Origin of the sequence: Mesorhizobium sp. M7A.F.Ce.TU.012.03.2.1 (genome assembly GCF_004006095.1) — a bacterium.
Taxonomy (GTDB): domain Bacteria; phylum Pseudomonadota; class Alphaproteobacteria; order Rhizobiales; family Rhizobiaceae; genus Mesorhizobium.
In genome coordinates, this window is sequence record NZ_CP034779.1 from 4439069 (window position 1) to 4491813 (window position 52745).

67 protein-coding genes, 1 pseudogene and 1 riboswitch (2 of these 69 running past the window's edge) are annotated in these 52745 nt (G+C 63.8%); of the genes and pseudogenes, 56 read left to right on the forward strand and 12 right to left on the reverse strand.

Features of this window, described 5'->3' with window-relative positions; genetic code table 11:
* From EJ079_RS21680 to EJ079_RS21775, 20 genes are all read left to right on the forward strand, one after another.
* A protein-coding gene (locus EJ079_RS21680; RefSeq protein WP_127810088.1) for a terminase gpA endonuclease subunit crosses the window boundary here: on the forward strand, positions 1 to 1826 show its 3' portion. 169 nt of this gene lie to the left of the window's left edge; 1826 of the gene's 1995 nt are visible here — the last part of the coding sequence; its start codon lies off the left edge, out of view; its stop codon occupies positions 1824 to 1826.
* On the forward strand, positions 1826 to 2047 hold the full coding sequence (locus EJ079_RS21685) for a hypothetical protein (protein WP_164873830.1): 222 nt from the start codon (positions 1826 to 1828) through the stop codon (positions 2045 to 2047). The genes EJ079_RS21680 and EJ079_RS21685 overlap by 1 nt, the downstream gene beginning before the upstream one ends.
* A gap of 3 nt (positions 2048 to 2050) precedes the next feature.
* The gene (locus EJ079_RS21690) at positions 2051 to 3562 is read left to right on the forward strand and encodes a phage portal protein (RefSeq protein WP_127810090.1); all 1512 of its coding nucleotides are present in this window, start codon (positions 2051 to 2053) and stop codon (positions 3560 to 3562) included.
* Positions 3552 to 4454 (forward strand): S49 family peptidase, encoded by a 903-nt coding sequence (locus EJ079_RS21695; protein WP_127810091.1) that lies wholly within the window; start codon positions 3552 to 3554, stop codon positions 4452 to 4454. Before EJ079_RS21690 ends, EJ079_RS21695 begins: the two co-directional genes overlap by 11 nt.
* A 98-nt stretch (positions 4455 to 4552) precedes the next feature.
* Positions 4553 to 5029, forward strand: a complete 477-nt coding sequence (locus tag EJ079_RS21700) for a hypothetical protein (protein WP_127810092.1) — start codon at positions 4553 to 4555, stop codon at positions 5027 to 5029.
* 63 nt (positions 5030 to 5092) lie between these two features.
* Positions 5093 to 5470, forward strand: coding sequence for a head decoration protein (locus EJ079_RS21705; RefSeq protein ID WP_127810093.1), 378 nt, complete (start codon positions 5093 to 5095; stop codon positions 5468 to 5470).
* Positions 5471 to 5535: 65 nt separating this feature from the next.
* Positions 5536 to 6558 (forward strand): major capsid protein, encoded by a 1023-nt coding sequence (locus EJ079_RS21710; RefSeq protein WP_127810095.1) that lies wholly within the window; start codon positions 5536 to 5538, stop codon positions 6556 to 6558.
* A gap of 52 nt (positions 6559 to 6610) precedes the next feature.
* Positions 6611 to 6799 (forward strand): hypothetical protein, encoded by a 189-nt coding sequence (locus EJ079_RS21715; RefSeq protein ID WP_127810097.1) that lies wholly within the window; start codon positions 6611 to 6613, stop codon positions 6797 to 6799.
* Positions 6799 to 7446 carry a hypothetical protein gene (locus tag EJ079_RS21720; RefSeq protein WP_127810098.1) on the forward strand — a complete coding sequence of 216 codons (648 nt, stop codon included), beginning with the start codon at positions 6799 to 6801 and terminating at the stop codon, positions 7444 to 7446. Before EJ079_RS21715 ends, EJ079_RS21720 begins: the two co-directional genes overlap by 1 nt.
* Complete coding sequence (locus EJ079_RS21725) at positions 7437 to 8180, forward strand: hypothetical protein (RefSeq protein WP_210214649.1); 744 nt, start codon at positions 7437 to 7439, stop codon at positions 8178 to 8180. The genes EJ079_RS21720 and EJ079_RS21725 overlap by 10 nt, the downstream gene beginning before the upstream one ends.
* Before the next feature lie 144 nt (positions 8181 to 8324).
* A complete protein-coding gene (locus EJ079_RS21730) occupies positions 8325 to 9137 on the forward strand; it encodes a glycosyltransferase family 9 protein (protein ID WP_127810100.1) in 813 nt (270 codons plus the stop codon).
* A 14-nt stretch (positions 9138 to 9151) separates the two neighbouring features.
* Entirely contained in the window at positions 9152 to 9736 is a 585-nt protein-coding gene (locus EJ079_RS21735) for a hypothetical protein (protein ID WP_127810102.1), read from the forward strand.
* The gene (locus EJ079_RS21740) at positions 9733 to 10296 is read left to right on the forward strand and encodes a class I SAM-dependent methyltransferase (RefSeq protein WP_245481716.1); all 564 of its coding nucleotides are present in this window, start codon (positions 9733 to 9735) and stop codon (positions 10294 to 10296) included. The genes EJ079_RS21735 and EJ079_RS21740 overlap by 4 nt, the downstream gene beginning before the upstream one ends.
* On the forward strand, positions 10284 to 10928 hold the full coding sequence (locus EJ079_RS21745; protein ID WP_127810104.1) for a hypothetical protein: 645 nt from the start codon (positions 10284 to 10286) through the stop codon (positions 10926 to 10928). The genes EJ079_RS21740 and EJ079_RS21745 overlap by 13 nt, the downstream gene beginning before the upstream one ends.
* The gene (locus EJ079_RS21750) at positions 10925 to 11740 is read left to right on the forward strand and encodes a hypothetical protein (protein WP_127810105.1); all 816 of its coding nucleotides are present in this window, start codon (positions 10925 to 10927) and stop codon (positions 11738 to 11740) included. The genes EJ079_RS21745 and EJ079_RS21750 overlap by 4 nt, the downstream gene beginning before the upstream one ends.
* The gene (locus EJ079_RS21755; RefSeq protein WP_127810107.1) at positions 11727 to 12074 is read left to right on the forward strand and encodes a hypothetical protein; all 348 of its coding nucleotides are present in this window, start codon (positions 11727 to 11729) and stop codon (positions 12072 to 12074) included. The genes EJ079_RS21750 and EJ079_RS21755 overlap by 14 nt, the downstream gene beginning before the upstream one ends.
* Positions 12074 to 12541 (forward strand): hypothetical protein, encoded by a 468-nt coding sequence (locus EJ079_RS21760; protein WP_127810108.1) that lies wholly within the window; start codon positions 12074 to 12076, stop codon positions 12539 to 12541. The genes EJ079_RS21755 and EJ079_RS21760 overlap by 1 nt, the downstream gene beginning before the upstream one ends.
* Before the next feature lie 47 nt (positions 12542 to 12588).
* Positions 12589 to 13116 carry a hypothetical protein gene (locus EJ079_RS21765; RefSeq protein ID WP_127810110.1) on the forward strand — a complete coding sequence of 176 codons (528 nt, stop codon included), beginning with the start codon at positions 12589 to 12591 and terminating at the stop codon, positions 13114 to 13116.
* A gap of 56 nt (positions 13117 to 13172) precedes the next feature.
* Positions 13173 to 13619, forward strand: a complete 447-nt coding sequence (locus EJ079_RS21770; protein ID WP_127810111.1) for a hypothetical protein — start codon at positions 13173 to 13175, stop codon at positions 13617 to 13619.
* Positions 13620 to 13624: 5 nt separating this feature from the next.
* Entirely contained in the window at positions 13625 to 13825 is a 201-nt protein-coding gene (locus EJ079_RS21775) for a hypothetical protein (RefSeq protein WP_127810112.1), read from the forward strand.
* Here the strand turns inward: EJ079_RS21775 and EJ079_RS21780 are convergent.
* Positions 13822 to 14187 (reverse strand): hypothetical protein, encoded by a 366-nt coding sequence (locus EJ079_RS21780; protein WP_127810113.1) that lies wholly within the window; start codon positions 14185 to 14187, stop codon positions 13822 to 13824. The two genes, EJ079_RS21775 and EJ079_RS21780, sit on opposite strands and share 4 nt — an antisense overlap.
* A gap of 51 nt (positions 14188 to 14238) precedes the next feature.
* Here EJ079_RS21780 and EJ079_RS21785 point away from each other — a divergent pair, with 51 nt between their 5' ends.
* The 12 genes from EJ079_RS21785 (at position 14239) to EJ079_RS21840 (ending at position 25242) form a co-directional block, all read left to right on the forward strand.
* Positions 14239 to 14883: a DUF6441 family protein gene (locus EJ079_RS21785; protein ID WP_127810114.1), complete on the forward strand. Its 645-nt coding sequence runs from the start codon at positions 14239 to 14241 to the stop codon at positions 14881 to 14883.
* Entirely contained in the window at positions 14883 to 17654 is a 2772-nt protein-coding gene (locus EJ079_RS21790; RefSeq protein WP_127810115.1) for a hypothetical protein, read from the forward strand. Before EJ079_RS21785 ends, EJ079_RS21790 begins: the two co-directional genes overlap by 1 nt.
* On the forward strand, positions 17651 to 18103 hold the full coding sequence (locus EJ079_RS21795; RefSeq protein WP_127810116.1) for a hypothetical protein: 453 nt from the start codon (positions 17651 to 17653) through the stop codon (positions 18101 to 18103). The genes EJ079_RS21790 and EJ079_RS21795 overlap by 4 nt, the downstream gene beginning before the upstream one ends.
* Positions 18103 to 18324: a hypothetical protein gene (locus EJ079_RS21800; RefSeq protein ID WP_127810117.1), complete on the forward strand. Its 222-nt coding sequence runs from the start codon at positions 18103 to 18105 to the stop codon at positions 18322 to 18324. The genes EJ079_RS21795 and EJ079_RS21800 overlap by 1 nt, the downstream gene beginning before the upstream one ends.
* Before the next feature lie 5 nt (positions 18325 to 18329).
* Positions 18330 to 20090 (forward strand): hypothetical protein, encoded by a 1761-nt coding sequence (locus EJ079_RS21805; protein ID WP_127810118.1) that lies wholly within the window; start codon positions 18330 to 18332, stop codon positions 20088 to 20090.
* Positions 20090 to 20533 (forward strand): hypothetical protein, encoded by a 444-nt coding sequence (locus EJ079_RS21810; RefSeq protein ID WP_127810119.1) that lies wholly within the window; start codon positions 20090 to 20092, stop codon positions 20531 to 20533. Before EJ079_RS21805 ends, EJ079_RS21810 begins: the two co-directional genes overlap by 1 nt.
* Entirely contained in the window at positions 20533 to 21306 is a 774-nt protein-coding gene (locus tag EJ079_RS21815; RefSeq protein WP_127810120.1) for a hypothetical protein, read from the forward strand. Before EJ079_RS21810 ends, EJ079_RS21815 begins: the two co-directional genes overlap by 1 nt.
* A gap of 10 nt (positions 21307 to 21316) precedes the next feature.
* Entirely contained in the window at positions 21317 to 21874 is a 558-nt protein-coding gene (locus tag EJ079_RS21820; protein ID WP_127810121.1) for a hypothetical protein, read from the forward strand.
* 22 nt (positions 21875 to 21896) lie between these two features.
* On the forward strand, positions 21897 to 22580 hold the full coding sequence (locus tag EJ079_RS21825) for a hypothetical protein (protein ID WP_210214650.1): 684 nt from the start codon (positions 21897 to 21899) through the stop codon (positions 22578 to 22580).
* Positions 22581 to 22609: 29 nt separating this feature from the next.
* Positions 22610 to 22897: a hypothetical protein gene (locus tag EJ079_RS21830; protein WP_127810123.1), complete on the forward strand. Its 288-nt coding sequence runs from the start codon at positions 22610 to 22612 to the stop codon at positions 22895 to 22897.
* 129 nt (positions 22898 to 23026) lie between these two features.
* Positions 23027 to 23932 (forward strand): hypothetical protein, encoded by a 906-nt coding sequence (locus EJ079_RS21835; protein WP_127810124.1) that lies wholly within the window; start codon positions 23027 to 23029, stop codon positions 23930 to 23932.
* On the forward strand, positions 23932 to 25242 hold the full coding sequence (locus EJ079_RS21840; protein WP_127810125.1) for a hypothetical protein: 1311 nt from the start codon (positions 23932 to 23934) through the stop codon (positions 25240 to 25242). Before EJ079_RS21835 ends, EJ079_RS21840 begins: the two co-directional genes overlap by 1 nt.
* Positions 25243 to 25370: 128 nt before the next feature.
* On the opposite strand, the gene EJ079_RS21845 is transcribed toward EJ079_RS21840, so the two are convergent.
* Together EJ079_RS21845 and EJ079_RS33385 are read right to left on the reverse strand one after the other, a co-directional pair.
* Complete coding sequence (locus tag EJ079_RS21845; protein ID WP_127810126.1) at positions 25371 to 25580, reverse strand: Flp family type IVb pilin; 210 nt, start codon at positions 25578 to 25580, stop codon at positions 25371 to 25373.
* 130 nt (positions 25581 to 25710) lie between these two features.
* Positions 25711 to 25887: a hypothetical protein gene (locus tag EJ079_RS33385; protein ID WP_164873831.1), complete on the reverse strand. Its 177-nt coding sequence runs from the start codon at positions 25885 to 25887 to the stop codon at positions 25711 to 25713.
* Here EJ079_RS33385 and EJ079_RS21850 point away from each other — a divergent pair.
* The 7 genes from EJ079_RS21850 to EJ079_RS21875 all read left to right on the forward strand — a co-directional run bounded on the left by EJ079_RS21850 (position 25886) and on the right by EJ079_RS21875 (position 28604).
* A complete protein-coding gene (locus EJ079_RS21850; RefSeq protein WP_127810127.1) occupies positions 25886 to 26413 on the forward strand; it encodes a peptidoglycan recognition family protein in 528 nt (175 codons plus the stop codon). The two genes, EJ079_RS33385 and EJ079_RS21850, sit on opposite strands and share 2 nt — an antisense overlap.
* Before the next feature lie 65 nt (positions 26414 to 26478).
* Complete coding sequence (locus tag EJ079_RS21855; RefSeq protein WP_127810128.1) at positions 26479 to 26766, forward strand: hypothetical protein; 288 nt, start codon at positions 26479 to 26481, stop codon at positions 26764 to 26766.
* The gene (locus EJ079_RS21860; RefSeq protein ID WP_127810129.1) at positions 26763 to 27170 is read left to right on the forward strand and encodes a hypothetical protein; all 408 of its coding nucleotides are present in this window, start codon (positions 26763 to 26765) and stop codon (positions 27168 to 27170) included. Before EJ079_RS21855 ends, EJ079_RS21860 begins: the two co-directional genes overlap by 4 nt.
* Positions 27167 to 27640 carry a hypothetical protein gene (locus EJ079_RS21865; RefSeq protein ID WP_127810130.1) on the forward strand — a complete coding sequence of 158 codons (474 nt, stop codon included), beginning with the start codon at positions 27167 to 27169 and terminating at the stop codon, positions 27638 to 27640. The genes EJ079_RS21860 and EJ079_RS21865 overlap by 4 nt, the downstream gene beginning before the upstream one ends.
* A 19-nt stretch (positions 27641 to 27659) precedes the next feature.
* Entirely contained in the window at positions 27660 to 27833 is a 174-nt protein-coding gene (locus EJ079_RS33390; protein ID WP_164873832.1) for a hypothetical protein, read from the forward strand.
* Positions 27830 to 28294: a hypothetical protein gene (locus tag EJ079_RS21870; RefSeq protein WP_127810131.1), complete on the forward strand. Its 465-nt coding sequence runs from the start codon at positions 27830 to 27832 to the stop codon at positions 28292 to 28294. Before EJ079_RS33390 ends, EJ079_RS21870 begins: the two co-directional genes overlap by 4 nt.
* Positions 28278 to 28604 (forward strand): hypothetical protein, encoded by a 327-nt coding sequence (locus EJ079_RS21875; protein WP_127810132.1) that lies wholly within the window; start codon positions 28278 to 28280, stop codon positions 28602 to 28604. The genes EJ079_RS21870 and EJ079_RS21875 overlap by 17 nt, the downstream gene beginning before the upstream one ends.
* Positions 28605 to 28669: 65 nt before the next feature.
* Here EJ079_RS21875 and EJ079_RS21880 read toward each other — a convergent pair whose 3' ends face one another.
* Together EJ079_RS21880 and EJ079_RS21885 are read right to left on the reverse strand one after the other, a co-directional pair.
* The gene (locus EJ079_RS21880) at positions 28670 to 28945 is read right to left on the reverse strand and encodes a hypothetical protein (RefSeq protein WP_127810133.1); all 276 of its coding nucleotides are present in this window, start codon (positions 28943 to 28945) and stop codon (positions 28670 to 28672) included.
* Between the two features lie 19 nt (positions 28946 to 28964).
* Positions 28965 to 29234, reverse strand: coding sequence for a hypothetical protein (locus EJ079_RS21885; RefSeq protein WP_127810134.1), 270 nt, complete (start codon positions 29232 to 29234; stop codon positions 28965 to 28967).
* A 79-nt stretch (positions 29235 to 29313) separates the two neighbouring features.
* Between EJ079_RS21885 and EJ079_RS21890 the strand changes: the two genes are divergently transcribed.
* The 4 genes from EJ079_RS21890 (at position 29314) to EJ079_RS21905 (ending at position 32824) form a co-directional block, all read left to right on the forward strand.
* The gene (locus tag EJ079_RS21890; RefSeq protein ID WP_127810135.1) at positions 29314 to 30201 is read left to right on the forward strand and encodes an RNA ligase family protein; all 888 of its coding nucleotides are present in this window, start codon (positions 29314 to 29316) and stop codon (positions 30199 to 30201) included.
* Positions 30202 to 30232: 31 nt separating this feature from the next.
* Entirely contained in the window at positions 30233 to 30550 is a 318-nt protein-coding gene (locus EJ079_RS21895; protein WP_027037864.1) for a hypothetical protein, read from the forward strand.
* A 311-nt stretch (positions 30551 to 30861) separates the two neighbouring features.
* Positions 30862 to 32280 carry a magnesium transporter gene (gene mgtE, locus EJ079_RS21900; RefSeq protein WP_127382185.1) on the forward strand — a complete coding sequence of 473 codons (1419 nt, stop codon included), beginning with the start codon at positions 30862 to 30864 and terminating at the stop codon, positions 32278 to 32280.
* 157 nt (positions 32281 to 32437) lie between these two features.
* Positions 32438 to 32824, forward strand: coding sequence for a MerR family DNA-binding transcriptional regulator (locus tag EJ079_RS21905; protein ID WP_023685221.1), 387 nt, complete (start codon positions 32438 to 32440; stop codon positions 32822 to 32824).
* 306 nt (positions 32825 to 33130) lie between these two features.
* On the opposite strand, the gene EJ079_RS21910 is transcribed toward EJ079_RS21905, so the two are convergent.
* Both EJ079_RS21910 and EJ079_RS21915 read right to left on the reverse strand, forming a co-directional pair.
* Positions 33131 to 33607 carry an isoprenylcysteine carboxylmethyltransferase family protein gene (locus tag EJ079_RS21910; RefSeq protein ID WP_127398844.1) on the reverse strand — a complete coding sequence of 159 codons (477 nt, stop codon included), beginning with the start codon at positions 33605 to 33607 and terminating at the stop codon, positions 33131 to 33133.
* Positions 33604 to 34602 carry a DUF1624 domain-containing protein gene (locus tag EJ079_RS21915; protein WP_127810136.1) on the reverse strand — a complete coding sequence of 333 codons (999 nt, stop codon included), beginning with the start codon at positions 34600 to 34602 and terminating at the stop codon, positions 33604 to 33606. The genes EJ079_RS21910 and EJ079_RS21915 overlap by 4 nt, the downstream gene beginning before the upstream one ends.
* Before the next feature lie 222 nt (positions 34603 to 34824).
* Here EJ079_RS21915 and EJ079_RS21920 point away from each other — a divergent pair, with 222 nt between their 5' ends.
* The 4 genes and pseudogenes from EJ079_RS21920 (at position 34825) to cobO (ending at position 38194) form a co-directional block, all read left to right on the forward strand.
* On the forward strand, positions 34825 to 36024 hold the full coding sequence (locus tag EJ079_RS21920; protein ID WP_127810137.1) for an MFS transporter: 1200 nt from the start codon (positions 34825 to 34827) through the stop codon (positions 36022 to 36024).
* A 65-nt stretch (positions 36025 to 36089) separates the two neighbouring features.
* Positions 36090 to 36287, forward strand: a riboswitch (cobalamin riboswitch).
* 35 nt (positions 36288 to 36322) lie between these two features.
* The gene (locus tag EJ079_RS33590) at positions 36323 to 37228 is read left to right on the forward strand and encodes a CbtA family protein (RefSeq protein ID WP_127810138.1); all 906 of its coding nucleotides are present in this window, start codon (positions 36323 to 36325) and stop codon (positions 37226 to 37228) included.
* Positions 37229 to 37281: 53 nt separating this feature from the next.
* Positions 37282 to 37578: pseudogene (locus EJ079_RS21930) on the forward strand (bifunctional adenosylcobinamide kinase/adenosylcobinamide-phosphate guanylyltransferase); the annotation flags it as partial.
* A 1-nt stretch (position 37579) separates the two neighbouring features.
* Complete coding sequence (cobO, locus tag EJ079_RS21935; protein WP_127810139.1) at positions 37580 to 38194, forward strand: cob(I)yrinic acid a,c-diamide adenosyltransferase; 615 nt, start codon at positions 37580 to 37582, stop codon at positions 38192 to 38194.
* Positions 38195 to 38234: 40 nt separating this feature from the next.
* Here the strand turns inward: cobO and cbiB are convergent, their stop codons facing one another.
* Positions 38235 to 39203, reverse strand: coding sequence for an adenosylcobinamide-phosphate synthase CbiB (gene cbiB / locus EJ079_RS21940; protein WP_127271548.1), 969 nt, complete (start codon positions 39201 to 39203; stop codon positions 38235 to 38237).
* Here cbiB and cobD point away from each other — a divergent pair.
* Together cobD and EJ079_RS21950 are read left to right on the forward strand one after the other, a co-directional pair.
* Positions 39202 to 40251, forward strand: coding sequence for a threonine-phosphate decarboxylase CobD (gene cobD, locus EJ079_RS21945; RefSeq protein WP_127810140.1), 1050 nt, complete (start codon positions 39202 to 39204; stop codon positions 40249 to 40251). The two genes, cbiB and cobD, sit on opposite strands and share 2 nt — an antisense overlap.
* Positions 40248 to 40757: a tyrosine phosphatase family protein gene (locus EJ079_RS21950; RefSeq protein WP_127810141.1), complete on the forward strand. Its 510-nt coding sequence runs from the start codon at positions 40248 to 40250 to the stop codon at positions 40755 to 40757. Before cobD ends, EJ079_RS21950 begins: the two co-directional genes overlap by 4 nt.
* Positions 40758 to 41040: 283 nt before the next feature.
* On the opposite strand, the gene EJ079_RS21955 is transcribed toward EJ079_RS21950, so the two are convergent.
* Complete coding sequence (locus EJ079_RS21955; protein WP_127810142.1) at positions 41041 to 41844, reverse strand: creatininase family protein; 804 nt, start codon at positions 41842 to 41844, stop codon at positions 41041 to 41043.
* Positions 41845 to 41898: 54 nt separating this feature from the next.
* On the reverse strand, positions 41899 to 42282 hold the full coding sequence (locus EJ079_RS21960; protein WP_127416023.1) for a RidA family protein: 384 nt from the start codon (positions 42280 to 42282) through the stop codon (positions 41899 to 41901).
* Between the two features lie 265 nt (positions 42283 to 42547).
* Between EJ079_RS21960 and EJ079_RS21965 the strand changes: the two genes are divergently transcribed.
* The 7 genes from EJ079_RS21965 to EJ079_RS22000 all read left to right on the forward strand — a co-directional run bounded on the left by EJ079_RS21965 (position 42548) and on the right by EJ079_RS22000 (position 49492).
* Positions 42548 to 43552 (forward strand): ABC transporter substrate-binding protein, encoded by a 1005-nt coding sequence (locus EJ079_RS21965; protein ID WP_127810143.1) that lies wholly within the window; start codon positions 42548 to 42550, stop codon positions 43550 to 43552.
* A gap of 12 nt (positions 43553 to 43564) precedes the next feature.
* A complete protein-coding gene (locus EJ079_RS21970; RefSeq protein WP_127810144.1) occupies positions 43565 to 44389 on the forward strand; it encodes an ABC transporter ATP-binding protein in 825 nt (274 codons plus the stop codon).
* Positions 44376 to 45227: an ABC transporter permease gene (locus EJ079_RS21975; RefSeq protein WP_127397312.1), complete on the forward strand. Its 852-nt coding sequence runs from the start codon at positions 44376 to 44378 to the stop codon at positions 45225 to 45227. The genes EJ079_RS21970 and EJ079_RS21975 overlap by 14 nt, the downstream gene beginning before the upstream one ends.
* A gap of 186 nt (positions 45228 to 45413) precedes the next feature.
* Positions 45414 to 46715, forward strand: coding sequence for a cytosine deaminase (locus EJ079_RS21985; protein WP_127810146.1), 1302 nt, complete (start codon positions 45414 to 45416; stop codon positions 46713 to 46715).
* A complete protein-coding gene (locus tag EJ079_RS21990) occupies positions 46715 to 48118 on the forward strand; it encodes an FAD-binding oxidoreductase (RefSeq protein WP_127810147.1) in 1404 nt (467 codons plus the stop codon). Before EJ079_RS21985 ends, EJ079_RS21990 begins: the two co-directional genes overlap by 1 nt.
* Before the next feature lie 205 nt (positions 48119 to 48323).
* On the forward strand, positions 48324 to 48905 hold the full coding sequence (locus tag EJ079_RS21995; protein WP_127810148.1) for an NAD(P)H-dependent oxidoreductase: 582 nt from the start codon (positions 48324 to 48326) through the stop codon (positions 48903 to 48905).
* On the forward strand, positions 48905 to 49492 hold the full coding sequence (locus tag EJ079_RS22000) for an NAD(P)H-dependent oxidoreductase (RefSeq protein ID WP_127810149.1): 588 nt from the start codon (positions 48905 to 48907) through the stop codon (positions 49490 to 49492). The genes EJ079_RS21995 and EJ079_RS22000 overlap by 1 nt, the downstream gene beginning before the upstream one ends.
* Positions 49493 to 49639: 147 nt before the next feature.
* Here the strand turns inward: EJ079_RS22000 and EJ079_RS22005 are convergent, their stop codons facing one another.
* Positions 49640 to 52090 (reverse strand): FAD-dependent oxidoreductase, encoded by a 2451-nt coding sequence (locus tag EJ079_RS22005; RefSeq protein ID WP_127810150.1) that lies wholly within the window; start codon positions 52088 to 52090, stop codon positions 49640 to 49642.
* A protein-coding gene (locus EJ079_RS22010; RefSeq protein WP_127810151.1) for a pyridoxal phosphate-dependent aminotransferase crosses the window boundary here: on the reverse strand, positions 52087 to 52745 show its 3' portion. The gene runs 523 nt beyond the window's last position; only the last 659 of its 1182 coding nucleotides appear in the window; its start codon lies beyond the right edge, outside the window; its stop codon occupies positions 52087 to 52089. Before EJ079_RS22010 ends, EJ079_RS22005 begins: the two co-directional genes overlap by 4 nt.

The following is a 52745-nucleotide window of genomic DNA, read 5'->3' on the forward strand; positions in this document are numbered from 1 at the left end:
TCTACTACTTCGACGCCATCCTTGGCGCGCTGTCGCCCGACGATCCCTGCCGCGTCGTCACCTTCCACAAATCGGCGCAGCTCGGCGGCACGGTGCTTGCCAACATCTTCTGCGGCGGTTCGCTGTCGATGGATCCGGGGGATTTCCTCTACGTCCATCCGACCGAGAACAACGCCCAGCGCTGGTCGAAGATGAAGCTGGTGCCGATGCTCAAGGGCACGACGGCGCTGCGCACGCTGTTCCCGATGAAGGCCCGCGACGGCTCGGATTCGGTGCTCTACAAGGAACGCATCGACGGCAAGGGCGCCATCCAGATTTCCGGCGCCAACTCGCCGGCGTCACTCTCCCAGGTGACGATGAAGCGCCAGGTCCAGGACGATCTGGCGAAATGGGAAATGAACAATGCCGGCGACCCGGAGACGCAGGCCGACAGCCGCAGCCAGGCGCATGAGTTCGCCAAGATACTCAAGGTCTCGACGCCGCTCATCGACCCAGGCTGCCGGATCACCAAGAATTTCGAAGCCGGCAGTCAGGAGAAGCTCTGGCTGCCGTGCCCGCAATGCGGCCATCTGCAGACGCTGGAATGGGAGAACTTCCAGGCCAACCTCGACGAGGACGCGCCGGAGAATTCCCACTTCCTGTGCACCCATCCGGACTGCGGCGGCGTCATCGAGGAGCACCACCGCCCGGCCATGTTCAAGGCGGCCAAGGCGCTGGAACTGGCCGGCACCGAAGTCTGGCGTTCGGAAAACCCCAAGGCGCGGCGCTTCCACCGGTCGTTCCATCTGTGGTCGGCCTATTCGCTCTTGCAGTCCTTCGAGCGCATCGCGCGCTCCTGGCTCAATGCCCGCGGCGATCCCGCATCGGAACAGACCTTCTTCAACGACGTCGTCGGCCGCGCCTACAAGACGCTGGGCGAGGCGCCGCCCTGGGAGTCCTTGCGCGACCGGGCCGGGCAGTCGCCCTATCCGCGCAAGGCCATTCCTGTCGGCCATCCGATCGTCACCGTCGGTGTCGACTGCCAGGCCGACCGCGTCGAATTCCAGGTGGTGGCCTGGGGCAGGGATTACCGCCGCGCCGTCGTCGACTATGGCGTCTTCCCCGGCCACATCTCGTCGAAGGAATGTTTTGCGTTCCTCGATGGCCTGACCAAGCAGGAATACGTCAACGGCTACGGTCGCCGCATCGGCATCGACCTGCTCGCCATCGATGGCAACGCCTGGACCGAGGACGTCTGGAGCTGGGCCAAGCGGCATCCGTCGTCGAAGGTGATCATGGTGCGCGGCGTACCGTCGGAATCGGCGCCGCTGATCGCCCGGGTGAAGAAGGAACGCAGCCGCTCCGGCAAGCTGCTTTCGTATTCGCGGCGGTTCTACAATTTCGCGACGTCGGTCCTGAAAATGGGGCTCTACCGCAATCTGGTGAAGGACGACCCGCTGTCGCGCGGTTTCATCGGCCTGCCGCGCGGCCTCGACGACGAGTATTTCCGGCAGCTCACCGCCGAGAGCCGGCGCGCCAAGCGGCTGAAGACAGGCTTCATCGCCTACGAATGGGTGAAGGATCCGACGCAGGCGAATGAAGGCCTCGACACGCATCTGCAGGCCGAAGCGGCGGCAATCAAGTTCGGCGTCCGCTCGATGCCCGATTCGCTGTGGGACAAATACGAAGCGCAGCGCGAGAAGCCGCCCGAAAGCGGCGGACAGCTCGACCTTGAAGACATGCTGGCGGCAGCAAATGCGCCGCCGCCACCGCAACCGGCAAAACCGGCCGAGCCCAAGAAACCGGTAGCGCGCGCAAAAGTCCGGCGCAGCAAGTTCATGGATTGATGATGACCGCACCCGCCACCATCACCGCGCGCATCGAGAAGCTGAAGGCAGCCCGCGACACCGGCGTGCTCACCGTCAAGCATGGCGAGACGATGACCACCTTCCGCTCGCTGGCCGAGATCGAGGCGACCATTTCGAAGCTCGAAAGCGATCTCGCCACCGCCAACGGCACCTCGAAGCGCCGGCTGCGCTACGCATACCAGTCGGGCAGGGGGTACTAGCGCATGTCGCTGATGTCACGCATGGCAAGCGGCTTGCGCAGCATGGTCGGCCTGCGCCCGCAGGCCTTCGACGCCGGCAAGAACCAGCGCCGCATGCGCTCGGTGCCGACCTCGACGGTCGCCATCAACTCGCTAATCCGGCAATATGGCCGCTCGGTGCTGGCGCGTTCGCGCTATCTCGGCGCCAACAATCCCTACACCATCGCGGCCAAGGATGCGTTTGTCGCCGCCCTGGTCGGCACCGGTATCAAGCCGTCGTCGCTGATCAAGGATCCGGCCATCAAGGCTGAGGTGCAACTCACCTTCCTCGACTGGACGGATGAAAGCGATGCCGACGGCTTGACCGACTTCTACGGCCAGCAGGGTGTTGCGGCGGCCGAGATGTTCGAGGCCGGCGAGTGCTTCGCCAGGATGCGGGCGCGCCGTGTCCAGGATGGCCTCACCGTGCCGTTCCAATTGCAGTTGCTGCCTGCCGAAATGCTCGATTTTGCCGACAACCGCGACCTCGGCGGCGGCCGCCGTGTCGAGATGGGCATTGAGTTCGACGCCATCGGTCGCCGTGTCGCCTATCATTTCTGGCGCCAGCATCCCGGCGCCGATCAAAGTTTCGGCCTGGCCGCCAGCCAGAAGACGGTGGTGCCGGCGGAAGAGATCCTGCATCTGTTCAAGCCGATCAGGGCCGGCCAGATCAGGGGCATCCCGCAAATCCTCTCGTCAATCATCGTTGCGGCGATCATGGATGCCTATGACGACGCCGAGCTGGAGCGCAAGCGCATCGCCGCGCTGTTCACGGCGTTCATCACTTCGGAATCACCGGAAGAGGATGCGCTAGCCGAGGGCGCTGTCGTCGCCGAAGCAGCTGGCGTCACCGGTGGTGTCGCACTGGAGCCCGGCGCCACGGTCGACCTCGATCCGGGTCAGGACGTCAAGTTCGCCGAGCCGGCCGATGTCGGCGGCAACTACGAGGCGTTCCAGTACCGCAACCTTTTGCGCTCCGCAGCTGGCATGGGCGTTCCCTATGCCGACATGACCGGCGATCTCCGGCAGTCAAGTTATGGCTCGATGCGCGGCGGCATGATCGCCTTCAAGCGCCGCATCGAACCCTTGCAGCATTCGGTAATGGTGTTCCAGTTCTGCCGTCCGATCTGGCGCCGCTTCCTCGCCGACGCGGTGATGGTCGGCGCGGTGCCGATCTCGCCATCGTTTTTCGCCGCCAACATGCGCGCCCTGCTGCGGGTCAAGTGGTTCACGCCGAAATGGGACTGGATCGACCCGCTCAAGGATTTGATGGCCGAGCTGCTGGCGGTCCAGGCGGGCTTCAAGGCCCGTTCCGATGTCATCGAATCGATGGGCTATGACCCGGAAGAAACCGATGCCCGCATCGCCGCCGACAAGGCACGCGAGGAAAGGCTCGGCCTCGACTTCGCCGAAAGCCAGTTCACGCAGGTCGCGCTCGCTGCCGCAATGCAGCCGGAAAATCTGCCGCCGCCGAAGGACAACAACAATGCCGCATGAGATCCGCCGCGTCCTGCGCGCCTTCGCGGCGCAGCCCTGGTTCATCGATCCGCGCAAGGCCGAGCAGATCGTCGCCATGCTGGAACTGCGCGCCGGCGGCCTCCGCGCCGAGCCGTTTCGGGAAGGTGGCCCGGCAGCATCGACGCCGGTGTCGGAAACGCAGGGCAAGGTCGCTATTATCCGGCTCTATGGCCCGATCATGCCGCGCGCCGAGGCGCTCAAGGACGTGTCGCAGCAGGCGGCGCTGATGACCGATTTTCAGCGCGCCTTCAAGGCCGCGGCCAACGACGCCTCGGTCGGCGGCATCGTCATCGACATCGACAGCCCCGGCGGCCAGGTCGACCTGGTGCCGGAAACGGCCGCCATGATCTTTGCCGCACGCAAGCCCGGACGGCCGATCGTCGCCGTCGCCAACACGCTGGCCTGCTCGGCGGCCTACTGGATTGCCTGCGCCGCCGACGAGCTGGTGGTGACGCCATCGGGCGAGGTCGGCTCAATCGGCGTCTATGTGCTGCATGAGGACGTGTCCGGTTTCCTCGACGAGGTCGGCGTCAAGATGACCTTCGTCTATGAGGGCGCCCGCAAGGTCGAAGGCAACCCGTTCGAGCCGCTCGGTGCCGAAGCCAAGGTGGCGTTGCAGGCCAGCGTGCGCGCCTTCTACGATCTATTCGTCGCTGACGTCGCCAAAGGCCGCAACGTTCCCGAGGCGGTGGTGCGCGCCGACCCGGTGACCGAAGCAAAACATTTCGGCGGCGGGCGCGCCTATCCGGCGGCAATGGCTGTCACGCTCGGCATGGCCGACAAGGTCGAGACGCTGGATTCCGTCATCGCGCGGCTGCTCAAGGCGCCGGCGGGGCGCAGCACGGCAAGCGCCAGGGCCGCGCTGCTCTAGCAGTTTTTCTCAAAACCAGAAAACGGCATCAGCGCGGCACCGGGCGCGCGGATGCATCCCGTGCATCCTTCACCCGGCAAAATAGAGGAGACCCAGCGATGGAAAAAATGCTCGCTGACCTGCTGCAGCGCCACCGCGTCGGCCTCAAGGCCGAAGCGACGGCGATCACCGAAGATGCCGACAAGACCAATGGCGGCACGCTGACCGCCGAACAGGACACTCGCATCAAGGCGATCACCGCCGATGTCGGTGTCATCGATGCCGCGCTCGCCGCGGCGCAGAACACGGAAACCACGGAAGCGGCAGTCGTCCGCGTCCGCCTCGAGGCTGCCAATGTCGCTGCCGCCTGCGTTCTCGGCGGCAAGCCGGAAAAAGCTTCGGAATTCATCACCGCCGGCAAGACCCAGCAGCAGGCTGTTGCCCTGTTGCAGGCCGAGCGCGCCGATGGCGGCCAGAACCTCAACCCGCACCATGGTGGCAAGCCCGGTGGCAAGCTTGACGCCGCGGCGATCGATGCCGGATGGGCTTCGGCCGTCGACAAGGTCAACGCCCGCCACGGCCTCAAGCGCGGCTGATCGGCCGCGCTCATCCGCAACCCCTGACGCCGGTCGCCGGCGCTCTTTCAAGAGGACACTGACATGACGACTCTCACCGAAACCGTGCATGCGGGCGAGTTCCTGCAGAGCGAGGCCAACGGCTTCCTCTCGCGCGACGCCGCCACCGTCGCTTCCGGCCAGGTTCTCGTGGCCGGCCAGGTCGTCGAATTCTCGGCCGGCAAGCTGATCGCCTGCTCGGGCCTGCTCGACACCGCCGGAACGCAACTGGTTACGGCTTCCGCGGGCATCCTGTTCGACGCCGTCGATGCCACCGCCGGCGATGTTGCCGACTGCGTCTACATCGCCCGCGACGCCGAGGTGAAGGACGATCTTATCACCTATCCGACCGAGACCACGGCCGGCGGCGAAAAGGCGGCAGTGATCGCCAGCCTGAAGGATCTGCATATCCGCCCGCGCTGAGCGGGCGTTTCCTCCCCAAAACCTCAACACATTTGACGGGCCTGCGGGCCTGCAGGAGAAGAAAAATGCCCGGTATCGACATCTTCAACGACGACGCCTTCAGCGTCACGTCGCTGCTCACCGCCGTTGACAGGATCGGCTACGTGCCGGGCTTTCTCGGCTCCGTCCCAGGCCTGTTCGATCCGAAACCGGTTCGCACCGAAGCGATCTGGATCGAAGCGCGCGGCACCGAAGCCGCACTGATCCAGACCAGCGCACGCGGCGAGGCGCCCGACGCCAAGAGCCGCGGTCGCCGCACCGCAACGCCGTTCGCCACCAAGCGCCTGGCGAAATCGAGCCGCATCACCGCTTCGGAGTTGAGCGGCATCCGCGCCTTCGGCACCGAGAGCGAACTGATGCAGGTGCAGGCTGAAGTCGCAGACCGCCAGCTGCTGCTCAAGCGCGACATGGACTTGACCTTCGAAAACTGGCGCCTTGGTGTCGTCCAGGGCCTGGTCACCGATGCGGATGGCTCGACCATCGTCAACTGGGCAACCGTTCTCGGCCAGACGATTCCGGCTGAAGTCGATTTCGACCTCGACAACGCAAACCCGGCTTCGGGCGTGCTGCGCAAGAAGTGCACCGTCGCTGTCCGTTCGATGTCGCGTGGCCTCAAGGGCATGGGCGGCAACAGCGTCCGCTTCATGGCGCTTTGCGGAGATGCGTTCTGGGACGATCTGATCGCCCATCCGGAGGTGCGCGAAACCTATCTCGGCCAGCAGGAAGCGGCGCAGCTGCGCGGCGCCTCGGCCTGGGAGAGCTTTAACTTCGGCGGCATCACCTTCACCAACTATCGCGGCACCGACGACCTGACCACGGTCGCTGTCGGCGACGACAAGGCGAAGTTCTTCCCGGTCGGCGCCGGCATCTTCCAGTGGGCGATGTCGCCCGGCGAGAAGTTCGAGCACATCGGCCAGCTCGGCCAGATGTTCTATCCCGGCATCGTCACCGACAAGGACCGCGACATGTGGGCCGACGTCGAGCTTTATTCCTATCCGCTGCCGGTCTGCGTCATGCCGCAAGCGCTCTACCGCGCCAAGCGCACCTGATCCTGAACTGAACCGGCGCGGGAGCGTTGCCTCCCGCGCCACGGAAAGGATCATGCCGATGTCCATCTACAGGATTCCCGGTGTGTGGCGGTCGCTTGCGCGTCGCCGCACGCAGGTGCCTGCGGAGGTCAAGGATCCAAGCGTCGAGGAGATGCGCACGATCCTGACCAATGCCGGCATCACAATCCACAAGCGCTGGGGCGCCAAGCGCCTGGCGCTGGAAATCGCCAAGCTGAAATAATGTGGGTCGCTCCAAAACTCTGGCCCGGCGAGACGGTGTTTGTCCTCGCCGCCGGGCCATCCACCGATGCGCTCGATCTGCGGCCGCTCGTCGGACGCAGGGTGATCGCGGTCAAGTCGGCATGGAAGGTCTGGCCGGCGGCCGATGTTCTGTTCTTCGCCGATGGCCGCTGGTGGCGTGAGAAGGCGCTGCGGCCGGGTCTGGCTGATTTCGCCGGTCTGGTGGTCACCACGGCACCCGAGATCGGCGCGGCGCAGTCGAAGCTGGTCGGCGGCAAGGTCGTCGTGCTCGACCCTCGCATCAAGATCATTGGCAGGGCAATGCCGTGCAAGGCGCTGTCGGCGGATCCCGGCAAGGTCGTCCTCGAGCGGTCGAGCACCACCGGGGCCATCAATCTGGCGGCGCACTTCGGCGCCAAAAGGATCGTCCTGCTCGGCGTCGATGCCAGGCCCGCCGCCAATGGCAGGCGCCACAATCATGGCCTGCCATGGCCATGGGAACTGCGCCCCGGCTGCTGGGCGGCGCAGATCAAGGAATTTTCTACGATCGCGCCTTCGGCTGAAAAGCTCGGCGTCGAGATCGTCAACGCCAATCCCGACAGCGCCGTCACCGTATGGCCGCGCATGAGGTTCGAAGAGTGCCTGTAAATCCCGCCAAAGCGCCGCTGTCGATCTGGATCGGTTGGGACCCGCGCGAGGCCGACGCCTATGCCGTCGCCCGCCATTCGATCAGGTCGCATGCCATTGCGCCGATCCCGGTGCGCGGTGTCGTGCTGACGGATCTCAGGACCGGTCAGCACTACACCAGGCCGACCCTGCGCCATGGCGGCCGGCTGATCGATGTGTTGTCGCGGCGCGACGATTATGATGGCGCGATGGCGACTGAATTCGCCTGCTCACGCTTCCTGGTGCCGAAGCTGGCGAAATCCGGCTGGGCGCTGTTCATGGATTGCGACGTGCTGGTGCGCCGCGACCTGCTGGCGTTGTTCAACCAGGCCGACCCCTCGAAGGCGGTGATGGTGGTCAAGCACGATCACCGGCCGGCCGGGACCGTCAAGATGGACGGCCAGGCGCAGACGCTCTATGCGCGCAAGAACTGGTCGAGCGTCATCCTGTGGAACGTCGACCATCCGGCCAATGCCGGGCTGACCATGGATCTGGTCAATTCGGTGCCGGGCAGGGACCTGCACCGCTTCTGCTGGCTCGACGATTCGCTGATCGGCGAACTCGATCCGCAATGGAATTTCCTCGTCGGCCATTCCGACCCGGCCATCGATCCCGCGATCGTGCACTTCACCGATGGCGTGCCGTCGATGTCCGGCTATGAGGACTGCGCCTATGCCGACGAATGGCGGGCGGCGCTGGAACGTTGGGCGGCATGATGGCTTGGCGCCCAATCTCCCCACCCGTGGGGGAGATGTCGGCGCAGCCGACAGAGGGGGGCGCTGTCCCTCCAGCCTGTCGGCGCGAGGCGCCCCCCTGTGCCCTGCCGGGCATCTCCCCCACAGGTGGGGAGATCGGCTGACATGGGCCTCGGCGACCAGATCATGGCCAGCGGCATGGCGCGCGGCGCCGCAGCCCGGGGCAAGCGCATTGCGCTTGGCGACGGCCGGCGCATCGTCTGGGAAAAGACCAGCTTCGACATATTTCGCGGCAATCCGAACGTCGCGCCGCCGGGCAGCGAGGGCGCGCCGGATCTCGAATGGCTCGCCTATTACAAGGGCCACCGCCTCTACAACAGGCGCGTCGGCGATCGCTGGGTGTGGAACCTGTCGTTTCGTGCCAAGCCGGGCGAGATCTTCTTCGACCAAGTCGAGACCGCCGCCGGCATGCGCCATGGCGAAAGTTTTATCGTCGTCGAGCCGCAGAGCGCGCAGTGGAAGACGGTGGCGCCGAACAAGGATTGGGGCGTCGCCAACTTCCAGGCGGTGGCCGACCGGCTGCGCGGCCTCGGCCTGCGCGTCGTGCAGTTCCGCGGCGAGCAGAGCGCGGTGGCGCTGCGCAATGTCGAGCAGCTCGCCACCACCTCGTTTCGCGATGCGCTGGCCATCTTGGCGCGCGCTTCGCTCTACATCGGCGCCGAGGGCGGCCTGCATCATGGCGCCGCCGCGGTCGGCATTCCCGCCGTGGTGCTGTTCGGCGGTTTTATCCCGCCTGCGGTCACGGGCTATGCCAGCCATACCAATCTGACCGGCGGTGCCGAGGCCTGTGGCTTGCTGAAGCCGTGCAAGCATTGCCGCGCCGCCCTTGCCCGCATCTCGATCGACGACGTCTTCAACGCCGCGCTGCACCATCTTCGGGCAAGAGGCGGTGAGGCCGCAGGCCGAACAGGGACATAGAAAAGGTAGAAAAAATGGACAAGCATAGCCCTGCGGGCGCCGACTACACCGTGCAGCGCCGCGTCGCCGGCTACCATGATTTCCGCATGGACGGCATGACCGACCTGGTGCTGCGCGCGCATGGCAAGTCGGTGTTCGACATCGGCTGCAACCGCGGCATGGTCGGCTTCGAATTCGCCGGCAACGGCGCGACCACGGTGCATGGCTGCGACAATTACGAGCCCGGCATCCTGGCCGCGCGCGAAATCTTCGCCGACCTGCGCAAGGTCCACAGCCGCTTCGAGATCGTCGACCTGACCGGCGGTCCGCCGGCGCTGAAGGTGTTCGGCGCCAAGAAATACGACATCACGCTTTGCCTCGCCACGTATCACAAGCTCAAGCGCATCATGGAGCCTGCGGACCTGTCGGCGCTGATGCAGTATTTCGGCAAGCAAACCAAGGGCTATTTCGCCTGGCGCGGCACGTCGGACAAGCCGGCCGAAAACGAACAGGAACTGTATGCGCTCGACGTCGACCTTGGCTTCGTCGGGCTTGAACGCATCCATACCTCGCACATCTCCGCCGAACTCGGCGTTGCCGCGATCTGGTGTCGGCCATGAGCACGATGCTGCAAGTCGAAGCCGAGATCGACGGGCTGGCCGAAATCCTGGTCGGCGAGGGCGTCACCTCCTATCTTGAGATCGGTTCGAAGTTCGGCGGCTCGCTGCTGCGCGTGGCCGAGCGCTTGCCGGTCGGTTCGCGCATCGTCTCGGTCGACCTGCCCAAGGGCACCAAGGCCTGGGTGCAGAGCGAGGCCGAACTGAAGGCGGTGATCGCCAAGCTGCGGCTGCATGGCTATGACGCGCATCTGATCTGGGGCGATTCGACGGCGAAGGCCGTTGTCGAGCAGGTCCGCGCGCTCGGCCCGTTCGATGCCGCCTTCATCGACGCCAACCACACGCTGCCCTATGTCGAGAAAGATTTCGCCAACTACGCGCTGATGACCCGCATCATCGCCTTCCATGACATCGCCTGGCGGCGCGCGCCGGAATGGGTCGGCACCCGCATCGACGTGCCGGAATTCTGGGCGCGCGTCAAAGACACTGCCCGCCAGCATGCCGAACTGAAACTCTGCCCCACGGCCAAGAACAACGGCATCGGTGTGCTGTGGCTGGATTGACGATCTGCACCTGGGTCTGGGGCACGAAGTACGGCTCCGACCACATCGCAAAGTTGTTTGCGGGCGTGCGCCGCAATCTCGCGCAGGACTATGTGCCGATGGTCACCACGCCCGTCGCCGCAGACTTGCACCTGACCGAAATGAAGGGCTGCTTTGCCCGGCTGCGCATGTTCGACCCGGCCTGGCAGGAAGCCAACGGTTTGAAGCGCGGCGACCGCATCGTCTGCATGGATCTCGACCTGGTGGTCACCGGCCCGCTCGACGAGCTGTTCGACCGGCCGGAGCCTTTCGTCATCCTGCAGGGCGTCAACGCGGTCAATCCGTGCCCGTTCAACGGTTCGCTGTGGATGCTGGAAGCCGGCTATAGGCCCGACGTCTGGCAGGAATTCTCACCCGCGCTGGCGGCGAAAGTGCCGTATCACGAATTCCCCGACGACCAGGCGTGGCTGGCCGACATGATCCCCGACGCCGCCGGCTGGACGGCCGACGATGGCGTCTACGCCTTCCAGAAGCGCGGCTGGCCGAAAGGCGAGGCGCTGCCGAAAGATGCCCGCGTGGTGGCGTTCCCCGGCTGGCGCGACCCGTCGCAATATACTCGGCTGGATTGGGTAGCGGAGCATTGGCGGGCGTGATCGAACCCGCAAAGGTCTGCCTGTTCATTCCGGGGCACCTGAAAAAGTTCAAGCTGGCGCTGTTCGAGCGCATCGGCACGACCATCAAGGCCGCCGGCGGCCAGGTCATCAAGGGCGACATCAAGGCGCTCAGCGTGCTGCCGTCCGACATCGCGCCGATCGTCGGCTGCACCCCGGAGCTCGCCCCCCTGATCGAGGCCTGGCGCAGCACCGGCCGGCGTTGGATCTATTGGGACCGCGGCTATGCCAGGCGCGTCTTTGCCACCGACCTGCCGACAGGCGCCGATGGCGGCTTCTACCGCTGGCATGTCGGTGCGTTCCAGATGCAGGCTGTCAAGCCACAGCCGGATGACCGCTGGCGGGCGCTGAGCACCGATGTCCGGCCATGGCAGCGAACAGGCCGCCACATCGTCGTCGCCGAGCCGAGCGAAACCTATGAGCGCTTCCACGGCATCGAGGGCTGGACTGCGAAGACGGTAAAGCGGCTCAACGAATTGACCGATCGTCCGCTGCTGATCCGCAACAAGGAAATGCAGCGCTCCGGCCGCAAATTGCATGAGGACCTGAAGGACGCCCACTGCCTGGTGGCGCACGGCTCCAACGCCGCGGTCGAGGCTGTCATCATGGGCTGCCCGGTTTTCGTCCACCAGGACAGCGCCGCCAGCCTCGTCGGCCGCTGCGACCTCGCCCGCATCGAAGCGCCGCTCTACCCCGAGCGCCAGCCCTGGCTGAACGCGCTGGCCTATTCGCAATTCGACGAACGCGAGCTGGTCGACGGCACGCTCTGGAGGTTGCTCGATGGGATTGGTTGATTTCGACGTGCTGCTCTACGAGCCGGCCTATACCGTGTTCGGCGAGGCCGCCGTGCTGACGCTCGATGACACGGCAGGCACCACGGCCGAGCTGACGGCGACCGACGAGACGGCGGGCGTCGAGGTGCTGGAAGGCCCGCAGGTTTCGACCATCCGCCCCTGCGCCACGGTGCGCACAACTGAACTGGCCGAAAAGGGCATTGCCGTCGCTGACCTGCCGGGCGCCGGGCTGACGCTCAATGGCAAGGCATGGACCGTCTATGCCCACCAGTACCTGCCGTCGCCAAAGGGCGAAGCGCAGGCGCAGGTGCGGCTGCTGCTCGAGGAGGCGTGATGCCGGTCTATGAGGACAAGCGCGAAGCCATCCTGCAGCGCCTGTACGCGTTGATGCAGACGGTCGATGCCAGCTTCGATCCGAAGCGCAATGTCAGCGAACTGCCCGACACGGCCCGCTATGTGGTTCTCCTCGACGGCGCCGAGCATAGCATCGGCGCCATTCCGGGCCGTCGCAGCGCCAACGAGCCGCCGCCGCAACTGATCGAAATGACGCCGGAAGTGCAGTTCCGGGTCGCTGCAAAGTCTAAGGATGCGACCAATGTCGGCACCACCCTGAACCTGCTGCGCAGCCAGCTGATCGGGATCGTGCTCACCGACCCGACCTTGCTGGCGCTGACGGCCAAGGGCCAGTCGGCGCACTATGAGGGCGCGCAGCCGGCGACCGCGCAAGGCCGTTCGACCGAAGGCGGCATCGGCGTCGCCTTCACCATCACCTACCTGCTGCGGCCAGGCCGCGAAGCCTGAGTTTATCAACCGCCCGGTGACGGGCAATTCACCGAAAGGGAAAAGCAATGGCTGACTCTCCCAGCACAACAAATTATTTCCAGGGCACGGGCTACGCCAAGTTTACGCCGACAGATGGTGTGGAGCGTGACTTTGGCAACATCGTCGAATGCGAGATCACACCGGCGCAGGACAAGCTCGAGCACAAGAAGAACCGTGGCGGATCGAAGCGGGTCGACTATACCCAGTTCAACAATCAGTCGGCGCAGTTCCGTATTGTGCTCGACGAGATCACGGCGGACAATCTCGGTCTCGCACTGATGTCGGACGTCGTCGTCAACACCGACGGCACCAAAAGCATCCGCATCATGTCCAAGAGCGTGATCACGGGATCCCTGGAATTCATCGGCGACAACGACGTCGGCAACAAAGTCCACGGCTACTTCCCGTCGGTCTCGTTTTCGCCGACCGGCAGCTTCTCGCCGATCGAGGACACCGACTTCGGCCAGATCGAGCTTACCGCTGATCTGCTCGCCGTCACCTACACCGACGGCATCACCGACTTCGGTCAGATGGTGGTCACCGAGGCGTCCTAAAAGTTTTCTGAAAAGCGGGGCGCCCTGATCGGTGCCCCGCAAACAAAGGAGTTTCCATGAAGCGTCTGATGGACATAGCACCGGCTGACGTCGTCAAGAAGCCGGTGACGGTCAATAGCAAGGATGGCCCTGTCGACATCGAAGTCGGCAGGATTGGCTCAAAGCGACTGACTGGCCTGCTGGTCCGCTACCCGGAACTCGGCGACATGATGGCCGAAAAGAAGGTCGCGCCCTTGCGAATGATCGAAATTGCCGCCGATGCCGCCGCTGCCTTGATCGCCGCCGGGTGCGGATATTACGGGGACGAAGCGCCGGCAGCGGAAGCCTTCGCCGCCGAACTCGACATTGCGGACCAATTGAAACTGGTCGAGGCGATCGTCGTCATGACTTTCCCTCCGATGGCCCCGCTGGTCGAGCAGCTCAAAAGCCGGGTCGAAACATTTCTGGCCGAGCTGCAAAAGGTGGAAGTATCGCCAATCGAAGAGACACCGCCGACCGACTAGCGGCGATGATCGAGGAGCTCATCGCCATCGGGCATCGTCCGGCAGACGTCTGGGAATATTCGCCACGCGAGATCGCCGGCTATCTTGTCTTGGCGGGCGAGCGGCGTAAATCAGAAGCGTCGGAACAACTGGCGATCGCCACAATGGCTGCTCGTAGCGATCCGAAAGAGATCAAGAAACTGCTCGACAAAATGGCAAGGAGCTAGTCGCCGGCCGGCTTGAAGAAATCGACGCCGGTCAGCTGCGGCGTGCCGCTGGCGGACTTGCCGACCGTGCCTTGCGCGGCGACATCGCAAGCGGCGTCGGTCAAGACGCTGGTGCAGTGCTGGAACAGGGGCCGCAGATCGTCGCGGTCGACCCAGGGCGGCGTCAGCGTGACGTTGCCGCCGGGCAGCTTCAGCAGCATGAACTGGTCGCTGGCCACCACGACTCGGCCTTTGGTGATGACGACGTCGCGGCCGATCAGATCCGGCCACGACACCATGAACTCGACCGGATCGATCAGCGTTCGCTCGGCGGCCGTGGCCGTCGTCGCTGCCAGTACAAGCAGTAGCCAAACAATTCTCATGTGAATGTCCCTCCCGCCGCGAGTGAAGCACGGAAGACAGGCCGAGGGCAAATGGCGCGGTTGCGGTATCAGAGAAAGGACGGCGAGTTCGCGCAGGCGATGGTCGCCAATGGCGACCCGATCGCCGCCGCCGGCACCGCCGCCGTCACCGAGGCCGGCGACATCGTCAAGCGCGACGGGCGCCACAACATCGCCGCAGCCGGCTTCTCGAAGCGCTGGCAGAACGCGCTCCGCGTCAACGTCTATCCCCGCCGCCGCAATTCGATGAGCGCGGCTGCGCTGATCTTCCACAACATCCGCTATGCCGGCGTGTTCGAAGACCCGACGACCATCGTTGGTCATCCCAGGCTGTGGCTGCCGCTCAAGGACACGCCGAAGCGCGCCGGCCGGCAGAAGATGACGCCGGCGCTCTACATCAGGACCATCGGGCCGCTGGTGTCGATCGAGCGGCCGGGCAAGCCGCCGCTGCTGGCCGGCAAGATCGCCACAAGGCGCGGCCAGGTGGCCGGCGGCAGGGTCAAGGTCACGACATCGGCCTTGAAGCGCGGCGGTGCCGGTGCCCCGTCGACCCTGGTGCCGCTGTTCATCGGCATCGACCGCGTCAACATCCGTGATCGATTCTCGATCCGGCAGATCACCGAACGCGCCGCCGCAAGGTTAGGCGCCCTCTATCTCAAGAATTTGAGAGTCACCTGATGGCCAGCAAGACCATTGTCCAGCGCATTTCGCTCGAGGGCGGCGATGCCATCAAGGACCAGTTGAAGGCGCTCGGCGATGCCGGTGAAAAGGCCTTCAACCAGATCAAGAACGCCGCCATCAAGGCCGATTTCGGCAAATTCTCGGCCAGCCTCAACAAGGTCGGCACTGATCTGGCCACGGTCGGCCGCCGCGTTGCGCTGCTCGGCGCCGGCCTGACGGCGGCCGCAGCGGGTGCGGGTGCGGCGGTGCTCGGCCTGGCCAAGTCGGGCGGGGAGGCGGCGGACGCCGCCGGCAAGGCGGCGGAAAAGACCGGCCTGCAGGTCGATGCCTATGGCCGGCTCGAATTCGCCGCCAAGCAGGCCGATGTCAGCCAGGAAGAGCTGGTCTCCGGCATGTCGAAGCTCAACAAGGCGATTGCCGAGGCGGCGGACCAGACCACCAAGGCCGGCGACGTGATCGACGCCAGCGGCGTCAAGGTGACGCGCTTCGGCGGCAACATCAAAAAGGCGGCCGAGGCCACCAAGAAAAGCGGCAGCGTCTTCGACAAGCTCGGCGTCAAGATCAAGGACGCCAACGGCCAGCTGCGCAGCAACGAAGCCATCGTCCAGGATGTCGCCGAGGCGTTTTCGCGCATGCCCGACGGCGCGCTGAAATCGGCGTTGGCCATCGAACTGTTCGGCAAGAGCGGCGCCAACCTCTTGCCCTTCCTCAACCAGGGCAAGAAGGGCCTGATCGACCTTGGCGCCGAGGCGCAGCGGCTGGGCATCGTCTTCACCAAGGAGCAGGCCGAAATCGGCGACGCGCTCGGCGATACGCTGGATTCGGTGACGGCGGCGGCAGCGGGCATCCGCTTGCAGCTCGGCCTGATCTTCGCGCCCGGCGTCACCGCGCTGGCCGAAGGACTGCGCGACATCATCACCGAAAACAAGGATGCCATCCTGGCCTTCGGAGCGGCGCTCAACGCCAAGCTGCTGTCGGGCATCAGCGACCTGCTGTTCGCGCTGATCGGCGCCGACGCCAAGGTCAAGAACCCGTGGATATTGACCTGGCGCGACGCCATCCTGCAGTTCGGTCGCGACTTTGCCAGCGTGATCGGCACGGTAGTGCTGCCGCTGTTCAAGGCGGTGCATGACGCGGCGACCGGCGTCGCAACGGCCTTCAATGCCATCTTTGGCACCAAGATCACCGGTGGCCAGCTGCTCATCGGTGTCGCCCTGCTGCAGTTGCTCGGCGTGTTCCGGCTGATCGCCTCGACGTCAGGCCTGGTCGTCGCCGCCTTCCGGCTGATCGCTACCGTTGTCGCGACCATCTTCTCGGAGGGCGTGATTGCCGCCGCCTCGACCTTCTTCTCGACGATCATCACCGGCGCCACGGCCTTCCTCGGCTTCGTTGTCGGGCTCATCTCATGGCCGGCACTGATCATCGCCGCGCTGGTGTCGGCCGGCATTGCCGCCTTCGTCTTCTGGGATGATATCGTCGCCGCTGCTCGCAATGCCATCGCGGCGATCCAGCAACTGTTTTCGCCTGGCAATCTGACCAAAGTGTTTGACGGTCTGCTCGAGGCCGCGAAAACCGCCGGTGGCCTGTTCGTCGACCTGTGGAAATTGCAGATCGAAGCCGTCGGTGTCGTCTTCGAGGGGCTGGCGCAGGTCGTCACCGGCTTTGTCGAAGGCGTGGTGTCGGCCATCTCAGGCCTGGCGGCACAGTTGTTGCCGTCCTGGACGCAGATCGGCATCGATGGCGGCGGCATCTGGACGGCCATATCGGGGCTTGCCGGCCAGGCGCTGACCGCCATCGTCGGCCAGGTGACCGCGCTTGCCGGCTTCCTGGCGCCGATCTGGGATGGCATCGCGCTCGCCGGTTCGGCGGTGTGGACGACAATCGGCACCGCCGCCGCGACCGCCTTCACCGGCCTGACCACGATCGCCACTACGGCGATCTCGGCGGTGTCCGACACGATCGGGTCACTGATAGGCGCCGTCGTCGACAGTTTTACCGGCGCCACCAGCCAGGTCGTGCAGGCAGCCAACGACATCGCCGCCGCGATCGCGCGCGCCACCGAGATTTCCGGCGATGTCGCTGGCGCCTCAGCCCTTGCCGATGCTTTGGTGGCGCCGTTCCGCACGGCGCAGGCCGCCATTGACCAGATCATGGCGGCCATCCGCAGCCTGGTGCAGAACGGTTTTTCAAGCCTGGGCTCGCTGGTCAGCAGCCTGGCCGCGCAGATCGATTCGGCCATCGCGCGCATCCTGTCGGCCTTGCGCGCGGCCGCCGCAGCGGCGGCCAGCCTGCGGGCGCAGGCGGCCTCGTCGGGCGGCGGCGGTGGGGGTTCGCAGGGTTTTGCCTCGGGCGGCCACGTCCAGGGCGCCGGCGGTCCGCGCACAGACTCGATCCTCGCCTGGCTGTCCGACGGCGAATTCGTCATCCAGGCGGCGGCGGTGAAAAAGCTCGGCCTCGGCTTCCTGCAAGCGCTCAACAACGGCGTGCTGCCATCGATGAAAGGCCTGCGCGGCTTTTCGCTGGGCGGCCTGGCCAGCGGCGTCAACCGCTCGATGGCAATCCCGCGCTTTGCCAATGGCGGCCTGGCGCGCATGAACCTGGCGCCAGCCTCCGGATTCTCCGGCAAGACGGTCGCCATAAAACTCCAATACGGCCCGACGCTCAACGATGTCATCGACCTGATCGGCGAGAATGACTCGGTGCGGAAATTCCAACAGTTCGCGCTGGGCGAGCAGATGACGTCAGCAGGCCGGAGGCCCGGCAAATGATCGGCGCAAACAATCTCACCGAGCTGCGCCTCGATCCGATCGGCGTGCCGCCTTACAGCGCGCGCAACATCACCCAGACGCTTGAGCCGATCGATGGTGCCGCGCAGCTTGCCCGCACGGTCAATGGCACGCTGATCGACCTCGCCGACGGTACCTATCGGAAATACAAGTCGAACATCTCCTGCACCGATCAGCAGCAGCCGGCGCTATCCGGTATTTGGCCGGGCATGGTGGTGACCGTCGATTGCGTGGTCGAGCTCTCGTACCTGACCGCCACCGGCTCGCCGGCGCGCGATGTCGCAGGCAACACCGCCGATCCGGCGGCGCGGGTCGAGGGCGATTTCACCTTCTACCGGCCGCGCCTGACCATGCGTGTCGTCGGCTATCGCAGCAGCCTCGTCGAATGGGACGGCGACGAGGCATGGTCTCTCGATCTCGAGGAAGTCTGATGAAGAATCTCGGCGACCTGTGGTGCTCCCTGCTGTCTGCCAAAACTGTTGAAGAACAGGCCGCGTGGGCACGACAACATGGCCTGCAGCTTATCGAACACGCCTGCCTGCTGTCCGATGTCGGCATCAGCGATACAGAGCTTCGGGTCTCCCCAGACGAGGCGCTGGCCATGTATGCGAGCGCAAACCCTCGCCGCCCGCAGCCGTTTGATCAGGGCTGACACCTATGTGGTTCTTCGCCTGGGTCGACGAGACAGAGACCACCTTCGGCCTTGAGCATCAGGTCGAGGATGAGGAAATCGTCTCGATCTCGCTCACCCACAAGGAGGGCGCGTTCGCCAGTCTCGACATCTCGGTCAAGAACCCGCGCGTCGGCCTGCTCGGGCCGGGCCGCAAGCAATGGGCATGGCTGTCCTGGTCTGACGACAACAATCCGACGGCCGGCGTTTTGCCGCTGCTGTTCGGTCGGCTGGTCGGTGTGCCGCAGCAGATCCAGGGCAATGCCGTGACGCTCACCATCCTGGCCCGGCCGTCCGACTATGATGCACAGAAGCGCGCGCTGGCCGCAGCGATGAAGGTGGCGCCCTACTGGGATCCAATGTTCATAAACGCAGATGCCAGAAGCGACCCAGACACGGTGCTGGAGGGCTATACGCACGCCTGGCATATCGACCGCGTCGACCTGGGGGTGACAGCTTCTGACATCCTCAACGGCGAGGACGGGATCATCGACTTCGCCGGTGAGTTCATCCGGGAAAGCCTGGCTGTCGATCCCGGCGAGCCGCCGCTGACCTCGATCAAGGTGTCGGCCGAAATCAACTGGGCACAGGTCGCGACGGGAACGGTCGATTTCACCAAGCAGCTTGTTGCCGCCTTCACCACGGCAGGATCAGGCAATGGCTATGCCATCCAGTCGCTGACCGGCGACGGGCTGATGCAGGACTATCCCGAGAAGGATGATCGCATCGGCGGCGGCTGGACGTTCGGCGACGGTTCCATTGTGCGCACCGATGGCTTTGTCGTGCCGCAGGACTATCACCAGATCGTCATGACCAACGGCACCGGCCAGTTCCCGATCTGGACCATGAAGCCAGTGTTCCTGGCGGACTATGATGTTTCCCGCAACCGGCAGGAAACGGTGTCGTTCACGCTCACCGCCGATTGCCAGGCCATTCTGACCGACCCTGGCGGGCAGGACGTGACGGAGATGAAGGCCTCGGGCGATGCCGACGAGCCGGTTGACGAACCGACGACCGATTTCCCCGATGGGGCGCCGCCGATCGGAGATGTCCGCAAGCGGGCATACCTCACCACCGAGCGCGGCCGTCGCAGCATTGATTTCCTGATCTGCCGTGCCCGTCGCATACTCCTGGAACGGTCGCGTGCGGTGCAGGTCAGCTTTTCGGCGCCGCTCACCGCTGATCTCGTCGACAGGCTGTCGTGCCGCTACAATGCCGGTATCGCCGATCCGCGCATTCCGGGCGGTGCCGCCACCGGCAAGATCATCGGCTACGCGATCACGGCTTCGAATGGGGCGCCCATCGCATCGATCACCATTGGCTGCACCGTCGGCAAGGGCAACACCGTCACCACGGTTCCCGGTGAGCCTAGCTATGTCGAGGAAGGTTATGTCGAAGACGGCTACCAGGCATATGTCGGACGAACGGTGATGCCGATCGCCGGCGAGGTCACGCTGTCGGAAGACTATCTGTTGGTGCCACCCAACGACGACGGCGTCGACTTCCTCGTCATGGACCCGGCAACGCTGGTCGAGCAGATCACCATCGTCAATCCGCTGCCGACGCAAGCCGCTGTTCTTGGGGCCTTCAAGCCAGACCTGTCAGCCGCGATCGAGGCGCTGAACCAGGTGTTCACCGAGGTCGATGGCGATTTCAAGGTGCTTAAGGGTGGACCGTTCATCACCGATTATCCGCTCGATGTGAGTGCTCTTGCCGTCCCTAAAACCGTCGACCTCGAGGCCGCCTGATGGTCGATATTCGCGGGCCTGCCAATCCTTGGCGCGCCGGCCGCAATTCCAGCGGCGCGCGTCTGTTTATTTCCGACGGCGGCGGCAATGGCGATGGTGTGCTCAAACGCGCTCTGGCCAAGATCAAGCCGGACGAGGGTGGCGATGCGCATTTCCGCTTCGGCAAGGCATCGCGCTTCACGCTGACGACACCGGAGCAGAAGACGCAGCCTGGAGCAACCGTCACATGGCCGGACGACGGCAACCAGGACGATGAGCCGAAGGAAATCCACATCATCGAATTTGATGAGGTCTCGCGCTGCTGGGAGACAATCCGCGTCGAGAATCCCGACGATCCTGAGCAATATGTGATGGTCCGCAACACGCTGCGCGTCGTTTTCCTCGGGCGAGATGACGGCCTTTACCGGGCTTTCAATCTGGCCCCGGCGGACGCGTACAAATAATGGTGTCCTATGGCTCGGTCGCGCGTCCGGTCAATCTTGGGCCGTTCAGCCGCATTGTAGAGGTGCATTGGAAGCAACTGACGCACATCGCCTTCAAGGTGCATGTCAAATCTAGCGTGACTGTCGCTTTCGATCCTGTCTCATGGACAGACGAATTCTATGTGACGCCGATCACCGGCACCAGCATCTATCTGACCGCCGCTGATCTGGTCTACGGCACGCCGCCAGTCAGCAGTTTCCAAGGCTGGAACGGGCACTCGTGGCAGATCGCAACGCCTGACAGCATTCCGGACCCTCCGGCCCTGACAGATGCAAGTTCGACCTATGGCGCATGGGAATATTACGGCGCCAAGAGCACTGAAGACCCACCGGACTTCGCCGATGTTCCGCGCGCCGAATGGGACGCGGCGACCGGCACCGGCACGGGCCTGATCATGCCAGGCGGGACAGCCGAGTTCAAAGAGGGCGCGGTCACCATTCACCTGAATGGGCAGGAAATCACCGGAACGCCTGAGTTCCAGGCGGTCGGCTTGCCGTGGCCGGGGCCGCCGGGTTTCGTCGTCTGGGCCGCAGACTTCAGCCTGTCGACAACGCCGATCGCGCCGGCCGGGTTTTCGCTCACCGACATCGTCGTGATGGTCGATGGCAAGGCCTTCCGCGCCCATGCCTCGGCAGTGGAAACGGTGATGGAGCCTGAGCCATCCACATTGGTTGCTTCAAGCGCGCTCTGGGTGCTGTGCCAGCGCTCTCCCGACGACGATCCGACCTCGTAAGGATTTTCCCATGACAATCATTTACCGCTCGGTGAAGGGTTCGAACCTCACAGCGACCGAGGTCGACAACAATTTCCATGATGTCGACGACCGCATCCAGGCGATGGAGGACAGCCCGCCGGAACCGGTCAACATCTCCAACATCACCGTCACCGGCACCCAGATGACGATCTATCTGGAAGATGCCACCGTCTTCGGACCCTTCACCCTTCCGCAGGCGAATTTCCGGCCGAGCGTCGTGGCGACGATCGAGGAAGACACCGACGGCATTTATGTGCCGGTGCTTGCCGATGCCAATGGCTACAAGCGCTACGCCGGCGATGCCGACCTGACCGTGATGGTGCCGCTCAACGCCGGTGTCGCCTATCCGGTCGACACCGAGATCACGTTTCGCCAGGCGGGCGACGGCACCATCATCTTCGATACCGCAACAGCCGGGCCAACGCTCAACGGCATTGTCGGGTTTCTCAACAGCACCGGCGTCGAGGGCGCAACGGTGACGCTCAAAAAGGTCGCCACCGACGAGTGGGATCTGATCGGCCTGCTTGCCGAGGACGTGACGGCATGACGATCAAGGAGATACGCCAGTGATGCTCGGCACCTTGGCGCAGCGTGGCGCGCCTGCGCAGGGAACACCGGTCTGGGTTCCTTCCGGCGCAGACGATTTCCTCGACTTCGCCAACGCACACTATTTCGCCGCCGGCGCGGAAAGGACGATTGCCAGTCTGCTCGGCGGTGACTTTGACCCTGCTGCTATTTCCGGTTCTGGCATGCGGATCACGCCATCGAACGGCAACCGGCCCAAGGCGATCGGCGTATTGCTGGCTGATCTCGCCGCAGGTCTGGCGGCCGGCTGTACGATCCTGTTCGATCTCAGCTCCGCGACTGATCCGTCCGGCTTCCTGATGTTCATGGCCGATGGCGCCAATGTCGACGATGCCGACGAGGCGATCATTGCCAGGGCCTCCGGCAATCTGAGCGATTACTGGGATCTGTTCGTCGACGATGGCGTGACGGGATCGGGTTCGCACAAGGAAGCGATCACGCTGGCCCGCTCTGTCGGTGGTGGCGATTACGAATATGCCTGGTGCGCCGATGGCGGTGCTGCAACGACGCAGACGGTGAATTACCTCACCCATATGGCATCGGTCGATACCGTGCTGTTCGGCCATGATGGCTCCGGCACCGGCAACTCGCTGAACGACATCTATATCCGCTCGATTACGATCTACCCGGCCATGCTGCCCGCCGATCTGCCGGCGCTCACCGCCTGATTTCCGCACCTTTTTGAAGGATACCGCCGATGGCCACGCTCATCGTTACCCTTTCGCGCATTGATGCCAGCCGCGACTATGACGCGCCGGTGGCGCAAGGTTCCGGCTGCCGCACCGAAACCATCACCATGCCGGCGGACGGCGGACTGACCGCGGCTGGCGAGGAAATCGCCGAACTGCTTGCCGATGCCGATTGCTGGGTGGCGATCGGTGACGATCCGGACGTGGAATCCGCAGACCGCCGCAAGATCAAGGCCGACATTCCCTACACATTCGGCATCCAGAGCGGCGAGAAAGTCGCCGTCAAAGCGGCCTGATGGCCGGCCTCAACCGTCTTGGTCTAGGTCTCGGCGTGCAGGGCTCTGCCCAGGCCGCCGCCGCCAGTGGCCCATCCACCGCCGGTCAACCGATCGGTCTCCTCCTCATCCTGACAAAGGCGCGCTGACATGGCTGACAACACTACGATCACTCCTGGAGTAGGCGTAACCGTTGCCCTCGATGATGTCGGCGGCGTCATGCATCAGCGCGTCAAGATTTCGCTCGGTGCCGATGGTTCCGCCACCGATGCGCTTGGTGGCGCTGGTGCTGTGGCGGCCGGCGTTCAGCGCGTCACGCTCGCCAGTGATGACCCTGCCGTCGCTGGGCTAGGCGCACTCACCGAAACCGCGCCGGCGACAGACACCGCCTCCAGCGGCCTCAACGGGCGGCTACAGCGCATCGCGCAACGCCTGACATCGTTGATCGCCCTGCTGCCGGCATCCCTCGGCGCCAAGACCGGAGCGGCCTCCCTATCGGTTGTGCCGGCATCCGATGCGGCGTTTGCACTGGCGGCCGGGACTGCACTCGTCGGCAAGGTCAAGACCAAGTTCATCGAAGCGGTTTCGGCCACGATGACGCGCCCGAACGACACCAGCGCCTATGCCGCCAACGACGCCGTCGCCAACAGCACGACGGCGGGATCGGTGACGCCGTTCTCGTTCTCGATGTCGGATGTCAACGACGATCTGTTCACCATCGAGCGTTTGCGGCTGATCACGTCCGACACCGGCGTTGCCGGCAAGGCGCTGCGCATGTGGCTGTTCCGCGCCTCGCCGACCGTCGCCGCCGGCGACAACGCGGCGTTCTCCAATCCTCGCTCGACCTTCATCGGCTCGCTCTCCGGCACGATGCGCACCTTCAGCGATGGCTCGGGCGGCATCTTCGTGCCCGATGAGGGATCGCGCATCATCACGCTGCCGACCTCTGGCGCCAAGACCGTGTTCGGCTTGCTGCAGACGCTGGAGGCGGTCGCCTCGCCGCTTGCGCAGTCGACATGGATCGCCACGCTTGAAGGCTTCCAGGGCGCCGCCTGATGACCGCCGCCCCGTATCTGCTCGGCCGGCGTGGTCCCGGCGCTGCCGTCATTGCCGGAGGCGGCTCCGGCGATAGCGATGGCGGCTTTGTCGAGCAGCCTGTCGTCACCACGACCGCTTCCGGCAACACCACCGTAACCGGCAAGGTCAAGCCGGGATCATTCGGCAAGTTCGTCTATCCGCTCGCGACCCTCACGGCCGGCCGGCAATACACCTTCCGTTACACGCCGCAGTTTTCGCAGCTCGCCCAGCAGGGCAAACTGGCGATGGTCGGCTTCGGGCTGAAGAACGGCAACGATTTCCACATCGTCGGCCTGCGCGGCGACGGCTCGACCGGTCTGCACAAATACAAGGTCAACGGCACCCCGCCGAATGGCTGGAACAAGCAGACCGGTCACACCGAATCCGACGGCGGCGCGGCTGCCAATGGCACGCAGGCCGGGCCGAACTATATCAGGCTGGTGGTCTCGGCCGATGGCGCCACCTACAAGTTCCAGACCAGCCCCGACAATGTGACCTACACCGACGAATATACCGGCCAGACGCCGACACCATTCTCCAATGTCTCCGGCGTCCTCACCTTCGGCATCGCGCTGTGGTTCAACAATGCCGATGCCGGGCCATTCTCGATTGTGATTGATCAATTTGCCGATGCGGCGGCGCCGTCCGGCCCGACTGTCACCTATATCGGCACCTTTACCGATATCCTCACGATCGACCCGCACACATTTACCGCCGATGTTGGTGCGGCAGGCCCCAAACTCGTTGTCGTCTGCCCGCACAGCCTTCGCAACGCCGCCGCCCAGCGGACCCTCGTCTCGGTCAGTATCGACGGCACTCTCGGCACCCTTGCCGGGCAAAACGGCATCAACGATGCTCTCAACGAAGGCACGCAAACCGGCATTGCCTATCGCGAGATTTCGACGGGTGGCGTTATCACGATCATCGACGATTGGAGCGCGATCCACTCATTCTCGGCCGCCGATGTCTACACGATCACCGGCTACACCTCGAACGTGCATGTCGATTTCAAGACGGCAACAGGCGACAACCCGACGATCAGCACCCTGACCGTAAGCGCCAATGGCTGCGTCATCGCTTCTGCAAGCGGCGTCGAGCCGGCGACGGGTGCCTTCGCATTCTCTGGTGTCTCGCTCGACCACGATCAGCAATGCGATAGCGGCAATGGCATCGTTCACATGCGCGAGGCAGCGGGCCATGCAACGGGTCTCGCCGCCACCAGCACCTACAACGTCCAGGCGTCCTCGGCGGCCGGCTTTGAAGTCGTAGCTGCGGTATCATTCGTCTGACGAAAAGGGGCCGGCGCGATGAGACGCCGACCCCTCCTAGGCCGATAGCGGGCTTTGGCCCAACCTCCAAAGAAAGGCCAGGGCCGCTATCGCTGACGCGCCGGGTTCAGGCGCGCGCTTGTCTCCGATTAGCTGCCGACACCGGTGGCGGCGTTGCAGCCACCAACTGTCGATGCTTCAAGTGCGGTGCAGAGCGATGAGAAACGACCGTTCACCCATCCGCCGATCGCGAGGACCGTCATGATTGAGGCGACGGCAATGATACCGATGAGGATGGAGTATTCAACCATTGCGGCGCCGCTTTCGTCGTCGCGAAACTGTGCAATCATTTTACGCATGTTACTTCCCCTGTTGTTGACTTCGAACCCCGGAGTTGCCGGCATCTGTTGCCCTAAGCCTCCCCGTCGGAACTTATTTAGCCTCCGCTGATATGCCGAAGTCAAAGAGATTTTAACGCAACGTTAACCGCTAAGACTTGGCGATCTGCTTGCCGGAAAAGGTAAGCGCGTGATTCTGCAAAGCATTTTGGCGATTTAACCATAGCAGCAAGCGATCGGTCCCGAGCATGCCGGCCGGGTGCTCGCGCTTTGCATAGATATACCCCGTTATTTCAACCTGCCCGCGAGGGCGGAAAGGAACTGCCATGCCTATCCCATCCAACTGGATGCCGGACGCCACGATTGCGCGCGTCATCCTTCACTGGACGGCCGGCGCCCACAAGGCGACCGACTTCGACCGCAAGCACTACCATCTGCTGATCGAGGATGACGGCAAGCTGATCCGGGGTATCCCGTCGATCGACCTCAATACGATGCCCAAGGCGCGATCCGGGTATGCGGCGCACACACTCAACTGCAACACAGGCTCGATCGGCGTCTCGATGTGCGCCATGGCCAATGCGATCGAGCGGCCGTTCAGCGCCGGTTCGCAGCCGCTGACGAAGGCGCAGTGGGACATGGCATCGACGGTCGTTGCCGAACTGTGCCGCCGTTACACGATCCCGGTCGGCCCGAGGACGGTGCTGTCGCATGCCGAGGTACAGGCGAACCTGGGCATCCAGCAGCGCGGCAAGTGGGACATCGCTAAGCTTCCCTTCGACCCGGCCTTCGATACAGCGCGCGAATGCGGCGATCGCTTCCGTGCCGAGGTCGTCTCGAAGCTGGGCCGCTAACATCTATGGCGCCCCCGGTGGAGCGGCGGAAGAACGGTGAGCCCTCCTGGCTGTGGCGTCGGGTCATGCTCTACGCCGTTCTTATCTGGGCCTGCTACCAGCTCTTCATCCTGATCAACGCACCGGACACCCGGGTCAACGAGACGATCGCGTGGGGCTGGCAGCTGATCATCATGGTGCTGGTCTTCGGCTACACCGGGTTCGCCACCATGCAGGATGTCGTCGCCATCTACACGACCAGGGCGGCACGTCCCTACGCGGATCCGCCTGTCGAACCGACGCCGGGCCCGGATCAGACAATCACCGTCCAGACGGTCGCCGGACCACAGCAGCAGCAAGGAACGGTTGAATGAGCGAGCCCGAACAGCCGCCGGAGAAGCGCAAGAAACCCAGCCACGTCGGCGTTCCGGCCATCTTCAAGCTGCAGCTGGCGTGCCAGCAGCTCAATGCCGCCTATGAGTCCTACGGCATCTATCTGGTCGGCAGCGCGATCGAACGCCCCGACTGGCGCGACGTCGACGTCGTCATGATTATGAGCGACGAGGAGTTCAAGAGGGAGTTCCCGCACGCCACGGCGTCGACATTCGAGATGGATCCGAAGTGGCTGATCAACTCGATCGCGATCTCCGATTGGCTCTCCAGGCTGACCGGGCTGCCGATCGATTTTAAGATACAGGCGCAGGAATGGGCCAATGCGCTGCATAAGGGTCCGCGCCATGCCCTCGGGATGCGGGTCGCAAGGGAGGCCGACGAATGATCGCTCTCGCCGCAATCCCCTACGTTGGTCCGTTCCTCGCCTTCGCGACCTCCCGCGTCGGCCTGCCGCTGATCGTCGCTGGCGGCGTCATCTTCTTTTATGAAGGCGTCCCGATCGGCCCGTTGCGCGACATCCCGTGGGCAGGTCCTAAGCTCGCCTCGCTCGTCGACGGCCGTGTCGATCGGGAATACGCCGCCGGCGGGAAGGCCGAGGCGGCGCTGTGGCAGGAGAAGCTGCGTCTCGCCGCCATCGCACAGGCGGCCGACACTAGGACGCGCCAGCAGGACATCGACGCCGCGGCACAAGAATACATCGACAAGCAGCACAGCGATGCAGCCCGCATCGCCGAGCTGGTGCGCGCGCAGAAGGATGACGATAATGGTCCGCCCGATCCTACGAAGCCTGCTGTTTGCAAGCCTGCTGGCATCTCTTCAGGGGTGTCAACACGACTGGACGCCGTCGGCCGATAGCCTGCTTCCGAAGCCGGCCGTGCATGTCGACGCCAGCGTAAAGCAGGAATGCGAGGGTGTCGTCGACATCCCGCATCGTTTTGTCCCGAGCTGGGAGCAGGCGCAGCTGCACGCCGAGGACCGCCGTCGCCTTGGCGACTGTCGGCGCCTCAATCACGCTAAGGCCGTCACCATCACGGCGCTGACCAAATGATCTTCGCCCACATCTCCCGGTCGCTGCGCGACACTTTCCCGGCCAGAGCATCCGAATGGGCGCTGGCAACCATGCTGTTCGGCTGGTCTGCCATCCTCAACCTCAACCCAGATCTGTTCCAGAGCGGCCCTGCCACCTATCGGGCCTTGGCCGCTATCATGCCGCAGGACACATGGGCGGCCCTCTGCCTCGTCGTCGGCGGCGGTCGACTGGTCGTGCTGGCCGTCAACGGGGCCTGGCGTAAGTCCCCGCACGCGCGCGGACTATCCGCCTTCATCAGCGCTTTGTTTTGGTTCGAGATCACCGTCGGCATCCTGCAGGGCGGCGAGCATGGCACCGGGCTTGCCATCTATCCGGTGCTGTTCTCTCTTGATTGCTTCAATGTCATCCGCGCCTTTGGCGAAGCGGGCAGATCGGACGCTAACCATAAGCGGGTGGCTGGGAATGGAATTGACGCCTGAGTTGCTTGGGACTGCGGCTGTCGGGGCGGTCGTCGTTGTCGGAGCTATCGGCAATTATCTGCGAACGCTTCGGGAGAGACCGCGCGGCCTCGATGCCGTGGTCGCCGGAGTCGGCTTCGGATTCGGCGACAAGGAACAGACCGAGCGGGTGATCGCGGTGCTCGACCGTTGCGCCAAGGCACTTGAGGCTCTGGCCGATAAGCGCACCGACGAGATGGAAGAGATGCACAAGACGCTGCTCGAGCGACTTGATCGTCGCGAAGAACAGGAAGAATCGGGGCCAAGGCGCCATCCGCCGAGGCGACGCTGACCGCCAGCCCCAGCCGACCAAATCAACAAGGCCCGCCTCGGTTCACGCCGGGGCGGGCCTTTTTGCTATTTGGAGATATGGCTGTTGACGATGAGGGCCAAGGCTTCCGCCGCTTGATCGAGCGCGGCGAAATCCCCCAAGGCTTGGCGGTCGACGTGGCTGTTTTCAAGGTACGGGTCGCCAGCGAATGCAATTCTGGCCTCGACGGAAAGCATTTCAAATGCCTCGTTGGTCGATGCGACAGCTTGCGCCAGCCGCACCATAGCGTCCTGCGCCGTCTGTTTGGCAAACATCATATCGGCCAAGGCAAGTTCGAGTTTGACCGGGTCAAGCTTCTTCATGCTGATGTCTTTATCACAATCACTCTCCGTGCCGAAAGGTGCGGCGCGTTTTTTCGTTTGGGGCTAACGCCTTGATGCTCGGCGCCGGCGGCTTCACCACTGACAGTTGCAACCTCTCCACCGTCGCCACAATGGCCGCAGATATCGCTTCCGCCTCGTCCATCAGCTCCGGCCCGTAAAGCCCATTGACCATCTCTTCGCTGGGCAGGACACCCGGCGGACAGTGTTCCTCGATCGTGGCCCTGATCATCCGCAGTACCGCCCGGCAGTCGTTGGCTTCGATCTTCATCAACCTTTTCCACATTCAATTCGGCTAAAATGCAACCAAAACGGCCCGCTCGCCTTGAATCGCGGTTGGAGTTTTGTGCATGCGTAACGCCGCAGACCGGCTGAAGTTCATCAAACCGCAGGAACCCGTCCTTGTTCTGGAGCCGCCGGTCAGCGACGACTGGATCCACGAAATCAAATATGACGGCTTCCGCACCCAGATCATCCTCGACTGGGCCGGCGCCCGAGCGTTCTCCAGGAATGGACACGACTGGTCGAAACGCTACTGGCCGATCGTCACTGCCGCCGAACAACTCAAGGCGAAATCCTTCATCGTCGATGGGGAGATGATCGCGCCCGAGCCGGACGGACGTCCGAACTTTCATGCCATGCATTCGCGCATGGCCTGGAATGCCGAACTGCTCGCCTTCGTGGCGTTCGACATCCTGTATCTGGACGGCGAGGATCTTCGCCCGCGGCCGGCGATCGAGCGCAAGGCCATCCTCTGGAATCTGGTGAAGCCGGCCAAGGGCATCATCCAGTACAGCCAGCATGTCCAGGGCGGCGGCGCCGAGTTCTACGAAGCGGTCGAACGGATGGGGCTTGAAGGTGTGGTGTCGAAGCGCAAGTTCAGCCCCTATCGCAGCGGCGCCAAGGATGAAGCCTGGCTTAAGATCAAATGCTGGGACATCGGCGATTTTGAACTCATCGGCATCAAGCGGAAGGCCGGCGAACGGACCGAGGGGCTGTTCGCGCGGGATGGCAAGTACGTTGGCAAGGCCGTGATCGCCACCACGGGTGCAATCAAGGATCGGCTGTGGAAACGTGTCCGGCAGGCCAAGGCAGCGCCGCCGCACGGCGTTCCCACGGCGCAGATCACGCCTGAAATCGAATGGCTAAAGCCCGGCATCAAGGCCAGCGTCAGGACGTTGCGCGGCGAGCCCAAGCTGCGTCACGCCTCCGTGCAAGGGTTCCTCGACGAGGATTGACGCCCTTGCCGATTGTTCCTATTTCGTTCTCATGCCGGAACAATACGCCCCGAAGCACCGCGATTATCCGCTGTCGAACCTGAACGACAGCCTGCGCCTGGTGCGCGTGCGCTGCCGCTACTGCAAGCGCAGCCACAATTATTTCCCGTCCGACCTGATCCAGATATTCGGCGACGTCGACGTCGATTCGCTGATGTACCGGATGAAATGCGAGAACGCCGCCGACCACGGTTATCTCGACGTTGAAGCCTTTGTGCCGACCGGCAAGGAAGCCGTCGGCCTGCGCATCCGCCGCCTTGTGGCGATCAAGATCCAGCGCGTGCCGGTGTGGCGGGAGGAGGGGCGTTAGGGCGACATCTTCGCCGTACCACCTATTGTGCCCCCTAATGTGCCACAAATTTCGGACTTGTGCCGAATTGCGCAGTGTTTTCAAAAGCACACACAGGTGCGGGTGCATCTCGACCGCACCATTTTCCTTCCCAGATCCCGATTGTGCAAGCTCCGCCCGCTGCGGGCCGGGCGCATTTCGTTTGATATTCCCGCGCTTTACGCCACTTTCTTTTTGAGCGTCGGATTCTCCCGAAACCGGTTTCCCCTTTGGGTCCGATGCTCTAGACCTGATTTGCACCTTTTCCGGGATTCTTGTGGCGGGAGGCGCTGGTGGAAGGCGAGCACGAACGGACGATTGGCGCCAGGGCCGCCGAGGAGCACCACGCCGACATCTATGGCGAGGACGGCGCCGTGCTTTCGTCCTTCCTGGCGCGGATTGGCGCGGCGATCGCCGACCGCGACACGCTGACCCTCAAGCATGAAGTCGACGACCTGCACCAGTCGGAACTCGGCGACCTGCTCGAGGCGCTGCATCCCGAACAGCGCCACGCGCTGGTCGAGCTCCTGGGCGCCGATTTCGACTTCTCCTCGCTGACCGAGGTCGACGAGGCGATCCGTATGGAGATCGTCGACAGTCTGCCCAATGCGCAGATCGCGCAGGCGGTACAGGAGCTCGATTCCGACGACGCCGTCTACATTCTCGAAGACCTCGAGAAGGAGGATCAGGACGAGATCCTGTCGCAGCTGCCGTTCACCGAGCGGATCAGGCTGCGCCGCTCGCTCGACTATCCCGAAGAGACGGCCGGCCGCCGCATGCAGACCGAGTTCGTCGCGGTGCCGCCGTTCTGGACGATCGGCCAGACCATCGACTACATGCGCGACGACCAGAATCTGCCCGAGCGCTTCAGCCAGATCTTCGTCATCGATCCGAGCTTCAAGCTGCTCGGCGCCATCGACCTCGACCAGATCCTGCGCACCAAGCGTTCGGTCAAGGTCGAGGAAGTGATGCACGAGACGCGGCACGCCATTCCGGCCACCATGGACCAGGAAGAGGCTGCACGGGAATTCGAGCAGTACGATCTTTTGTCGGCCGCAGTCGTCGACGAGAACGAACGGCTGGTTGGCGTTCTGACCATCGACGATGTTGTCGACGTCATACAGCAGGAGGCCGAAGAAGACTTGATGCGCATGGGCGGCGTCGGCGACGAGGAGCTTTCCGACAGCATCTTTTCGACCTCGCGCTCACGCGTTCCGTGGTTGCTGATCAACCTTCTGACCGCGTTCCTGGCGGCGTCGGTGATCAGCCTTTTCGACCGCACGATCGAACATATCGTCGCACTGGCGGTGCTGATGCCGATCGTCGCCGGCATGGGCGGCAATGCCGGCTCGCAAACCATGACCGTCACCGTGCGGGCGTTGGCGACCAGGGATCTCGACATCTACAATGCCGGCCGCATCATTCGCCGCGAGATGGGTGTCGGCTTCATCAACGGCATCGTCTTCGCCATCCTGATCGGCATCGTTGCGGCAGCCTGGTTCCGTGACCCCAACCTGGGCGGCATCATCGCGGCGGCGATGATCATCAACATGTTCGTGGCCGCCCTGGCCGGCATCCTGATCCCGCTGCTGCTCGATCGTTTCAAGGTCGATCCGGCGGTCGCTTCGGCAGTTTTTGTCACCACGGTTACCGACGTCGTCGGCTTCTTTGCATTTCTCGGCATTGCCACGTGGTGGTTCGGTGTGCCCTGAAGGCACGCCTTTTGGCTTAATTGACTTTTACGTAAATGCCGTGCGAGGCTTGCGCGGGGCGCCATGTCGATTCCGGCATGGCACGGGTTTTGGTTCGGGACATAAGGGTGACGCCGGCATGGCGATCGCCCCTTGGTTTCGGCGTGCGGGAGTGGCAATGCGAGAATATTATTCGATCACCGAGTTGACCCGCGAGTTCGACGTGTCGACGCGGACGCTTCGCTTTTACGAGGACGAAGGGCTGGTGCAGCCGGTGCGGCGTGGCCGCACGCGTCTGTTTCGCCCCTCCGACCGGCACCTCATCCGTCAGATCATGCGCGGCAAGAGGCTTGGCTTCTCGATCAACGAAATCCGCGAAATCATCCAGATGTACAAGGAGCCGCCCGGCGAAGTCGGCCAGCTCAACCTGATGATCAAGCGCATCGAGGAAAAGCGCGAGGATCTCCGGCAGAAGCGCCGCGATCTCGAGGAGACGCTGGCTGAACTCGACCAGGCCGAGGAATCTTGTGTGGAGCGGCTGGTTGAGCTTGGCGTGAATACCTGAGCGGACTGGATTCTGTCGCGCGTTAGCGTTCGGAATTAGCGGAGACGTCTATTCCTTCGTCATCCTAGGGCGGAGCAAGGAGCGTAGCGACGCGGCGCAGACCCTAGGATCCATGCCATGACTGCAATGCACCGCGACGGCGCAGAACTTTGCTCCGCTGCACTCCTCGACCGAGGTCACGGCATGGATCCTAGGGTCTCCGCGACGGAGCTGCGCTCCTGCTTCGCCCTAGGATGACGAAGTTCGCTAATCGCCGAAGTGTGCACCTGTCAAAACCTCTCCGCGATGGAAACCAGGGGCGCCAGCTCAGATCCAGCGGCGCACGCGTTTGGCGTAGTCGCGGTACTTCTTGCCGAATTTTGCCGCCAGCACCTTTTCCTCGCCTTCGATCGCCATTTTTTGCGTGACATAGGCGGCGATGAACGCGAGCGGCAGGAACCACACGATGCCCGAGACAAAGGCGACCCCGATCAACAGCAGGGTGTTGGCCAGATACATCGGATTGCGGGTGATGCCGAAGGGACCCGTGGTGACCAGGTGATCGGGCACAGCGTTCGGGTTCAGCGTGGTCTTGGCGCGGACCATGGTGCGGATCGCGGTGACCCAGAGCGCGGCGACGGCAAACAGCGCCACCCAGCCGGTGGCGAAAAGAATATCGCCCAGGAGGTCACCGATCCAGGGCAGGGGATAGAGCAGGCCCAGCGCGATGCTGATGGCGATGGCGGCGGTGTAGATCAGCGGCGGCCACGGTATGAGCCCCGGCTTCGGCTGGTTCTCGGTCATTTGACCCCTTCCTCCATCAACTTGCTGTCGGTCTTGGCGGTACACATGCCGGCGAGATCGGACAGATGCGTCTTCCATTCCGCAGTCTGGTCGTTGTTGTAGAGCCGATCAAGCGTCGCCTCACCCTCGAGCGTATCGAGCATGCAGACACAGTAGCTCGTACAGAACTCGGTGTCGCGCGACTGCTCGCAGGACAGCTGGCAGGTTTTGAGGAAATTCACCTGCGGGGTTTCGACCTGTGCCGGCATGATCTGCGAGAACAGCCACATGCAGCCGATCAGCAATGGCTGGTGGATCAGGTAGAACGCCAGGCTGTGCCGGCCGATAAAGACCAGCGGGTTGGCCCAGCGACCGGGCGCCAATTCGGCAAGCCGGGCAAGTACGCCTGAACCGGTGGCGAGTTTCGTCATCGCGATGCCCGCAAGCACGGCGCCGAACCATGGAAACAACGGAACGTAGTCGTTGGAGCGTGGATTGTTCGCCAACAGGCCTACCCACCACAGCCATGGGTGATCGAACGCCTCGAGGCGCAGATAGACAGGCGCCGTGATGACGAGCCCGGCGACGACCAGCGTCAACAAAGCCGGCAGGCGCAGGAAGGCGAGGCCGAGCAGGCTGGCCAGCGCGATCTCATGCAAGATGCCGAAGAAGATGAATCCATCCGGCGTGGCGATCCGGGTGACGACCGATATCGCGATCGCGGCTCCCGCGACCATGGCGAATCGCTTCCAGAAGCCGTTCCAGCGGATTTGTCGGCCATGGGCGAGGTACAGGCTGACGCCGACCAGGAACAGGAAGGTCGAGGCGATGCCGCGCGCGTAGATCTTCCACCAGCCGAAGGCGGTCAGGCCGGGATCGGTGTAGCCGAAGAACTCCAGATCCCAGGTGAAATGGTAGCTCGCCATGGCGATCAGCGCGATGCCGCGCACGATGTCGATAGCGACGATGCGCTTTGGTCGATCCGGAACGGGTGCGGTCGGCGTTTGGATGCTCATGGTCTCGCATTCTGATTCAGCCCCGCTGGAGGACTATCACGGTTGCCCGGCACAAAAGAAGACCGGCAACTCTGCCGACAACCCGGATCAGCCGCGGCATTGGGCCAGTGCAGGGAAGCCTTTGGCCGGCTTCGCTTTTGCCGGATGCGCGTCGGTTTCCTCTTATTGGCGCTGGGATCGCCACGTCAGATTTGACCCGGTGAATCTGCTTCGGGGAAAGCAATGTCCACCCATGTGCGCCATCCGATCTGGCTGCCGGCTCTCAAGGCCGCGGACGCGCGCACCTTCGCGTCGCTCTATGCGGTCGAATCCTTCGCCCGCGCCACGGTGTCGAGCGTCATCCCGATCCAGGCCTACGAGATCCTGCACAACGAGCAGATCGTGTCGATGCTCTACACAGTCGTGGCGATGCTCGGCCTGTCGGTGACATTGTTCATGCCGATGCTGATCCGCCGTTTTGCCCGGCGCTGGGTCTACACATCAGGCGCCTGCCTGCTGGCCGTCGGCTCGCTGTTCTTCGTCACCGACACGCTTGCCGGGCAACTGGCCGGCATGCTGTGCCGGGTGATGGGCGCCAGCGCGCTGTCGATCACGCTCAATCTCTACATCATGGACCACATCCGCAAGACCGACTTCATGCAGGCCGAATCGCTGCGCATGGCGTGGTCGATGCTGGCCTGGACCGGTGGGCCGACGCTCGGCATCTTCCTCTACACGCGCTTCGGCATCTATGCCGCGCATGGTGCGGTCGCGGTGTTCGCGTTTGCCCTGCTGGCGCTGTTCTGGACCTACCGCCTCGGCGACAACCAGTCTATCCGTCCGGGCAAGACGCGCCCCGTCAATCCGCTCGCCAATATCGGCCGCTTCGTGGCGCAGCCCAGGCTCAGGCTGGCTTGGCTGATCGCCTTCGGCCGCTCCTGCTTCTGGACGACGTTCTTCGTCTATGGGCCGCTGTTCATGGTCATCACAGGTGAGGGTAAGCTGGCCGGCGGCCTGCTGGTTTCGGCCGGCAATGCGCTGTTGTTCATGGCGATTTTCTGGGGCAAGGCAGGAAAGCGCTTTGGTGGCCGCGGGACTATGACATTCGCCTATTTCGCCATGTCGGCCGCGCTTTTGGCGGCGGGCTTCGTCGGCGAAACCGTGCCGCTGCTTACCGGCACCTTCCTGCTCTGCGGTGCCTTCTTCACCATTGCGCTCGACGCCCTCGGCTCGACCGCCTTCATGCGCTCGGTGCGCTCCTATGAAAGATCTCAGATGGCAGCGGTCTACCGCACCTATCTCGACTTTTCCGAGTTGACGCCGCCGCTGGTCTATTCGGTGGCGCTGGCCTTCTTCGGCCTGGGCTCGGTGTTCGTCACGCTCGGTCTGCTGGCGGCGGTCTGCGGCTTTGTGACGTGGCGCTATCTGCCGAAATCACTTTGACCTTCATGGCGCATTCGCAATGGTCACCGGCGGAATTTGGTTTGCCGGAAGCGAGGATTCTGCCTATAATCATCGGTGTCGCCGGTTCCATTTTGGAGCCAAGAGGGAATGCGGTGAGGGCGAATTTCGCCCAATGCCGTGGCTGCCCCCGCAACTGTGTGCGGTAGTCCTCCCCATAAACCACTGAGGATTTTTTCTTCGGGAAGGTGGGGAAGGACGCTGATCCGTGAGCCAGGAGACCTGCCGGCGACAGGAAACTGACTTCGATGCCCTCGGGTGGAGGGCGAAAGGACAAGACATGACTACCGCTTCCGTCTCCCTCGGCACCTCCGTCTCCTCGCAGTCGCGCTTCATGCAGCTCGCTCTTGCCGCGCTGCTCGGCGTTTTCGTGATGGGCTTTGTCGGCTTCTCGCATATCGATGCGGTCCACAATGCGGCTCACGACTATCGCCATTCGATCGTGGCCGGCGTCGTCCTCGCCTGCCTGCAAGCCTATGCCACCGTGCCGCTGATCCTGAAGGCGGAAGTCTACGAACAGGCGGGCGGCGGGCATCACCATGACCATGCCGCTCCGGCCGCAACGGATAGCAATGCCATGAGCACAACTGCACCGGCGGGAGATGCCATGAACTCTGCTGCCCCGGCGGCGGAAGCCGCTCCGGCAGACGAAGGCTGGGCGCCGGCAGACGGTTTCGAGCGTTTCGCCTTCAGCGTGCTTGCCAACATTGTCACCGGCATCGGCTTCGCCTTGATCCTGGTCGCGGTCTCCGAATTCGCCGGCGGCATCGGTGGCTGGCGCCAGGGCGTGTTCTGGGGCCTGGCCGGCTTCGCCGTGTTCACGCTGGCGCCTGGCCTCGGCCTGCCGCCGGAACTGCCGGCCATGCCGGCCGCCGATCTCACCCAGCGCCAGATCTGGTGGTGGGCAACGGTGGCGGCGACCGCCGCCGGTCTCGGCCTGATCGCGTTCCGCAAGTCGCTGCCGCTGGCGATCCTTGCCGTCCTTTTGATCGTCGCGCCGCATATTGTCGGTGCGCCGCAGCCCGGCAGTTACGAGACGGCGATTCCGGAAGGGCTGCATCACCAGTTCGTGGTGGCGGTGACCGTGACCAATCTGGTGTTCTGGCTGGTGCTCGGCGCGGTCGTCGGTGTGGTGCGTGGCCGCTTCACCGGCACCGCGACCAGCCTGCGCGACAGCTTTGCCTGATCGCAAGACACTGACCTTCCTCATCGGCGGTGCGCGCTCCGGCAAGAGGTACGCTTGCCGCCTTGCCGGAGGATCGGCCGGTGCTTGTCGACTGCCTGACGCTGTGGCTGACCAACCACATGCTGGCTGAACACGATTTCGAGCTGGAATGCCGGCGATTGGCGGAGGTGCTGTCGCGGCCGCGCGGGCCATGGTTCGTGGTATCCAATGAAGTCGGCCAAGGTATCGTGCCGGACAATGCACTGGCGCGCCGGTTTCGCGATGCCGCCGGCCGGCTCAACCAGCAGGTCGCCGCCGTCGCCGACATGGTGCTGCTGATGGTGGCGGGGCTGCCGCTCAAGGTGAAATGACATGACCGACATCGACGATAAGGACGAAGAACGCCACCGCGCCAAGATGGCCAAGCGCAAGGCGGTGCAGGATGCCGAGGTGGCGAGCAAGACGGTCGAGAAGGGATTGCTGATCGTCAACACCGGTCCCGGCAAGGGCAAGACCACGGCTGCCTTCGGCCTGGCGCTGCGGATGCTCGGCTACGGCAAGCGCGTCGGCGTCGTCCAGTTCATCAAGGGCAAGTGGCACACCGGCGAGAAGGACGCCTTCGCCGCCTTCGGCGACCGCGTCGTCTGGCACGCGATGGGCGAGGGGTTCACCTGGGAAACGCAGGACCTGAAGCGCGACATCACCGCCGCCGAAGCCGCCTGGGCCAAGGTGCTCGAACTGATGGCCGATCCGTCGATCAGCCTGCTGGTGCTCGACGAACTGAACATTGCGCTGCGCTACGATTATCTCGACCTGGACAAAGTGGTTGTGGCGTTGAAGGCGCGGCGTGAGGGCCTGCATGTCGTGGTCACCGGCCGCAACGCCAAGCCGGCGCTGATTGAGGCCGCCGACCTCGTCACCGAAATGGGCGTGACCAAGCACCATTTTTCCGCAGGCGTGAAAGCGCAGCAGGGGATCGAGTTCTGAGCGTTTCTTACCCTCCCCACAAGGGGGAGGGTGAAGTAGATCACGCCACGATGACCATGACCGCGACCAACCCAAACAGCGCGATCAGCAGATAGTCGGCGACGCGATAGAGTTTCAGCGCTCGCCTTATGTCGACGCTGTCGGCCTCGCGCCGCCCACCTTCGCCCATGAAGACGTCGTCCACGAGCACGCCGCCGTAGCTGCGCGGCCCGGCGAGCGCCAGGCCGAGCGCACCGGCCATCGCCGCTTCCGGCCAGCCGGCATTGGGTGAGCGGTGTTTTTTCGCGTCGCGCCACACCGCATGCCAGGCATTTTTCGCATCAGCGCCTTTGACGAAGAACGCCGCCAGCACGATCAGCAGCGCCGTCAGCCGCGACGCCGGCAGATTGATCCAGTCGTCGAAGCGCGCCGCCGCCCAGCCGAAGGCCTCGTGGCGCGGGGTGCGGTGGCCGATCATCGAATCGGCGGTGTTGGCGGCCTTGTAGGCGGCGCCGCCGGCCAGGCCGCCGACGCCGGTCCAGAAGGCGGGGGCGACGATGCCGTCGGAGAAATTCTCAGCCAGGCTCTCGATCGCGGCGCGGCAGACGCCGGCCCTGTCGAGCGTTTCAGGGTCGCGGCCGACGATTCGCGAAACGGCAAGGCGGGCCAGAGCGAGGCCACCGGTGTCGAGCGCGTCCGCCACAGCCTCGACATGCTCATAGAGGCTCTTCTGCGACAGAAGCGACGTTGCCAGAAGGGCAGTGATGACCAGGCCCATGGGAACGAACCAGAACAGGATCTGCACGCCCAGGCCAATTATCGCCGGCACCAGCACGATGACCAGCAGCGCCTGGACACCACGCTTGCGACGCAGCGCGTCGGGATCAGTGGCGCGGTTGAGCCTGCGGTCGAGAAAGGATATCAGCCTGCCGAACCACGTCACCGGATGGCCGATGGCGCGAAACAGCCAGTCGGGGTAACCGAGGGCGAATTCGACGGCCAATGACAGGAAAGCGATCAGGACTGACATGAAGCTTCTTAATGGGGCGGTTGTGGACCATGGTGGAAGTCTTGGCCGCGCGAGGGCGCTTTTCCCCAACGCCCTGCTGCCATTCGTCGACCTCTCGACCGGTATCAATCCGCACTCCTACCCGCTTTTCGACCTGCCCGCCACCTCGCTGTCGCGGTTGCCGGAAGCCGCGCGCACGCGTGAGCTGACAGAGATCGCTGCCAGTGCCTATGGGGCGCCGTCGCCAGCCAACATCGTGGCGGCACCGGGCACGCAGATCCTGTTGCCGCGCGTCGCCTCGCTGATTACCCCCGGAAGGACGCTGGTGCTGGGTCCGACCTACGCCGAACATGCCCGCGCAGCAGTGATCGCCGGGCACGCGGTGACCGAGGTCGGCGATTTCGCTGACCTGGCGGACGCCGACCTTGCCATCATGGTCAATCCGAATAATCCGGATGGACGTGTCATCGAGCGCGACCGGTTGCTGGCTCTGGCTGCCGGATTGCGCGCCAAGGGCGGGCTGCTGGTTGTCGACGAGGCGTTCATGGATGTTGGGCCGCGCGAGCATAGCCTCTGCGGCGATGTCGGCCAGGGCGGCGTCGTCGTGCTGCGCTCGTTCGGCAAGTTCTTTGGTCTAGCCGGCCTGCGGCTCGGTTTTGCACTTTCCGATGCTGTGACGGTCGAACGGCTGGAAACACAATTCGGGCCATGGGCCGTTGCCGGCCCGGCGCTGGAATACGGCATTCGCGCGCTTGCCGACATCGACTGGCAGGACGCGATGCGGACGGCGCTGGCTGATGAATCGGCGCGCCTCGATGCGCTGTTCGGCCGCTTCGGTATTCCCGTTATGGGCGGCACCACGCTGTTCCGGTTTCTTCGCCTGCCGCATGCCGCCGATTTGTTTGCCGCGCTTGGCGAGCGCGGCATCCTGCTTCGCCATTTTGCCGATCGGCCTGACGTTCTGCGCGCCGGCCTGCCGGGGAGTGAGGAGGAATGGCAGCGGCTCGAGACCGTTCTTGCCGAATGGGCGTCGCGGCACGAGCATCAATCGAAGGGTTCGAAACAATGATCCATGTCTGCTCGCTGGCAAAGATCGAGGAAACGGTGGCCAGGAGCGGCGCCGACTGCATGCTGTCGCTGCTTGCCGCCGGAACGGCGGTGGTCCGGCCGGCCTCGATATCGAAAGAAAATCATCTGCATCTGGTCATGCATGACATCGCGGCGGCGCAGGACGGCATGACCATGCCGGGCGAGGAGCATGTCCGCAACCTGCTCGATTTCGCGCGCCGCTGGGACCGGGCAAGGCCGATGCTCGTGCATTGCTATGCCGGCATCAGCCGCTCGACGGCTTCGGCCTATATCATCGCGGCCGCATTGGCGCCGAAACGCGACGAGGCCGAATTGGCGCGGACGCTGCGGGCGCTGTCGCCCTCGGCAACACCCAATCCGCGACTGATCGCGGTGGCCGATGCGCTGCTTGATCGCAACGGCCGCATGATCGAGGCGATCGAATCGATCGGCCGCGGTGCGGATGCCTTTGAAGGCACGCCCTTCGCGCTGAGGATCGACGGGTAACTCCCCGAAGCCTTCCCACCTTCGTCATCCACGGGCGGAGCAGGAGCGAAGCTCCGTCGCGGAGACCCGAGGATCCATGCCGCGACATCAGCCGTAGAGTGCAACCGAGCAGAATTCTGCACCGTAGCAGCGCTTCGGAGTCCCGGCATGGATCCTGGGGTCTGCGCCGCGTCGCTTCGCTCCTTGCTTCGCCCCAGGATGACGAAGAAAAAAGGCTTCGGCTATTCTCAGAAGGGCACGATGTGCCATCTGACGGTCAGAGCATCTGTACCGAGCAACTATGCTACGTCAACCAGTCCGCGAGCTTCGCCTTGCTCACATCCCGCAGCAGGCTGATGAACCCGTCGGCCTGATATTCTGCCGTCAGCCGGCCCTTCTCCGCCGTCGCGATGCTGGCATCGCCGACGACGCCATTCGGGTTGAGATCGCCAGCGATCCAGGCAAAGGCGTGGGTGCCGGTGTGGCGCAGGAGCGAAAATTCGTTTTCGGCTTTGGCGACATTGGAAACGAAATTGTCGGCCTTGGCCATGTCGACGAGGTCCGGCCGGAAATGCAGCATCAGCGAGGTCTCGACATCGCCGCCATGGATGCCGTGGCGGTCCTCCAGTTCGGTATACATGCCGGCCGGGCGGCCGAACCGTTGCCAGCTGGTTTTTACCGCCAGCATCTTTTCGCGCACGCGCAATTCGCGCGTGACGATGCCCATGATCTCCTCGTTGCCGCCATGCGAATTGACGACGATCAGCTTGCGCACACCGGCGCGCGCGATCGACAGGCCAAGCTCGGTCCAGGCTTCGATCAGCGTCGTTGCCGGCAGTGTGAGGGTGCCCGGCGCGTGAAGATGCTCGTTCGACTTGCCCACCGCCTGGACCGGCAGGATGCGGATGTCGAGATCGTCGGGCAGGCGCGAAATAACCGTGTCGAGCATGCCGTTCATGATCGAGGTGTCGGTTGAAACCGGCAGATGCGGGCCATGCTGCTCGATCGCCGCCACCGGCAGCACGGCGATCGTCGCCTCCGGATCGATCGAAGCATATTCGGTGGTCCGGTAGTCGCCCCACCACACGCGTTTTTTCGCAACGGTCATGTCATGCCTCTTCAATGGTCAGGCAGACCTAGCGCGGGACGGGCGGCCTGTCGATCACCCCGCCGCTAGGGCCTCGATTTCGACCTTGAATTCGGGCCGGGCAAAGCCGGAAACGATCATCAGCGTCGAGGCCGGCGCGGGGCTGGAAAACAGCCGGTCGCGGACATCCATATAGGGCCGCAGATGCGCGCGGTCGGTGACATAAGCATTGATGCGCACGATATCCCTGAGACCCAGGCCGGCTTCGCCGAGAATCGCCGCGATGTTTTGAAAGCAGAGCTCGGCCTGCGCACCGGCGTCTTCGGGGATCTGGTCGTCAGCGGTGATGGCGACCTGGCCCGAGCACAGCACCAGCCGCTTGCCGGGCGGCACCTCGACGCCGTGGCTGTAGCGGGCAAAGGGCGGCTTGATCGACTTCGGGGTGAGGAATTTGAACATGGCAATCTCCGGTTTGGCCATAGCCTAAGGCTTGATCCATTGCACCTTCAAGATGGCGGTGCATGTTGCCCGAGCGATTGTGGACAGGCGTTCAAAAAATAGGCACGATGCCTTCCGTACAGCATGACCCGTCCGCCTTTGGCATAGCAATGCCGTTCAAGCGGGCGGTCCCGGCGCGTGACGCCGGTGGCATGTGTCTTGCTTCTTGAATCTTTGGTGTCGAGCCTGGCGCGTGGCGCGCCGGAGCAAACAAAGGGTGGTGTCGATGTACGGAAAACAGAAGATCTCGGTGGCGGTTGTGGCCTTGCTTGCAGCCAGCACGCTGGGTGCGGCTGCGAATGAAAAAGTCACCTTCGGCACCAACTGGTTGGCCGAGCCGGAACATGGCGGATATTATCAGTCCGTGGCGGACGGCACCTACGCTGCCTGCGGCCTCGACGTCACCATCATGCAGGGCGGTCCGCAGGTCAGCGGCCGGCCGATGCTGCTGGCCGGCAAGATCGATTTCTACATGGGCGGTAATCTGCTGTCGGCCTTCGATGCCGTCCAGCAAGGCATTCCGATGCGCGTGGTGGCGGCGGATTTCCAGAAGGACCCGCAGGTCATCATGTCCCACCCCGGCGAGGGGCTCGACAAATGGGAGGACCTGAAGAGCGCCGACCAGTACATATTGGGCGACGAGGGCGTGCAGACCTTCTTCCAGTGGATGGTCATCGAACTCGGCTTCGACGCCTCCAAGCGCGCGCCCTACACCTACAACACCGCTCCTTTCCTCGCCAACAAGAAGTCGATCCAGCAGGGCTACGTCACCTCCGAGCCTTTCGCGGTCAAGAAGGAAGGCGGCTTCGTGCCGAACCAGTTCCTGCTTGCCGACTATGGCTGGGACACCTACTCGACGACGATTGAGGTGATGCAGGACACGATCGACAAGAAGCCGGAGGTGGTCCAGTGCTTCGTCGATGGCTCCGCCAAGGGCTGGTACAAATATCTCTACGGCGACAACAAGGCCGCCAACGACATGATCAAGAAAGACAATCCCGACATGAGCGACGAGCAGATCGCGTTCTCGATCGAGCAGATGAAGAAGTTCGGCCTGGCCGATTCCGGCGACACCGAGAAGCTCGGCATCGGCGCCATGACCGACGAGCGGATCAAGAGTTTCTACGACAAGATGGTCAAGGCCAAGGTCACACCCGACGGCATCGACATCAAGAAGGCCTACACGCTAACCTTCATCAACAAAGGCGTCGGGCTCGAGCTGAAGAAATAGACCGGTCCCGGCATGATAAGGGAAAAGGTGGCGCCAGCGCCGGCCTCGGATGTTGCATCGACATTGCTGGCGCTGAGGGGCGTCGGCAAGGTCTTCTCCAACGGCGTGCCGGCGCTCAGCGATGTCAATCTGACGATCCGGGAAGGCGATTTCCTCAGCCTGCTCGGGCCGTCGGGGTGCGGCAAGTCGACTGCATTGCGGCTGATCGCCGGCCTGTCGACGCCGACCTCCGGCGTGCTCGACTGGCGCGGCGGCGGCTCCCTTGATCGTTCGAACATCGGTTTCGTCTTCCAGGAGCCGACGCTGCTGCCTTGGGCCAATGTCTTCGACAATGTCTGGCTGCCGCTTCGGCTGAAAGGCATCAGCCGAGCCAAGGCCGCGCCAGCGGTCACTGAAATGCTGGCGCGGGTTCACCTGACCGGTTTCGAAGACGCGGTGCCGCGCGAACTGTCCGGCGGCATGAAGATGCGCGTCTCGATCGCACGCGCCATGGTGACCAAACCGCGCGTGCTGCTGATGGACGAGCCGTTCGCCGCACTCGACGAGATCACCCGCTTCAAGCTCAACAACGATCTCCTGGAACTGTGGCAGGACGAACGCTTCACCGTCGTCTTCGTCACCCACAGCGTCTTTGAAAGCGTGTTCCTCTCCAACCGCGTCGTCGTCATGGCGGCGCGGCCGGGCAGGGTGTTCGACGAACTCGCCATCGAGGCCTCCTATCCGCGCGACGAGGCGTTTCGCACCTCGCCCCACTATGCGGCCCTCTGCCGGCAGGCCTCCGACGTGCTGGTCAAGGCCATTAATTCAACAGCAGGCGCGCATCATGACGGCCATTGACGAGCACGTGCTCGAACTCGACCCCGAGGAAGCGCGCCGCGTGCGCCAGGAGCGGTTCGAACGGATCGGCCGCTGGGTGCTGCCGCTGGCGATCATGATCCTGGCGATCTGGCTGTGGGATCGCATCTGCGTCTGGAACGAGATTCCGCAGTACATCCTGCCGCGCCCGGGCGTGGTGCTGTGGACGCTCTATAGCGATGCCGGCCTGCTGTTTTCCTCGCTGCTGGTCACCTTGCGCATCACGTTCCTCAGCCTGGCTCTGGCCGTCATCGGCGGGGTCGGGCTGGCGGTGCTGTTTGCGCAATCGAAATGGGTGGAGATGTCGTTCTTCCCCTTCGCCATCGTGCTGCAGGTGACGCCGATCGTGGCGATCTTTCCGCTGATCAACATCTATGTGAACGACCAGACGACCAAGCTTCTGCTGTGCGCCTGGATCGTCGCCTTCTTTCCGATCCTGTCCAACACCACGCTTGGCCTCAACTCCGTCGACCGCAATCTGCGCGACATGTTCAAGCTCAACGGCGCGACGCGCTGGCAGCAACTGCGCTATCTCAGGCTACCGGCGGCGATGCCCTATTTCCTCGGCGGGCTGAAGATCGCCGGAGGCCTGTCGCTGATCGGCGCCGTGGTGGCCGAGTTCGTCGCCGGCACCACCGGCCAGTCGTCCGGCCTCGCCTCGCGCATCATCGAGGCCGGCTACCGGCTCAACGCGCCGCGGCTGTTCGCGGCGCTGTTCCTGATCTCGCTGACCGGCATTTTGATCTTCCTCGTGCTGTCGCTGATTTCGCATCTCATTTTGCGACGCTGGCACGAAAGCGCACTGAAGCAGGAGCGCTAGGATGACTGAAAGGTTGGCGCGAAGCGCCCCCCTCTGTCCTGCCGGACMTCTCCCCCTCAAGGGGGAAGATTGGCTGTTGTCACGACCTTCGCCAATCTCCAACGTTGAAAAAAAAGAGCCGGCGCGGACGCTGCCAATCTTCCCCCTTGAGGGGGAGAGGTCCGGCAGGACAGAGGGGGGCAGGCCTTGATACCAGCCTCCGGCTCTTATCAGCTCGCTAACGTCCGTGTTCATCAATCACTGACGTCGGGCCTTACTGCAACTTACGATAATAACGGTTTCGCGCTGGCCGACATTGCCGTCGCCGACGGCAAGGTCTCCAGCATTGCAGCGCATGACCGATCGAAAGCGCCTGCCGATGCGATCGACCTCGCCGGCCGTATAATCCTGCCATGCTTCGTCGACTGCCACACGCATATCGACAAGGGCCATATCTGGCCGCGAAAGCCCAATCCTGACGGCACGTTCTTGGGCGCGTTGAATGCCGCCGGTGCCGATCGCGTGGCACGCTGGAGGGCCGAGGATTTGGCACGGCGGATGGATTTTTCACTGCGCTGCGCCTACGCGCATGGCACCAGGGCGCTGCGCACCCACATCGACAGCGTCGCGCCGCAGGAGGAAATCTCCTGGCCAGTGTTCGAGACGATGCGCGAGGAATGGCGCGGCCGTATCGAATTGCAGGGCGCCTGTTTGCTCGGCATCGAAGGCGTGCGTGACAAAAAGTGGTTCGACAGGCTGGCAAAGAGGGTTGCCGCGGCGAAGGGCGTGCTCGGTGTCGTCACCTATATGGTGCCGGACCTCGAAGAACTGCTCGACCATGTCTTCGCGCAAGCCATCAAGCATGGCCTCGATCTCGATTTCCATGCCGACGAGACCGACGATATCTCCGCCATATCGCTGAAGAAGATCGCCGAAGCCGCTCTCTGGAGCGGTTTCGAAGGCAACATCCTCGTCGGCCATTGCTGCTCGCTCGCGCGCCAGCCGGACCTCGATGTGCTCGATACGCTGGACAAAGTGGCGAAGGCCGGGCTCGCCGTCGTCTCGCTGCCGATGTGCAATCTCTATCTGCAGGACCGGCGCGGCGACCAAACCACGCCGCGCTGGCGCGGTGTGACGCTGCTGCACGAGATGAAGGCGAGGGGCATTCCGGTGGCAGTCGCTTCCGACAACACGCGTGATCCCTTCTACGCCTATGGCGATCTCGACATGCTGGAGGTCTACCGCATGGCGACGCGCATCCTGCATTTGGACCATCCGGTCGCCGACTGGCCGCAAGCGGTCACCGCGACGCCGGCCAAGGTGATGCGGCTTGATGGCTTCGGCACGCTTGCCGCCGGCGGCGATGCCGATTTCATCGTGTTCAAAGGCCGAAGCTGGACGGAATTGCTCTCGCGACCCGAATCGGATCGCATCGTGGTGCGCGGCGGCAAGGCGATCGACCGGCAATTGCCCGACTATGCCGAACTCGACGAACTGATGGTGGGATAATGGACGTTTCGGCGCTCAAACGCGATCTTGACGGGCTCAAGGTCGACGACAACCCGGCCATCGTCCAGCAGAAGAGCCGTGACTTCTACTGGTACAGCCCGGTGCTGAAGCAGCAACTGGACCATGTCACCGGCGATCTGATCGTGACGCCAAGGAACGAGGCCGAACTGATCCGCGTGCTTGCCGCCTGTCACCGCCATGGCGTGCCGGTGACGCCGCGCGGCAGCGGCACCGGCAATTACGGCCAGGCGATGCCGCTCTCCGGCGGGGTCGTGCTCAACCTTGCCGAGATGAACGAGATCAAGTCGATCGCGCCAGGTCGCGTTGTGAGCGGACCGGGGGCCATCCTGGCCGATATCGACAAGGCAACGCGGGCGCATTCCGGGCAGGAACTGCGGCTGTCGCCGTCCACCTACAACACCGCTTCGATCGGCGGCTTCATCGCCGGCGGTTCGGGCGGCGTCGGTTCGATCAATTTCGGCGGCCTGCGCGATTTCGGCAATGTGCTGCGCCTGCGTGTGGTGACCATGGAGGCCGAACCGAAAGCGCTCGAACTCACCGGCGAGGATCTGCACAAGGTCACCCACGCCTATGGCACCAACGGCATCATATCGGAGGTCGAGATGCCGCTGACCGCGGCCTATGAATGGATCGATGTCATCGTCGGCTTCGACGCTTTCATGGATGTCGCCCGGTATGGCAATGCGCTGGCATGTCAGGACGGTATCCTGACCAAGCTGATCACGCCGATAGCCGCACCCGTGCCGCAACTCTATTTCAAGCGGCATCAAAAGTTCCTGAAACAGGGGCAAAGCATTTGCGTCGTCATGGTGGCGCGGCACGGGCTGGACGCTTTCCTGGCCTTCACCCGCCGTGCCGGTGGCGAGGTGATCTACAATGCGGCCACGGCGACGCCGGACGAGAAAAAGGGCCTGCCGCCGGCCTATGAATTGGCCTGGAACCACACCACGCTGAGAGCGCTGCGCGTCGACCCTTCGATCACCTATCTGCAGTCGCTCTACCCCTTTCCCAACCAGCTGGCGCTGGTCGAGAAGATGGATGCGATGTTTCCCGGCGAGGTTTTTTCGCATCTGGAATTCGTGCGGCTGGACGGCAACATCACCTGCTTCGGCCTGCCGCTGGTCAAGTTCACCACCGAGGCGCGGCTCGACGAGATCGCGCGTCTGCATGAGGCGAATGGCTGCCCGATCTTCAATCCGCATCGCTACACGCTGGAAGAGGGCGGCATGAAGCAGACCGACGCGGTACAGCTTGCCTTCAAGCGCGAAACCGATCCGCAAGGCCTGCTCAACCCCGGCAAGATGATCGCCTGGGAGAACCCGGACTATGATTATCGTTCGGGCCGGACATTCCTTTTCAAGGGGCTGCAGAGGGCAAGCTGATGACCAGCGTGTGGCGCTGCACCCCCCTCTGGCCTGCCGGCCATCTCCCCCTCAAGGGGGGAGATCAGATTGCCGCGCTGCTTTCGCTAACTATCAACGTCGCAGATAGGCAGCAACGCGGAAACCGCCAATCTCCCCCCTTGAGGGGGAGATGCCCGGCAGGGCAGAGGGGGGTGCCTCGCGCTGACCTGCAGGATGTCCTCCGATGAACATCCTCGTCATTTACGCCCATCCGGTCGAGACCAGCTTCAATGCCGGCCTGCACCGCATGATCGTAGAGCGGCTGACAGCGGCGGGCCATGCGGTGGACGACTGCGATCTCTATGCCGAAGCGTTCGATCCGCGGATGACGCGCGATGAACGGCTGAACTATCATAACCAGCGCGGCGCCGCTGACGCTGCCGCGCCTTATGTCGAACGCCTGCTGCGCGCCGATGCGCTGGTGCTTTCCTATCCGGTCTGGAACTACGGCTTTCCAGCGATCCTGAAAGGCTTTTTCGATCGCGTCTTCCTGCCCGGCGTGTCGTTCAAATTGGTCGACGGCAAGGCGCAGCCGTCGCTGCACAACATACGCAAGGTTGCCGCGGTGACCACCTATGGCGGCAGCCGGTTCCGCGCCATGCTGATGGGCGATCCGCCACGCAAGCTGATCAAGCGCATGCTGCGCGCCACCGTAAAACCGGGCGCGCCTGTGAGCTACCTCGCGCACTACGCGATGAACCTGTCTACCGACCAAACGCGCAAGGCTTTCACGACCAAGGTCGCGGCCAGCATGGACGCCTTCTGATGCGTGCGCTGGTGGTCTACTGCCATCCGGTGCCGGACAGCTTCTGTGCAGCAATTCGCGACACTGCCATCGACGTGCTGATGCGACGAGGCTGGGAGGTGCGGCTGCTCGACCTCTACGCCGAGAAATTCGATCCGGTGATGGGCTGCGACGAGCGGCGCTCCTACAACGACCAGTCGCCGCAGGACCCGGCACTGAAGCCGCATTTCGAACTGCTCAACTGGGCCGAGGCGATCCTGTTCGTCTATCCGACATGGTGGTACGGACTGCCGGCGATGTTGAAGGGCTGGCTCGACCGGGTGTGGGCGACGGACGTCGCCTTCAAGCTGCCGGCCGGCAAGGGGCGGATCAAGTCGCTGATGACGCATGTGACCAAGGTCGGCGTCATCACAACCTGCGGCGCGCCGACCTGGTGGAGCGTCGTCGTCGGCCAGCCGGGACGCAAGACCCTGCTGCGCGGCATGCGGGCGCTGTGCGCGACGCGCTGCCGGACGTTTTTCCTGGCGCACTATTTGATGGATGCCTCGACGCCGGCAACGCGGGCGGCGTTTCTGGCGAAGGTGCGGGCGAAGTTGGAGCGGTTTTAGGGAATTAGCGTCCTTCTCCCCGTTTACGGGGAGAAGATGCCGGCAGGCAGATGAGGGGCAGCACGAACATTGCAGAGGTTGGCGCCGCCCCTCATCCGGCCCTTCGGGCCACCTTCTCCCCGTAAACGGGGCGAAGGAAGAGGGGTGCTACATCCTTGTCCGTTCTGACTTGGGATCATACATCGGCTTCAGCGACGCTTCCGCCGCAAAGCGCTCGCCGGCGATCTCGATCTCGTAGGTTGAGGCCAGTACATCCGCCTCGCTCTCGCCCTTGCAAGGCACATAGCCCAGCCCAACGGCGCCGCCGAGATGATGGCCGTAATTGCCAGATGTGATCGGGCCGACGATCTTGCCGTCGCGCAAGATCGCTTCGTTGTGGAAGAGCAGGGGCTCTGGATCCTTCAGGCGGAACTGGACGAGCCGGCGTGACAGGCCGGCTTCCTTCTTGCGCAGCACGGCATCGCGGCCGATGAAGTCGCCCTTGGCGGTCCTCACCGCGAAGCCAAGGCCAGCTTCCAGCACATTGTCCTCGTCGGTGATGTCGTGGCCGAAATGCCTGAAGGCCTTTTCGATGCGGCAGGAATCCAGCGTGTGCAGGCCGCAGAGTTTCAGGCCGACATCCGCACCTGCCTCCTCGATCGACTCGAAGACATGGGCCGCCTGGTCGGTCGAGACATAGAGTTCCCAGCCGAGTTCGCCGACATAGGTGACGCGGTGGGCGCGGGCCAGGCCCATGCCGATCTCGATTTCCTGGAACGTGCCGAACGGATTTTTATCATTGGAAAAATCGTTGGGGCTGACTTTCTGGATCAGCTTTCTCGCGTCCGGGCCCATCAGGCAGAGCACGCTTTCGGCCGCCGTCACGTCGGTGATGACGACGAACTCGTCGGCGACGTGCTTGCGCAGCCAAGCCAGGTCGCGCTGCAGCGTGGCGCCGGGGACGACGAGGAAGAAAGCCGTTTCCGACAGCCGCGAAACCGTCAGGTCGCTCTCGATGCCGCCGCGCTGGTTGAGCATCTGGGTGTAGACGATCTTGCCCGGCGCGACGTCCATGTCGTTGGCGCACAATCTTTGCAGGAAAGCGCAGGCGTCGCGGCCCTCGACACGGATCTTCCCGAACGAGGTCATGTCGAACAGACCGACGCCATTCCTGACCGCGAGGTGTTCTTCGCGCTGGTTGTCGAACCAGTTCTGGCGCTTCCAGGAATAGCGGTATTCGCGCTCCTGGCCCTCGCGGGCGAACCAGTTGGCGCGCTCCCAGCCGGCGACTTCGCCGAAAACGGCGCCGCGCGCCTTCAGATGCTCGTGCAGCGGCGAACGCCTGACATTCCTCGAGGTCGCCATCTGGCGGTAGGGGAAATGGTCGGCATAGAGCAGGCCGAGCGTTTCGGAGACGCGCTCCTTGAGGTAGCGGCGGTTCTTCTGGAACGGCTGTGCGCGGCGGATGTCGACTTCCCACAGGTCGAAGGGGGCTTCGCCATCGTTGATCCACTGCGCCAGCGCCATGCCGGCGCCTCCGGATGAGACGATGCCGATCGAATTGTAGCCGGTCGCCATCCAGTAGCCGGCCAGTTCCGGCGCCTCGCCGAGATAGTAGCGGTCGTCGGGCGTAAAACTCTCAGGACCATTGAAGAAGGTGTGGATGCCGGCGGTCGCCAGCATCGGCATGCGGTTGACGCCCATTTCGAGGATCGGCTCGAAATGCTCCATGTCCTCAGGCAGTTGGTCGAAGCAGAAATCCTCGCTTATGCCGTCCATGCCCCACGGCTTGGCCACCGGCTCGAAGGCGCCCAGCATCATCTTGCCGGCGTCTTCCTTGTAGTAGGCGCACTCATCGGGCACGCGCAGCACCGGCAGACGGGTGAGGCCGGGGATCGGTTCGGTGACGAGGTAAAAATGCTCGCAGGCGTGCAGCGGTATGGTGACGCCGTTCTGCGCTCCCAGTTCGCGGGCCCACATGCCGGCGCAGTTGACGACGATGTCGGCCTCGATCGTGCCTTGCTCTTCGCCTTGCGCCCAGGACACGCCGGTGACGCGGCCGGCCTTGCTGTGGACCTTGGTGACCTTGACATTCTCGACGATGGTGGCGCCGCGCTGGCGCGCGCCCTTGGCCAGGGCCATGGCGATATTGGCGGGGTCGCACTGGCCGTCGAGCGGCAGATGCACGGCGCCGACGACATCGGAAACATTGAGATGCGGGTACATCTCGCTGACTTCCCTGGGCGAAATCTCGCGGACATCGACATCGAAGGCACGCGCCAGCGATGCTTGCCTGTAGATCTCGTGCTTGCGCTCCTCGGTCACCGCCACGGTGATCGAACCGACCTGGCGCATGCCGGTGCCGACCTCGGTCTCGGCTTCCAGCTTGACGTAGAGGTCGGCGGAATATTTCGCCAGCCGCGTCATGTTCTGCGAGCCGCGCAGCTGGCCGATCAGGCCGGCGGCATGCCATGTCGTGCCCGACGTCAGCTGTTTGCGTTCGAGAAGCACGATATCGGTCCAGCCAAGCTTGGCCAGGTGATAGGCGACCGAACAGCCGGAAACGCCGCCGCCGATGATGACCGCCCTTGCTTTGGCGGGAACTGCCTTGGCGGTCATGCTGCCTCGCGACGGTAGCTGGAAGCAAAGCGGCGCAGACGGAGTGCAGCTTCCTGCAGCACCGGTTCGGGCTGGCAGAGACTGATGCGAATGTGGCCGGCGGCCGCCTCGCCGAAGCTGGAGCCGGGCATGACGCCGACCTTTTCCTTGTCGAGCAGGGCCCAGGCGAATTTCTCATCGTCCGGTTCGACGGCCGAGATGTCGAGCATGACATACATGCCGCCCTCCGAACCGCGCACGGTCACGTCGTTCATGCCCCGCACGGCGTCGAGCAAGACGGTGCGGCGTGCCGCGTAACGTTCGGCGATCTCTTCGACGCCGTAACGGTTCTCCAGCGCCTCGGAACAGGCGATCGAGATGAAGGCCGGCAGGCCGTAGGTCGTCACCAGATTGAGATTGATCATGAGCGTGATCATCTCCTCCGGTCCCGTCAGCCAGCCCATGCGCCAGCCGGTCATGCCGTGGCTTTTGGACATCGAATTGATGACCAGCGTACGCTCGGCCATCCCTGGCAGCGAGCGCGGCGAGACGTGCTCGCCGCCGCCGAGCGTCCAGTAGACTTCGTCCGACAGCAGCCAGAGATCGTGCTCCCGGCAGACTTCTGCCAACTGCTCCAGCCGCTCGCGCGAATAGACAGCACCGGTCGGATTGTTCG

Excerpts from the sequence above, each read along its gene's own strand:
- EJ079_RS21685 (WP_164873830.1), top strand. The coding sequence starts at position 1,826 with ATGATGACCGCACCCGCCACCATCACCGCGCGCATCGAGAAGCTGAAG.
- EJ079_RS21690 (WP_127810090.1), top strand. The coding sequence starts at position 2,051 with ATGTCGCTGATGTCACGCATGGCAAGCGGCTTGCGCAGCATGGTCGGC.
- EJ079_RS21695 (WP_127810091.1), top strand. The coding sequence starts at position 3,552 with ATGCCGCATGAGATCCGCCGCGTCCTGCGCGCCTTCGCGGCGCAGCCC.
- EJ079_RS21700 (WP_127810092.1), top strand. The coding sequence starts at position 4,553 with ATGGAAAAAATGCTCGCTGACCTGCTGCAGCGCCACCGCGTCGGCCTC.
- EJ079_RS21705 (WP_127810093.1), top strand. The coding sequence starts at position 5,093 with ATGACGACTCTCACCGAAACCGTGCATGCGGGCGAGTTCCTGCAGAGC.
- EJ079_RS21710 (WP_127810095.1), top strand. The coding sequence starts at position 5,536 with ATGCCCGGTATCGACATCTTCAACGACGACGCCTTCAGCGTCACGTCG.
- EJ079_RS21715 (WP_127810097.1), top strand. The coding sequence starts at position 6,611 with ATGCCGATGTCCATCTACAGGATTCCCGGTGTGTGGCGGTCGCTTGCG.
- EJ079_RS21720 (WP_127810098.1), top strand. The coding sequence starts at position 6,799 with ATGTGGGTCGCTCCAAAACTCTGGCCCGGCGAGACGGTGTTTGTCCTC.
- EJ079_RS21730 (WP_127810100.1), top strand. The coding sequence starts at position 8,325 with ATGGGCCTCGGCGACCAGATCATGGCCAGCGGCATGGCGCGCGGCGCC.
- EJ079_RS21735 (WP_127810102.1), top strand. The coding sequence starts at position 9,152 with ATGGACAAGCATAGCCCTGCGGGCGCCGACTACACCGTGCAGCGCCGC.
- EJ079_RS21740 (WP_245481716.1), top strand. The coding sequence starts at position 9,733 with ATGAGCACGATGCTGCAAGTCGAAGCCGAGATCGACGGGCTGGCCGAA.
- EJ079_RS21755 (WP_127810107.1), top strand. The coding sequence starts at position 11,727 with ATGGGATTGGTTGATTTCGACGTGCTGCTCTACGAGCCGGCCTATACC.
- EJ079_RS21760 (WP_127810108.1), top strand. The coding sequence starts at position 12,074 with ATGCCGGTCTATGAGGACAAGCGCGAAGCCATCCTGCAGCGCCTGTAC.
- EJ079_RS21765 (WP_127810110.1), top strand. The coding sequence starts at position 12,589 with ATGGCTGACTCTCCCAGCACAACAAATTATTTCCAGGGCACGGGCTAC.
- EJ079_RS21770 (WP_127810111.1), top strand. The coding sequence starts at position 13,173 with ATGAAGCGTCTGATGGACATAGCACCGGCTGACGTCGTCAAGAAGCCG.
- EJ079_RS21775 (WP_127810112.1), top strand. The coding sequence starts at position 13,625 with ATGATCGAGGAGCTCATCGCCATCGGGCATCGTCCGGCAGACGTCTGG.
- EJ079_RS21780 (WP_127810113.1), bottom strand. The coding sequence starts at position 14,187 with ATGAGAATTGTTTGGCTACTGCTTGTACTGGCAGCGACGACGGCCACG.
- EJ079_RS21785 (WP_127810114.1), top strand. The coding sequence starts at position 14,239 with ATGGCGCGGTTGCGGTATCAGAGAAAGGACGGCGAGTTCGCGCAGGCG.
- EJ079_RS21790 (WP_127810115.1), top strand. The coding sequence starts at position 14,883 with ATGGCCAGCAAGACCATTGTCCAGCGCATTTCGCTCGAGGGCGGCGAT.
- EJ079_RS21795 (WP_127810116.1), top strand. The coding sequence starts at position 17,651 with ATGATCGGCGCAAACAATCTCACCGAGCTGCGCCTCGATCCGATCGGC.
- EJ079_RS21800 (WP_127810117.1), top strand. The coding sequence starts at position 18,103 with ATGAAGAATCTCGGCGACCTGTGGTGCTCCCTGCTGTCTGCCAAAACT.
- EJ079_RS21805 (WP_127810118.1), top strand. The coding sequence starts at position 18,330 with ATGTGGTTCTTCGCCTGGGTCGACGAGACAGAGACCACCTTCGGCCTT.
- EJ079_RS21810 (WP_127810119.1), top strand. The coding sequence starts at position 20,090 with ATGGTCGATATTCGCGGGCCTGCCAATCCTTGGCGCGCCGGCCGCAAT.
- EJ079_RS21815 (WP_127810120.1), top strand. The coding sequence starts at position 20,533 with ATGGTGTCCTATGGCTCGGTCGCGCGTCCGGTCAATCTTGGGCCGTTC.
- EJ079_RS21820 (WP_127810121.1), top strand. The coding sequence starts at position 21,317 with ATGACAATCATTTACCGCTCGGTGAAGGGTTCGAACCTCACAGCGACC.
- EJ079_RS21825 (WP_210214650.1), top strand. The coding sequence starts at position 21,897 with ATGCTCGGCACCTTGGCGCAGCGTGGCGCGCCTGCGCAGGGAACACCG.
- EJ079_RS21830 (WP_127810123.1), top strand. The coding sequence starts at position 22,610 with ATGGCCACGCTCATCGTTACCCTTTCGCGCATTGATGCCAGCCGCGAC.
- EJ079_RS21835 (WP_127810124.1), top strand. The coding sequence starts at position 23,027 with ATGGCTGACAACACTACGATCACTCCTGGAGTAGGCGTAACCGTTGCC.
- EJ079_RS21840 (WP_127810125.1), top strand. The coding sequence starts at position 23,932 with ATGACCGCCGCCCCGTATCTGCTCGGCCGGCGTGGTCCCGGCGCTGCC.
- EJ079_RS21845 (WP_127810126.1), bottom strand. The coding sequence starts at position 25,580 with ATGCGTAAAATGATTGCACAGTTTCGCGACGACGAAAGCGGCGCCGCA.
- EJ079_RS21850 (WP_127810127.1), top strand. The coding sequence starts at position 25,886 with ATGCCTATCCCATCCAACTGGATGCCGGACGCCACGATTGCGCGCGTC.
- EJ079_RS33385 (WP_164873831.1), bottom strand. The coding sequence starts at position 25,887 with ATGGCAGTTCCTTTCCGCCCTCGCGGGCAGGTTGAAATAACGGGGTAT.
- EJ079_RS21855 (WP_127810128.1), top strand. The coding sequence starts at position 26,479 with ATGCTCTACGCCGTTCTTATCTGGGCCTGCTACCAGCTCTTCATCCTG.
- EJ079_RS21860 (WP_127810129.1), top strand. The coding sequence starts at position 26,763 with ATGAGCGAGCCCGAACAGCCGCCGGAGAAGCGCAAGAAACCCAGCCAC.
- EJ079_RS21865 (WP_127810130.1), top strand. The coding sequence starts at position 27,167 with ATGATCGCTCTCGCCGCAATCCCCTACGTTGGTCCGTTCCTCGCCTTC.
- EJ079_RS21870 (WP_127810131.1), top strand. The coding sequence starts at position 27,830 with ATGATCTTCGCCCACATCTCCCGGTCGCTGCGCGACACTTTCCCGGCC.
- EJ079_RS21875 (WP_127810132.1), top strand. The coding sequence starts at position 28,278 with ATGGAATTGACGCCTGAGTTGCTTGGGACTGCGGCTGTCGGGGCGGTC.
- EJ079_RS21880 (WP_127810133.1), bottom strand. The coding sequence starts at position 28,945 with ATGAAGAAGCTTGACCCGGTCAAACTCGAACTTGCCTTGGCCGATATG.
- EJ079_RS21885 (WP_127810134.1), bottom strand. The coding sequence starts at position 29,234 with ATGAAGATCGAAGCCAACGACTGCCGGGCGGTACTGCGGATGATCAGG.
- EJ079_RS21890 (WP_127810135.1), top strand. The coding sequence starts at position 29,314 with ATGCGTAACGCCGCAGACCGGCTGAAGTTCATCAAACCGCAGGAACCC.
- EJ079_RS21895 (WP_027037864.1), top strand. The coding sequence starts at position 30,233 with ATGCCGGAACAATACGCCCCGAAGCACCGCGATTATCCGCTGTCGAAC.
- EJ079_RS21905 (WP_023685221.1), top strand. The coding sequence starts at position 32,438 with ATGCGAGAATATTATTCGATCACCGAGTTGACCCGCGAGTTCGACGTG.
- EJ079_RS21910 (WP_127398844.1), bottom strand. The coding sequence starts at position 33,607 with ATGACCGAGAACCAGCCGAAGCCGGGGCTCATACCGTGGCCGCCGCTG.
- EJ079_RS21915 (WP_127810136.1), bottom strand. The coding sequence starts at position 34,602 with ATGAGCATCCAAACGCCGACCGCACCCGTTCCGGATCGACCAAAGCGC.
- EJ079_RS21920 (WP_127810137.1), top strand. The coding sequence starts at position 34,825 with ATGTCCACCCATGTGCGCCATCCGATCTGGCTGCCGGCTCTCAAGGCC.
- EJ079_RS33590 (WP_127810138.1), top strand. The coding sequence starts at position 36,323 with ATGACTACCGCTTCCGTCTCCCTCGGCACCTCCGTCTCCTCGCAGTCG.
- cobO (WP_127810139.1), top strand. The coding sequence starts at position 37,580 with ATGACCGACATCGACGATAAGGACGAAGAACGCCACCGCGCCAAGATG.
- cobD (WP_127810140.1), top strand. The coding sequence starts at position 39,202 with ATGAAGCTTCTTAATGGGGCGGTTGTGGACCATGGTGGAAGTCTTGGC.
- cbiB (WP_127271548.1), bottom strand. The coding sequence starts at position 39,203 with ATGTCAGTCCTGATCGCTTTCCTGTCATTGGCCGTCGAATTCGCCCTC.
- EJ079_RS21950 (WP_127810141.1), top strand. The coding sequence starts at position 40,248 with ATGATCCATGTCTGCTCGCTGGCAAAGATCGAGGAAACGGTGGCCAGG.
- EJ079_RS21955 (WP_127810142.1), bottom strand. The coding sequence starts at position 41,844 with ATGACCGTTGCGAAAAAACGCGTGTGGTGGGGCGACTACCGGACCACC.
- EJ079_RS21960 (WP_127416023.1), bottom strand. The coding sequence starts at position 42,282 with ATGTTCAAATTCCTCACCCCGAAGTCGATCAAGCCGCCCTTTGCCCGC.
- EJ079_RS21965 (WP_127810143.1), top strand. The coding sequence starts at position 42,548 with ATGTACGGAAAACAGAAGATCTCGGTGGCGGTTGTGGCCTTGCTTGCA.
- EJ079_RS21970 (WP_127810144.1), top strand. The coding sequence starts at position 43,565 with ATGATAAGGGAAAAGGTGGCGCCAGCGCCGGCCTCGGATGTTGCATCG.
- EJ079_RS21975 (WP_127397312.1), top strand. The coding sequence starts at position 44,376 with ATGACGGCCATTGACGAGCACGTGCTCGAACTCGACCCCGAGGAAGCG.
- EJ079_RS21990 (WP_127810147.1), top strand. The coding sequence starts at position 46,715 with ATGGACGTTTCGGCGCTCAAACGCGATCTTGACGGGCTCAAGGTCGAC.
- EJ079_RS21995 (WP_127810148.1), top strand. The coding sequence starts at position 48,324 with ATGAACATCCTCGTCATTTACGCCCATCCGGTCGAGACCAGCTTCAAT.
- EJ079_RS22000 (WP_127810149.1), top strand. The coding sequence starts at position 48,905 with ATGCGTGCGCTGGTGGTCTACTGCCATCCGGTGCCGGACAGCTTCTGT.
- EJ079_RS22005 (WP_127810150.1), bottom strand. The coding sequence starts at position 52,090 with ATGACCGCCAAGGCAGTTCCCGCCAAAGCAAGGGCGGTCATCATCGGC.